At 71.7% G+C, this 57671-nt stretch carries 46 protein-coding genes (1 of these 46 cut by a window edge); 23 read left to right on the top strand and 23 right to left on the bottom strand.

Annotated features, from left to right (window positions below):
* Positions 1–94: 94 nt before the first annotated feature.
* A complete protein-coding gene (locus ITJ60_RS00495) occupies positions 95–349 on the bottom strand; it encodes an acyl-CoA carboxylase subunit epsilon (protein WP_194646332.1) in 255 nt (84 codons plus the stop codon).
* A 13-nt stretch (positions 350–362) separates the two neighbouring features.
* A complete protein-coding gene (locus ITJ60_RS00490; RefSeq protein WP_123672255.1) occupies positions 363–1958 on the bottom strand; it encodes an acyl-CoA carboxylase subunit beta in 1596 nt (531 codons plus the stop codon).
* Positions 1959–2032: 74 nt separating this feature from the next.
* On the opposite strand from ITJ60_RS00490, the gene ITJ60_RS00485 reads away from it, so the two are divergent.
* The 3 genes from ITJ60_RS00485 (at position 2033) to ITJ60_RS00475 (ending at position 4760) form a co-directional block, all read left to right on the top strand.
* The gene (locus tag ITJ60_RS00485; RefSeq protein ID WP_194646331.1) at positions 2033–2833 is read left to right on the top strand and encodes a biotin--[acetyl-CoA-carboxylase] ligase; all 801 of its coding nucleotides are present in this window, start codon (positions 2033–2035) and stop codon (positions 2831–2833) included.
* A gap of 4 nt (positions 2834–2837) precedes the next feature.
* Positions 2838–3386 carry a PH domain-containing protein gene (locus tag ITJ60_RS00480; protein ID WP_123292200.1) on the top strand — a complete coding sequence of 183 codons (549 nt, stop codon included), beginning with the start codon at positions 2838–2840 and terminating at the stop codon, positions 3384–3386.
* Between the two features lie 66 nt (positions 3387–3452).
* Positions 3453–4760 (top strand): UDP-glucose dehydrogenase family protein, encoded by a 1308-nt coding sequence (locus ITJ60_RS00475; RefSeq protein WP_194646330.1) that lies wholly within the window; start codon positions 3453–3455, stop codon positions 4758–4760.
* 71 nt (positions 4761–4831) lie between these two features.
* Here the strand turns inward: ITJ60_RS00475 and ITJ60_RS00470 are convergent, their stop codons facing one another.
* Positions 4832–6019, bottom strand: coding sequence for a glycosyltransferase family 4 protein (locus ITJ60_RS00470; protein WP_194646329.1), 1188 nt, complete (start codon positions 6017–6019; stop codon positions 4832–4834).
* A 48-nt stretch (positions 6020–6067) separates the two neighbouring features.
* Between ITJ60_RS00470 and ITJ60_RS00465 the strand changes: the two genes are divergently transcribed.
* Positions 6068–7291, top strand: a complete 1224-nt coding sequence (locus ITJ60_RS00465; protein WP_194646328.1) for a polysaccharide pyruvyl transferase family protein — start codon at positions 6068–6070, stop codon at positions 7289–7291.
* Positions 7292–7303: 12 nt separating this feature from the next.
* On the opposite strand, the gene ITJ60_RS00460 is transcribed toward ITJ60_RS00465, so the two are convergent.
* Positions 7304–8293 (bottom strand): GH25 family lysozyme, encoded by a 990-nt coding sequence (locus ITJ60_RS00460; protein ID WP_194646327.1) that lies wholly within the window; start codon positions 8291–8293, stop codon positions 7304–7306.
* A 92-nt stretch (positions 8294–8385) separates the two neighbouring features.
* A complete protein-coding gene (locus ITJ60_RS00455; RefSeq protein WP_159573674.1) occupies positions 8386–9624 on the bottom strand; it encodes an acyltransferase family protein in 1239 nt (412 codons plus the stop codon).
* Between the two features lie 105 nt (positions 9625–9729).
* On the opposite strand from ITJ60_RS00455, the gene ITJ60_RS00450 reads away from it, so the two are divergent.
* Positions 9730–10761, top strand: coding sequence for a lysylphosphatidylglycerol synthase domain-containing protein (locus tag ITJ60_RS00450; RefSeq protein ID WP_194646326.1), 1032 nt, complete (start codon positions 9730–9732; stop codon positions 10759–10761).
* A gap of 7 nt (positions 10762–10768) precedes the next feature.
* Here ITJ60_RS00450 and ITJ60_RS00445 read toward each other — a convergent pair whose 3' ends face one another.
* On the bottom strand, positions 10769–12340 hold the full coding sequence (locus ITJ60_RS00445; protein WP_194646325.1) for a DUF2142 domain-containing protein: 1572 nt from the start codon (positions 12338–12340) through the stop codon (positions 10769–10771).
* A gap of 10 nt (positions 12341–12350) precedes the next feature.
* Positions 12351–12821, bottom strand: a complete 471-nt coding sequence (locus tag ITJ60_RS00440) for a GtrA family protein (RefSeq protein ID WP_194646324.1) — start codon at positions 12819–12821, stop codon at positions 12351–12353.
* Positions 12822–12934: 113 nt separating this feature from the next.
* On the opposite strand from ITJ60_RS00440, the gene ITJ60_RS00435 reads away from it, so the two are divergent.
* The 5 genes from ITJ60_RS00435 to ITJ60_RS00415 all read left to right on the top strand — a co-directional run bounded on the left by ITJ60_RS00435 (position 12935) and on the right by ITJ60_RS00415 (position 18807).
* Positions 12935–14071 carry a 5-(carboxyamino)imidazole ribonucleotide synthase gene (locus ITJ60_RS00435; RefSeq protein ID WP_159573670.1) on the top strand — a complete coding sequence of 379 codons (1137 nt, stop codon included), beginning with the start codon at positions 12935–12937 and terminating at the stop codon, positions 14069–14071.
* Between the two features lie 274 nt (positions 14072–14345).
* On the top strand, positions 14346–16007 hold the full coding sequence (locus ITJ60_RS00430; protein WP_194646323.1) for a glycoside hydrolase family 6 protein: 1662 nt from the start codon (positions 14346–14348) through the stop codon (positions 16005–16007).
* Positions 16008–16092: 85 nt separating this feature from the next.
* On the top strand, positions 16093–17235 hold the full coding sequence (locus ITJ60_RS00425) for a hypothetical protein (RefSeq protein WP_194646322.1): 1143 nt from the start codon (positions 16093–16095) through the stop codon (positions 17233–17235).
* A 54-nt stretch (positions 17236–17289) separates the two neighbouring features.
* The gene (purE, locus tag ITJ60_RS00420; RefSeq protein WP_228505476.1) at positions 17290–17757 is read left to right on the top strand and encodes a 5-(carboxyamino)imidazole ribonucleotide mutase; all 468 of its coding nucleotides are present in this window, start codon (positions 17290–17292) and stop codon (positions 17755–17757) included.
* Positions 17758–18051: 294 nt separating this feature from the next.
* Positions 18052–18807, top strand: coding sequence for a glycoside hydrolase family 16 protein (locus ITJ60_RS00415; RefSeq protein WP_159573667.1), 756 nt, complete (start codon positions 18052–18054; stop codon positions 18805–18807).
* An 11-nt stretch (positions 18808–18818) separates the two neighbouring features.
* Here the strand turns inward: ITJ60_RS00415 and ITJ60_RS00410 are convergent, their stop codons facing one another.
* The 5 genes from ITJ60_RS00410 to ITJ60_RS00390 all read right to left on the bottom strand — a co-directional run bounded on the left by ITJ60_RS00410 (position 18819) and on the right by ITJ60_RS00390 (position 25913).
* Positions 18819–19961, bottom strand: a complete 1143-nt coding sequence (locus tag ITJ60_RS00410) for a glycosyltransferase family 4 protein (protein WP_159573666.1) — start codon at positions 19959–19961, stop codon at positions 18819–18821.
* A gap of 190 nt (positions 19962–20151) precedes the next feature.
* The gene (rfbD, locus tag ITJ60_RS00405; protein WP_194646321.1) at positions 20152–21003 is read right to left on the bottom strand and encodes a dTDP-4-dehydrorhamnose reductase; all 852 of its coding nucleotides are present in this window, start codon (positions 21001–21003) and stop codon (positions 20152–20154) included.
* Positions 21000–21986: a dTDP-glucose 4,6-dehydratase gene (rfbB, locus tag ITJ60_RS00400; RefSeq protein WP_159573664.1), complete on the bottom strand. Its 987-nt coding sequence runs from the start codon at positions 21984–21986 to the stop codon at positions 21000–21002. The genes rfbD and rfbB overlap by 4 nt, the downstream gene beginning before the upstream one ends.
* A complete protein-coding gene (locus tag ITJ60_RS00395) occupies positions 21983–24982 on the bottom strand; it encodes a hypothetical protein (RefSeq protein WP_194646320.1) in 3000 nt (999 codons plus the stop codon). Before ITJ60_RS00395 ends, rfbB begins: the two co-directional genes overlap by 4 nt.
* The gene (locus tag ITJ60_RS00390; RefSeq protein WP_138803750.1) at positions 24972–25913 is read right to left on the bottom strand and encodes a glycosyltransferase family 2 protein; all 942 of its coding nucleotides are present in this window, start codon (positions 25911–25913) and stop codon (positions 24972–24974) included. The genes ITJ60_RS00395 and ITJ60_RS00390 overlap by 11 nt, the downstream gene beginning before the upstream one ends.
* 129 nt (positions 25914–26042) lie before the next feature.
* Between ITJ60_RS00390 and ITJ60_RS00385 the strand changes: the two genes are divergently transcribed.
* The 3 genes from ITJ60_RS00385 (at position 26043) to ITJ60_RS00375 (ending at position 29343) form a co-directional block, all read left to right on the top strand.
* Positions 26043–26651: a dTDP-4-dehydrorhamnose 3,5-epimerase family protein gene (locus ITJ60_RS00385; RefSeq protein ID WP_194646319.1), complete on the top strand. Its 609-nt coding sequence runs from the start codon at positions 26043–26045 to the stop codon at positions 26649–26651.
* A 21-nt stretch (positions 26652–26672) separates the two neighbouring features.
* Complete coding sequence (gene rfbA, locus ITJ60_RS00380) at positions 26673–27536, top strand: glucose-1-phosphate thymidylyltransferase RfbA (RefSeq protein ID WP_159573661.1); 864 nt, start codon at positions 26673–26675, stop codon at positions 27534–27536.
* A 118-nt stretch (positions 27537–27654) separates the two neighbouring features.
* Positions 27655–29343, top strand: coding sequence for a glycosyltransferase family protein (locus tag ITJ60_RS00375; RefSeq protein ID WP_194646318.1), 1689 nt, complete (start codon positions 27655–27657; stop codon positions 29341–29343).
* 31 nt (positions 29344–29374) lie between these two features.
* Here the strand turns inward: ITJ60_RS00375 and ITJ60_RS00370 are convergent, their stop codons facing one another.
* The 6 genes from ITJ60_RS00370 to ITJ60_RS00345 all read right to left on the bottom strand — a co-directional run bounded on the left by ITJ60_RS00370 (position 29375) and on the right by ITJ60_RS00345 (position 35801).
* Positions 29375–30454 (bottom strand): hypothetical protein, encoded by a 1080-nt coding sequence (locus ITJ60_RS00370; protein WP_194646317.1) that lies wholly within the window; start codon positions 30452–30454, stop codon positions 29375–29377.
* A gap of 70 nt (positions 30455–30524) precedes the next feature.
* Positions 30525–31379 carry a glycosyltransferase family 2 protein gene (locus ITJ60_RS00365; protein WP_194646316.1) on the bottom strand — a complete coding sequence of 285 codons (855 nt, stop codon included), beginning with the start codon at positions 31377–31379 and terminating at the stop codon, positions 30525–30527.
* The gene (locus ITJ60_RS00360) at positions 31376–32542 is read right to left on the bottom strand and encodes a glycosyltransferase family 4 protein (protein WP_194646315.1); all 1167 of its coding nucleotides are present in this window, start codon (positions 32540–32542) and stop codon (positions 31376–31378) included. The genes ITJ60_RS00365 and ITJ60_RS00360 overlap by 4 nt, the downstream gene beginning before the upstream one ends.
* Before the next feature lie 92 nt (positions 32543–32634).
* The gene (locus tag ITJ60_RS00355; protein WP_323749071.1) at positions 32635–33750 is read right to left on the bottom strand and encodes a glycosyltransferase family 2 protein; all 1116 of its coding nucleotides are present in this window, start codon (positions 33748–33750) and stop codon (positions 32635–32637) included.
* Positions 33669–34898 (bottom strand): ABC transporter ATP-binding protein, encoded by a 1230-nt coding sequence (locus tag ITJ60_RS00350; protein WP_123338962.1) that lies wholly within the window; start codon positions 34896–34898, stop codon positions 33669–33671. The genes ITJ60_RS00355 and ITJ60_RS00350 overlap by 82 nt, the downstream gene beginning before the upstream one ends.
* 3 nt (positions 34899–34901) lie before the next feature.
* Complete coding sequence (locus tag ITJ60_RS00345; RefSeq protein ID WP_159573655.1) at positions 34902–35801, bottom strand: ABC transporter permease; 900 nt, start codon at positions 35799–35801, stop codon at positions 34902–34904.
* Positions 35802–36214: 413 nt separating this feature from the next.
* Between ITJ60_RS00345 and ITJ60_RS00340 the strand changes: the two genes are divergently transcribed.
* Together ITJ60_RS00340 and ITJ60_RS00335 are read left to right on the top strand one after the other, a co-directional pair.
* Entirely contained in the window at positions 36215–36574 is a 360-nt protein-coding gene (locus tag ITJ60_RS00340; RefSeq protein ID WP_194646314.1) for a hypothetical protein, read from the top strand.
* Entirely contained in the window at positions 36574–39087 is a 2514-nt protein-coding gene (locus ITJ60_RS00335; protein ID WP_194646313.1) for a hypothetical protein, read from the top strand. The genes ITJ60_RS00340 and ITJ60_RS00335 overlap by 1 nt, the downstream gene beginning before the upstream one ends.
* A gap of 141 nt (positions 39088–39228) precedes the next feature.
* Here the strand turns inward: ITJ60_RS00335 and ITJ60_RS00330 are convergent, their stop codons facing one another.
* Positions 39229–40545 carry a glycosyltransferase family protein gene (locus ITJ60_RS00330; protein WP_323749096.1) on the bottom strand — a complete coding sequence of 439 codons (1317 nt, stop codon included), beginning with the start codon at positions 40543–40545 and terminating at the stop codon, positions 39229–39231.
* On the opposite strand from ITJ60_RS00330, the gene ITJ60_RS00325 reads away from it, so the two are divergent.
* Entirely contained in the window at positions 40468–43179 is a 2712-nt protein-coding gene (locus ITJ60_RS00325; protein WP_416371897.1) for a glycosyltransferase, read from the top strand. The genes ITJ60_RS00330 and ITJ60_RS00325 overlap by 78 nt on opposite strands.
* On the top strand, positions 43176–43922 hold the full coding sequence (locus tag ITJ60_RS00320) for a polyprenol monophosphomannose synthase (RefSeq protein ID WP_159573833.1): 747 nt from the start codon (positions 43176–43178) through the stop codon (positions 43920–43922). Before ITJ60_RS00325 ends, ITJ60_RS00320 begins: the two co-directional genes overlap by 4 nt.
* Positions 43923–43949: 27 nt before the next feature.
* Here the strand turns inward: ITJ60_RS00320 and ITJ60_RS00315 are convergent, their stop codons facing one another.
* Positions 43950–45251 (bottom strand): exopolysaccharide production protein, encoded by a 1302-nt coding sequence (locus ITJ60_RS00315; RefSeq protein ID WP_159573834.1) that lies wholly within the window; start codon positions 45249–45251, stop codon positions 43950–43952.
* 91 nt (positions 45252–45342) lie between these two features.
* Between ITJ60_RS00315 and ITJ60_RS00310 the strand changes: the two genes are divergently transcribed.
* Positions 45343–46734, top strand: coding sequence for a hypothetical protein (locus ITJ60_RS00310; RefSeq protein WP_194646310.1), 1392 nt, complete (start codon positions 45343–45345; stop codon positions 46732–46734).
* An 18-nt stretch (positions 46735–46752) separates the two neighbouring features.
* Here the strand turns inward: ITJ60_RS00310 and ITJ60_RS00305 are convergent, their stop codons facing one another.
* Both ITJ60_RS00305 and ITJ60_RS00300 read right to left on the bottom strand, forming a co-directional pair.
* Positions 46753–48153, bottom strand: coding sequence for an O-antigen ligase family protein (locus tag ITJ60_RS00305; RefSeq protein ID WP_194646309.1), 1401 nt, complete (start codon positions 48151–48153; stop codon positions 46753–46755).
* Positions 48150–50294, bottom strand: a complete 2145-nt coding sequence (locus tag ITJ60_RS00300) for an acyltransferase family protein (RefSeq protein ID WP_194646308.1) — start codon at positions 50292–50294, stop codon at positions 48150–48152. Before ITJ60_RS00300 ends, ITJ60_RS00305 begins: the two co-directional genes overlap by 4 nt.
* Before the next feature lie 45 nt (positions 50295–50339).
* On the opposite strand from ITJ60_RS00300, the gene manA reads away from it, so the two are divergent.
* From manA to ITJ60_RS00275, 5 genes are all read left to right on the top strand, one after another.
* Positions 50340–51548 carry a mannose-6-phosphate isomerase, class I gene (manA, locus tag ITJ60_RS00295; protein ID WP_159573838.1) on the top strand — a complete coding sequence of 403 codons (1209 nt, stop codon included), beginning with the start codon at positions 50340–50342 and terminating at the stop codon, positions 51546–51548.
* A 126-nt stretch (positions 51549–51674) separates the two neighbouring features.
* The gene (gene galE, locus ITJ60_RS00290) at positions 51675–52637 is read left to right on the top strand and encodes a UDP-glucose 4-epimerase GalE (RefSeq protein WP_159573839.1); all 963 of its coding nucleotides are present in this window, start codon (positions 51675–51677) and stop codon (positions 52635–52637) included.
* 188 nt (positions 52638–52825) lie between these two features.
* Entirely contained in the window at positions 52826–53158 is a 333-nt protein-coding gene (locus ITJ60_RS19195; RefSeq protein ID WP_374102056.1) for a WhiB family transcriptional regulator, read from the top strand.
* Between the two features lie 130 nt (positions 53159–53288).
* Positions 53289–56126: a glycosyltransferase gene (locus tag ITJ60_RS00280; protein WP_194646307.1), complete on the top strand. Its 2838-nt coding sequence runs from the start codon at positions 53289–53291 to the stop codon at positions 56124–56126.
* Positions 56123–57526 (top strand): DUF5719 family protein, encoded by a 1404-nt coding sequence (locus ITJ60_RS00275; protein ID WP_194646306.1) that lies wholly within the window; start codon positions 56123–56125, stop codon positions 57524–57526. Before ITJ60_RS00280 ends, ITJ60_RS00275 begins: the two co-directional genes overlap by 4 nt.
* A gap of 37 nt (positions 57527–57563) precedes the next feature.
* Here the strand turns inward: ITJ60_RS00275 and ITJ60_RS00270 are convergent, their stop codons facing one another.
* Positions 57564–57671, bottom strand: the 3' portion of a protein-coding gene (locus tag ITJ60_RS00270; protein WP_159573843.1) for a metallopeptidase family protein. Its footprint extends 333 nt past the window's final position; the window shows 108 of its 441 coding nt (coding positions 334–441); the start codon falls outside the window, past its right edge; its stop codon occupies positions 57564–57566.

The raw sequence follows: 57671 nt of genomic DNA, 5'->3' as shown, positions 1-57671 counted from the left end.
TTGGGCGATTCGTGTCCCCCGTGCGAGGGGATACCGACCGGGAAGTGCAGCCTGCAACCTCCGCTTACTCGGGGATGCCAGGGGTACAGCGAGGTCAGCGGAGCGAACGGCCCCAGGCGCCGGGACCGTGGTCGAGCGGGCGACGCAGCCCGCGGGCCGAGGCCTGCCACCCGGTGCGCGGCTCGTCGACGAGCTCGGCGCGACCGGCTGCTGCGGCCTCGTCGGCCTGGCGCTGCAGCACGGCGACGACCGCTGCGAGCTCCTCGGGGGTGGGCTCACCGGAGACCACCCGGACGTCGGCCACCGAGGCGGGCTCGTCCGAGGAGACCGGTGCTGCGTGACGACCCATCAGTGCGCACCCATCAGAGGGGGATGTTCCCGTGCTTCTTGGGGGGCAGCGTCGCACGCTTGCCGCGCAGGGCACGGAGCGCCTTGATGACGGAGACGCGGGTGGCGTGCGGCTGGATGATGCCGTCGAGCTCACCGCGCTCGGCCGCCAGGTACGGCGACGCGACGTTGTAGGTGTACTCGTTCGCGAGCTTCGTGCGGACCGCTGCGACGTCCTCGCCGGACTCCTCAGCGCGCTTGATCTCGGCGCGGTACAGGATGTTGACGGCGCCCTGACCACCCATGACGGCGATCTCGGCGGTCGGCCAGGCGAGGTTGATGTCGGCACCGAGCTGCTTCGACCCCATCACGATGTACGCGCCGCCGTAGGCCTTGCGCGTGATCACGGTGACGAGCGGGACGGTGGCCTCGGCGTAGGCGTACAGGAGCTTCGCGCCGCGGCGGATGACCCCGGTCCACTCCTGGTCGGTGCCGGGCAGGTAGCCGGGCACGTCCACCAGGGTCAGGATCGGGATGCCGAACGCGTCGCAGAACCGCACGAAGCGGGCTGCCTTCTCGCCGGCGTCGATGTTCAGCGTGCCGGCCATGGCCTGCGGCTGGTTCGCGATGATGCCGACGGTGCGGCCCTCGACCCGGCCGAAGCCGATCAGGATGTTCGGCGCGAAGAGCGGCTGGACCTCGAGGAACTCGCCGTCGTCGACGACGTGCTCGATGATCGTCGTGACGTCGTACGGCTGGTTCGTCGAGTCCGGGATCACGACGTCGAGCTCGTGGTCGGCGTCGGTGGTCTCGAGCTCGGGGGCGACGTCGTAGGCGGGAGCGTCGGACAGGTTGTTGTCCGGCAGGAACCCGATGAGCGAGCGGGCGTAGTCGAGCGCGTCGGTCTCGTCCTCGGCCAGGTAGTGGGCCACGCCGGAGACCGCGTTGTGGGTCTGCGCGCCGCCGAGCTCCTCGAAGCCGACGTCCTCGCCGGTGACGGTCTTGATGACGTCGGGGCCGGTGACGAACATGTGGCTGGTCTTGTCGACCATGATCACGAAGTCGGTGAGCGCGGGGGAGTACACCGCGCCGCCGGCCGCCGGGCCCATGATGATCGAGAGCTGCGGGATGACGCCGGACGCCTGGGTGTTGAGGCGGAAGATCTCGCCGTACTTGCCGAGCGCGACCACGCCTTCCTGGATCCGGGCCCCGCCGGAGTCGAGGATGCCGATGATCGGCACGCCCGTCTTCAGCGCGTGCTGCATCACCTTGATGATCTTCTCGCCGGCGACCTCGCCGAGCGAGCCGCCGAAGACGGTGAAGTCCTGCGCGTACACGGCGACGTTGCGGCCGTGGATCGTGCCGACGCCGGTGACGACCGCGTCGCCGTAGGGGCGCTTGGCGTCCATGCCGAACGAGGTGGTGCGGTGGCGGACGAACTCGTCGAACTCCACGAAGGAGTTCTCGTCGAGCAGCTGCTCGATGCGTTCGCGCGCGGTGCCCTTGCCCTTGGCGTGCTGCTTGGCGATCGCGGACTCGCCCGCGGCGGTCACGGCCTCGTGGTACCGCTCGCGGAGGTCGGCCAGTCGGCCTGCCGTCGTCGAGAGATCGGGGGTGTCTCCTGAAGTCACCCGCTCACCCTACCGGCGGCGGGGGCGGGGCCGGTTGGAGGACCCCCACGGTTCCTGCCCGTACATTTGCGTGCATGTCCACATCCCCGTCGTCGTCGTTCCCCGTCACCAGCGAGGCGGTCCGGTCGGCGGGCGCGACCCTCACCGTCCCCGACGAGACCGGCTCGACCAACGCCGACCTGCTCGCCGTGGCACCCGAGCAGCAGCACGGCAGCGTGGTCGCGACCCTCCACCAGACCGCGGGTCGCGGACGCCTCGACCGCACGTGGAGCGCACCGGCCGGCGAGGCGCTGGCCGCGAGCCTGCTCGTGCGCGCCGACCTCGCCGACCACGACCGTGGTTGGCTGCCCCTCGTCGCCGGCGCCGCCATGCGTGACGCGATCGCACGGGTGCTGCCCGCCGGCGCCGACGTCGCCGTCAAGTGGCCGAACGACGTCCAGGTCGCGGACGACAAGGTGTGCGGCATCCTCTGCCAGGTCGCCCCCGACGGCAGCATCGTGGTCGGCGCCGGTGTGAACCTCACGATCCCCGCCGACCGCCTGCCGACCCCGACGTCGACGTCGCTGCTCGTGGCCGGCGCGGTCGACGACGCCCCAGCGTTGGCCGACGCGGTCCTGTCCGCCTTCCGGGCAGCCGTCCTGGAGGCGGTGGCCGCCCTGGTCGGCGGTGGTCCCGCCGCCGAGTCGGTCCGGTCCCACGTCCGCGCCGCGTGCGGCACGATCGGTCGCCGCATCCGCCTCGAGCTGCCCGACGGCACCGTGGAAGAGGCCGACGCCACCGGCATCGACGACGCGGGCCGCATCACGATCCGGGATCGAGCGGGTGACTCCAGGGGCGTCGCCGTGGGGGACGTCACCCACCTGCGGTATGCATGACGGCATGACCGCCGAGCCGCCGCCCGAACGCGTCGTCGCTCGCCTGCGACCGCACGCTCGTCGGCTCGTGCGCCCGGCGGTGTTCGTCGTGCTGGTCGTGGTCGCCGGCGGGTTCGGGTTCGGTGTGTTCCAGGCGCAGCTGGCGTGGCTGAACGCCGTCGTCGCCGGACTCGTCGTGGTGCTCGTGGTGTTCGGCGGCGCCGTGCCGCTGTTCCGCTGGATGTCCGAGCGGTACGTCGTCACGACCCGGCGGCTCGTCGTCGTGCACGGGCTCGGCACACGGACCCGGCAGGAGCTCCTGCACTCCCGCGGGTACGACGTGACGGTGCGCCGGCGCGGGCTCCAGGGGGTGTTCCGCTCCGGTGACGTCCTGGTGTTCCCGGGAGACGACCCCGCCGTGGTGCTCGCGGACGTCCCGCACGCCGACCTCGTGGTGGCCGTCCTGCACGACCTGGTCGAGGCGTACGAGGCCCGGCGACGCCACCGCGAGCCGGACTGGGACGAGATCGTCGGCGGCCCGGACCGACCGCCGTGGGGCGACGTCCGCGCCTGACGGAGCCACGACACCCGGGGCACCGCGGTGCTGGAACTCCCACGAGAAACCGGTACCTTCTTCGTCGTGCGTATCTCTGTCATCGGCTGCGGGTACCTCGGTGCCGTGCACGCCGCCTCCATGGCCAAGCTCGGACACGAGGTCGTCGCCGTCGACGTCGACCCGACCAAGATCGAGCGGCTCGCTGCTGGCGAAGCCCCCTTCTTCGAACCCGGGCTCCCGGAGATCCTGACCGAGGCGCTCGCCTCCGGCCGGATCCGCTTCACCACCGACATGGCCGAGGTCGCCGGTGCCCGCGTGCACTTCCTCGCCGTCGGCACCCCGCAGAGCCCGACCGGTGCCGCGGACATGACCTACGTGGACGCCGCGGTCGCCGCGCTCACGCCGTACCTGTCCGCCGGCGAGTTCGTCGTCGGCAAGTCGACCGTCCCGGTCGGCACGGCCGCTCGCCTCGCCGCCGAGGTGTCCGAGGCCGTGCCCGGGGCGACGCTCGTCTGGAACCCCGAGTTCCTGCGTGAGGGCTTCGCCGTGCAGGACACCATCAGCCCGGACCGCTTCGTCTACGGTGTGCCGGACGGTGACGCCGGGCAGGCCGCCGTCGACGCACTCGACGAGGTCTACGCCGAGGCACTCGCGTCCGGCACCCCCCGGCTCGTCGTGAACCTGCCCACCGCCGAGCTCGTCAAGATCAGCGCGAACGCGTTCCTCGCCACGAAGATCTCGTTCATCAACTCGATGGCCGAGATCGCCGAGGTCGCCGGCGCCGACGTCACCGCGCTCGCCGACGCCATCGGTCACGACGCCCGCATCGGCCGCAAGTTCCTGAACGCCGGCCTCGGCTTCGGCGGCGGCTGCCTGCCCAAGGACATCCGGGCGTTCCAGGCGCGGGCGAACGAGCTCGGCGTCGGGGAGTCCCTGGCGTTCCTGGCCGACGTCGACGCCACGAACCTGCGTCGTCGTGCGCACGTCGTCGAGCTGGCGCAGGAGCTGCTCGGCGGTGTCGTGACCGGCAAGCGCGTCGCGGTCCTCGGCCTGGCCTTCAAGCCGAACTCGGACGACGTCCGTGACTCGCCCGCCCTCGACATCGCCGCACGCCTGCACGAGCTCGGCGCCACGGTGTCGGCCTACGACCCCGAGGCCGTCGTCACCGCGCGTCGCGTGCACTCGGAGCTCGACTTCGTCGAGACGGCGGCGGACGCGCTGTCCGGCGCGGACCTGGTCCTCGTGCTGACCGAGTGGACCGAGTTCCGCGAGCTCGACGCGACCACGGTGGCGTCCCTGGTGTCGAGCCCGGTCGTCATCGACGGCCGCAACTGCCTCGACCGCGACGCCTGGACCGCCGCCGGCTTCACGTACCGCGGCATGGGGCGCTAGCCGCGACCGACAGCAGGCCCGGTGCCGGTCCGTGGGACCGGCACCGGGCCTCCTGTGCATCTGCCGCGTCGTCAGCCGATGGCTGCGCGCAGCACCGCCCGGTAGCGCTCGCCGATGCGCTCGGTGGAGAAGTCCGCCGCCGACACGACGGCCTGCTCCTGGTACCTCGCCCGTGCGGCGTCGTCGGTGAGCACGCGGCACAGGGCGTCGCGGAGGGCGTCGACGTCACCGGGGGCGACGAGGACGCCGGACACGTCGTCGTGCACGACGTCCCGGATGCCCGGCAGGTCGCTCGCGACGATCGCGGCGCCGACGGCAGCGGCCTCGAGCAGGGTGACCGGCAGCCCCTCTTGGTCGCCGTTCGCCGCCGGGATCGACGGCACCGCCACGACGGTGGCCGCGGCCAGGGTCTCGAGCACCTCGGTGCGCCCGCGCTGGCCCAGGAACGTCACCGGCAGTCCGGCGGCCTGTTGCTCGAGCTGCGCCCGGTAGGGGCCGTCCCCGACCACGGTGAGTCGCCACGGCACGTCGTCGCCGAGTCCCCGGAGCGCCTCGATCAGGTTGCCGAAGCCCTTCTTCTCGACGAGCCGGCCGACCGCCACCACGTGGTGCTCCTGCGCGGCGACGCGGGCGCGGGTGGCGCGGGCCGGACCGAGGTCGACGCCCATCGGGATGACGGTGGAGCGCGCCTCGGGCACGCCCCACTCGGTCAGGCGCTCGCGCATCTCGGAGTTGACGGTGGTGACGTGCGCCGAACGGCCGAAGACCCAGCGCTTCAGGCGGACCAGGGGAGCGGCGCGGAGCGCGTAGATGTCCCCGCCGTGAGTGGTGACGACGATGGGCACGCCCGGGGCCGCCAACGTCGCGACGAGTGCCTGCGGGATCGCCCAGTGCGCGTGGATGACGTCGGGCTTCGCGGAGCGGACCACGCGGCGGATCGCGAACCACTGCGCGAGCACCAGGGCCGGCACCTGCACGATGCGCGAGCGGCGTTCCTTGAGGTTGTCGAGGATGGCGCCGTCGGCCAGGTCCTCGAACGCCTTCGGGAAGTACGGGAACCGCCGGACGCCGACGTCGCCGATGCGTTCGGTGGTGGCACCGCCGGGCACCCGCGGGGTGAGCACCATCGTGTCGAACTCGAGGGCCTCCTGGTGGGCGAGGTCGAGCACGAACGCCGGCACACCGTCGTCCGGGCGGGCCGGGAACGTCGATCCGAGGACGAGCAGGCGGGGGCGGGCAGAGGGGGTGGGGCGGGACATCGTGCCTTTCCGGGGGTCGCGGGGGACGGTCCGGTAGGCTCTCCACCCGTGCGCGTTCTGATCCACAATAGCGATTCGCCCCACAACCGCGGGGACCGGGCGATCCTCGCCGGCAACGTCGAGCTCGTCCGCCGACGGTGGCCCGACGCCGAGATCGTCTCGCTGTCGCAGTACCCCGAGCGGGACGCCGCGTGGTTCGGGATCCGGTTCCTGCCGGTGTCGCCGTACAGCACCGGCATCGGCGACCTGTTCGCCCTGCTGCGTGCCGCGCGCAGCGCCGACGTCGTCCTGTGGGGTGGCGGCGAGATCCTCAAGGACTACACGAACAAGCTCGGCCTCGTGTACTGGTTCGGCAAGATGCTGCTCGTCCGTGCGGTCAACAAGAACCTGGTCGGGGCCTTCCAGGGCATCGGTCCGACCACCGCAGGCGTCAGCAAGCGCCTGATCCGCGCCACCGTCGACCTGTGCCGCTCGTTCGCCGTCCGCGACGACGAGTCCCGCGAGAAGCTCCTGGCGTGGGGCGTGACGACGCCGATCGTGTCGTCCTTCGACCCGGCCGTCGTCGGCACCGTCACGGCGCCGGACGCCGGCGTGCTCGAGCGCCTGGAGCGCACCACGGGCCTCACCGCCGAGCGTCTCGACGGTTCGATCGGGTTCGGCGTCCGCCGCTGGTTCCACTACAAGCGCAGCGGCTGGATCCCGTTCCGCTTCCTGCCGAAGCGCTTCCGCCAGACCGGCGTCGACAGCGACCGTCTCGTCACCTACCGCCAGGCCGTCGCGGACCTGGCCGACCGTGTGATCGACCGGTGGGACGCCGACGTCGTGTTCTACCCGATGCACATGGAGGCCTCGGAGGGCGATGCCGCCTTCGCGCGCGAGGTCATCGCCCTCATGCAGCACGGCGACCGCACCCACGTGGTCGAGGCCGACGAGTTCTCGCCCGCCGAGTACGCCGGCCTGATGTCCCGCAGCCGCCTGTTCCTGGCGAGCCGCCTGCACTCCGCCATCGTCGCGACCATCGCGGGCGTCCCAGCCGCCGTGCTCTACTACGTCGACAAGGGCCGACTGTTCTTCGAGCAGATGGGCCAGCAGGAGTTCTCGAAGCCGATCGAGGCCGCGCTCGAACCCACGTTCGTCGACGACGTCACGGCACAGCTCGAGGCACTCGACGCGAACCGTGACGCGGTCCGCGAGCAGCTCGCCGACGGCGTCGCCCGGATGGCGACCGCCCTCGACGCCGACTTCGCCGAGGCCACCCGCCGGACCCGCTGACGTCCGGCGGGGCTACTCCGTCTTCTTGGCGAACGCGCGGAGGTTCGCGCCGTCCGCGCTGCGGTAGACGTCCTGGTCGCCGGGGAGCGTCCCACTGGCCGCCCACTGCCAGAAGCGCCATCCGGTCGACTTCCAGCTGGCCCCGAGCGTCCCGGGGCCGGAGAAGTCCTTGACCGGGTAGATCGCGACGAACAACGGGTTCTTCGAGAACCGGATGCTGTTGTTCGTGCAGCGCTTCCACCAGTCGGTCGTCGTGTAGATCGCCGGGTAGCGGTGCGTCTTCTTGTAGACGGTCGCCGAGAAGTCCGCGATCCACGACCGCATCTGCGGCCAGCTCTTGCCGTAGCAGACGCCCTGCGCCGCGGTGCCGTACTCGATGTCGAGCAGCGGGGGGAGCGTGACGCCGTCGGCCGTCCACTGCCCGCCGTGGGCGAAGAAGTAGTTCGCGGTCGCCGCGCCGCTGGCCTTGCTCGGCTGGGCGTACACGTAGCCGCCGCGGATGAAGCCGGCGTTCTTGGCGTTCCGGTACTGCGACGCGTACGTCGAGCTGACGTACGAGACGCCCTCGGTCGCCTTGATGTAGGCGAAGCGAGCGCCGAGCCCGTAGGCCGCCGTGAAGTCGACGTTCGGCTGCCAGGCGCTGACGTCCATGCCGTTGATCTTGCCCGTCGGGCGCTTCGCCGCGGCGGCGACCTTCGTGTTCGTGCCGAGGGGCGTCGGCCCGACGGGCAGGTCGGCGGCCACCCGGGTCTGCCCGGCGTGTGCTGCGATGCCGGCACCCATCACGTGGTTGCCGCTCGCGTCCATCTCGGCGACGGACGGCCCGGTCGTGGTCGTGGTCCCGGTCGCCGTCGTGCCCGCGCTGGTGCCGGCGCTCGGGCTGGTCGAGGCCGTCGCGGTGCCTGCTGTCTCGGACCACGCCGGACCGGCCACCAGTGTCATCGCCCCGGCCACCACCGTCGCCGTGCCCAGGCCGAGGAGTCTTCTGCTGGATCTGCGCATGCGTTCTCGTCTTCCTCGTCGAGATGCGTGGAGCCCTGTCGCCCACGTCGCGTCCGAGCCATGGTAGCCGCCGAGTCGCGGGGCCTGGCCGCTCAGCGCACGCTGGACTCGCGCACCGGCTGGACGGTCTCGACGGTGGGGATCGGCTCCCGCGAGGCGACCTCGGCGGCGGCGTGACGCTGCCGCTGGTTGAGGAAGTTCCGCTCGACCAGCCACCAGAAGCCGACGCAGAGTGCGATCGTCACGGGCACCACGACGACGACCATGACGAGGAACTGCCACTTCGTCGAGAGCCCCAGGGGCAGCAGGAGCAGGTTGCCGAACGCCAGCAAGGGGCTGTGGAAGAGGTAGACCGAGTACGAGACGAGTCCTGCGAGGACGAACGGCCTCCAGGCGAGGAACCGCGAGAACCAGGTGTGGTGGCCCGTGACGGCGGCCACGCCGAGCCACGTGAGGACGATCCCGGAGAGCACGCCGATGGCGATCTCCGACGGCCAGGTCTGCTGCTGGAAGTACAGACGACGCGAGGCGAACATCAGGACCATCGCCGCGGTCGCCGCGACGACGAGGGTGCCGGTCACCCAGCCGGTCCACCGCGGCGCGAGGAACCGGAGTCGTCCCTCGAGGTGCGCGTCGCGGGCCCGTACGGTGATCGCCGCCGCGAGCATGCCGATGGCGAAGAGCCCCACGAACCACGGGTGCATCGAGGCGTACCGGTTCTCGACGCCCATCCAGAGTCCGGCCGCGACGAGGACCGAGGTCGTCACCCATCCGCCGAGCAGGCGCCACATCGGCAGGATGAGCAGCGCCATGAGGAAGTAGATCTGCCACTCGATCGCGACGCTCCACATCGGCCCGTTGATCTTGCCGATGTACGTCGGGAAGAAGTCGTGCACCAGGAACAGGTGCGTCAGGAACGCGCCCCACCCCATCGGGAGCTTCGTGTCCCACTGCGTGCCGTTCGGGTTGTGCATCACCGGTACGAACAGGACCACCACGGCGAAGAGCACGAGCGCCGCCCAGTAGGGCGGGAGGATCCGTCGGGCACGTCGCCAGATGAACTTCCAGAAGCCGCCGGGCACGCGGTAGCCGTCGGAGCGGGTCATCACCGGCAGCATGAGCACGTAGCCGGACAGCACGATGAACAGTGGGACACCGAGGTAGCCCCACCCGATGATCGGACGCATCCACGGCATGTCCGTCTTCGCGGCGTCGGTCAGGCCGGTGAACAGGTACGTGTGGTGGAACACGACGGCGAAGGCTGCGAGTCCTCGAAGCCCGTCGAGGTACGTGAACTCGAGTCGGGCGCTCTCCCGTGGCTGGTTGGGCAACGGCATCCTCGTGTCGGTGTTCGGTCGGTCGTGTCGGCGGCAAGTTTCGCACACACCGGAGCGGCTAGCATGACCTGAGCTCAGCAGCACCGGCAGGAGACCCGTTTGTCAGGAACCACCAGCGACGCCCCGGCCCCCGAGGGGAAGCGTCCGCCGTCCTGGCGACGGTTCCTCGTCAAGGCGGTCCCGATCGCCTTCTACGTGCTCCTCGCGGTCTTCCTCGTGCTCTACGTCCGCAGCGTCGACTGGGGCCAGCTCGCCGGCCTGGACTGGCAGTGGTCCTGGGTCGTCGTGGCGACGCTGATCAGCCTCGGGTTCCGCTACTGGGGCGTCGGCATCTGGTTCTACCTGCTGCGACGGCTCGGCGCGACCGGCCTCAAGGGCTCCGGCGTGACGCTCACCTACGTGTACGCGAAGTCCTGGATGGGCCGCTACATCCCCGGGGCCGCGACCTGGATCATCGGCAAGGTCTACTTCGCCTCGAAGCACGGTGTCTCGAAGGCCCGGCTCGGCGTCAGCGGCCTGCTCGAGGGTGCGCTGCAGATCGCCGCCACCCTCGCCCTGGCGCTCGTGCTGCTGCTCATCGACCCCCGCACGCACGCGCTCGACCCGTGGCTCATCGCGCTCATGGTCGCCGCGTTCGTCGGCTGCGTCGTCTGCCTGATCCCGCGGGTCTTCGTCTTCCTGATCGGCATCGCGCTGAAGATCCTGCGCCGCAAGCCGCTCGAGGCCGACGTCCGTCCGAACCTCGGCACGGTGCTCGGCGGCGCCGGGCTGTACGTCGCCGGTGCGATCCTGTCGGGCACCGCCTACTACTTCATCACGCTGGCGGTCTACCCGACGCTCCAGCTCAGTGACGCAGCGTTCGTGATCGGTGCCGCGAGCATGGCCTCGGCGATCAGCATGCTCGCCGTGTTCGCCCCCGGTGGCCTCGGCGTCCGCGAGGGCGTGCAGGCGCTGCTCCTCGCCATCGTGATGCCGGTGCCCATCGCCCTCGTCGTGGTCGTCGTCACTCGCGTCTGGAGCCTGGCGGTCGACGGGCTGTTCCTGCTCTGCGCCGCAGCACCGACCTGGTTCCGCCGCGGCCGCCCGACCGACGACCCGTCCGCGGTGGAGGGCAGCGCCCCCGCCGCGTGACGCCAGGTCACGACGCGGGCACGGCCACCCGACGGTCGGCACGGGCGACCTGGACGACCGACGTGACCAGGCCGACGGCCACCAGCACGACCACGACCACGAGCACCGCTGGCGGCACCGGCCCGATCTCGGAGTAGCGGAGCAGCCCGCGGCCCGTCACCGGGAACAGGGCGGCGTTCCAGAACCACGCCGACGCCACCGCGAACCCGTACACGCCCACGGCGGGCAGCAGGACGGCCAGGGCCACCGCGACCCACGAGCGTGCGCGTCCGGCGGGTACCAGGCGACGCCAGGCCAGGGCGCTCAGCACGATCAGGCACAGGATCGCGGGGAAGTAGTAGCGGCCCTGGGTGGCGGCGACCTCGGTCGTCCGGAGGTACGCGCCCGCGCTCGTCTCGTTCTGGATGCCGATGAGCAGTGCCGGGAACACCGCCAGGCACAGGGCCACCCGCAGGTCCGGGCCACGCCGGAACGCCCAGCCGACCAGGACGACCAGGACGATGATCGTCAGGACGGCGGTGAGCAGGTCGCCCATGCTCACCTGTGCCCGTGCACCGAAGCTGCCCCAGAACGTGCGTGCCAGGGTTCCCCAACTGACGTCGAGGAAGTGTCCCAGGGTCGGGTGCTCGCCCGGTGGGAAGTCCTTCGGCGGCCGCATGGACGCGTAGCCGTTCGGCTGGATCCGGCCGTAGGCGAACCAGTTGTGGACCCACCACCAGGCGCCGATGCCCCCAGAGACGGCCATCGCGACGACGGTGCGCACCACCCGTTGCCGCAGGGACAGCACCCCGGCACCGGCGAAGAGCACGACGACGGCGACGAACGGCACCGCGGGCAGGCCAGTCCCCTTGATCCAGACCAGGGCACCGAGGACCGCCGCCAGGGCGATCGTGGTGCGCCACCGGGTGTCGCCGGTCAACAGCCGGGTGGCGAGCCAGACGACGACGCCGGCGACGAGCAGCACGGGGGCGTCGTTCGAGAACGATGACCCGATGGACGCGAGCTCGGGCGTCGCGAACACCGCGAGCCCGCCGACGAGCGCGGCGCGCGGGGAACGGGTCACCCGGCGGACGGATGCCCACGCGAGCAGGGGGAGTGCGGTGACGGCCAGGACGTCGGCGAGTCGGAGCGCGATGAACGCCCGGTCCCAGCGCAGGTCGCCGAAGTCCACGGCCCGGAGCACGGCGGCACCGGCGAGGTAGGCGGTCGGCGGGTGCTGGGTCATCTGGTTCACGGTCGCGGACGGTCCGGGAGCGTTCTGCAGCAGCTCGCTGACGGTCGACCACTGGCTGGACGGCTTCGTGGCCAGCTCGGTCTTCGCGGCCTCGACGGCGTTCGTGACGTGCAACGCACCGGGGGCGGCCCAGGCGTCGCCGAGTGCGACGTGCACGGCGGCGTCGATGTGGGCGGTCTCGTCCGGAGCTTGGAAGACCGGCACGACCAGCGCCCAGGCGACGAGCCACAGGCCGAAGGTGGCGGTGACGACCGCGATCGCCACACGCTCCCAGCGAGCGGTGCGGGGTGGCGCGGTGGTCGGGGTGCTGTCGCGGGTGCGGGTGGTGGTCTCGTGGGCCGTCACCCGATCGATCCTAGAGCGCGTCCTGACGTGCGACGTCCGCGGCCGCGGGCACCGTGGCGGTGCGTTCGGGGTGGTACACCCACACCTTGTAGAGCCAGAAGCGGAACACCGTGCCGAGCACGAGGCCGACGATGTTCGCGACGTTGTCGGCGAAGACCGAGGTGAGTCCCATCGCGTAGTGGGACACCCCGAGGCACGCGAGCGCGATGACCATGCCGCCGAGCGAGACGACGACGAACTCGACGCCCTCCCGCGTCGCGACCGCACGGCGCTGCTCACGGAACGTCCAGTACCGGTTGCCCATCCAGTTCACGAAGATGGCGACCACGGTCGAGATGACCTTCGCCAAGAACGGCCCGGAGTGCACGTCGTCGGGGTTCAGGACGGTGATGCGCAGGACGTTGAACACCGTGGTGTCGACGACGAAGCCGACGGCGCCGACCACGCCGAAGCGTGCCAGCTGGGCAATGAGGCGCCGCACGTGCCCTCCAGGATCCGTAGAGTTGTCGCGGGTCGTGCACAGTGCGACCCGAACAGCGATTGTAGACAACGCGTTCACCCCGGTCGGTGTGAACGCCGGAAGGATCACACAGCATGGCGTTGCGCGTCGGGGTCATCGGCGGAGGACAGCTGGCACGGATGATGGTGCCGGCGGCCGTCGAGCTGGGGATCGACATCCGGGTGCTCGCCGAGGGGCCGGGCATGTCGGCCGCGATCGCCGCCACGGCCGAGGGCGACTACCACGACGTCGAGACCGTGCTGGCGTTCGCCCGCGAGGTCGACGTCGTCACGTTCGACCACGAGCACGTGCCGCAGGACGTCCTGCGCGCCCTGGTCGACGCCGGTGTGGCGGTCCGCCCCGGCCCGGGCCCGCTGGCCGTCGCGCAGGACAAGATCACGATGCGCTCGAAGCTCAGCGAACTCGGTCTCCCGGTGCCGGACTGGGCCGCGGTGCACGACCCCGACGAACTCCGCGCGTTCCTCGACGAGCACGGCGGCCGCGCGGTCGTGAAGACGCCCCGCGGTGGCTACGACGGCAAGGGCGTCCGGGTCGTGTCGGACCCCTCGGACGTCGACGACTGGTTCATCGCGGTCGCCGAGGCCGGCGGCGGGCAGGCGCTGCTCGCCGAGGAGCTCGTGCCGTTCACCCGCGAGCTCGCGCAGTCCGTCGCCCGTCGCCCCTCCGGCCAGGTCGTCGCGTGGCCGCTGGTCGAGACCGTGCAGCGCGACGGGGTCTGCGCCGAGGTCATCGCCCCCGCGCCCGACAGCGCCGGACGCATCGCCGACGTGACGGAGTCGATCGCGGTCCGCATCGCCGAGGAGCTCGGGGTCACCGGGGTCCTGGCCGTCGAGTTGTTCCAGACCGCCGACGAGCGCATCCTCATCAACGAACTCGCGATGCGACCGCACAACACCGGCCACTGGACGATCGACGGCGCGACGACGAGCCAGTTCGAGCAGCACCTGCGCGCCGTCCTCGACCTGCCGCTCGGTGCCACCGGGTCGTTCGCCCGGGCCGCCGTGATGGTCAACGTGCTCGGCGGACCGGCCGACGGCGACCTCGCCGCCCGCTACCCGGCCGCGCTCGAAGCGTTCCCCGAGGCGAAGTACCACTTCTACGGCAAGGCACCGCGCCCCGGTCGGAAGATCGGCCACGTCACGGTGATCGGCGACGACGTCGACGACGTCGTCTACCGGGCGCGCGCCGCGGCGGCGCACTTCGACGACTGACACCGGGTCCGTCGACCGGGCGGATGACGGACTGGGCCCACGCCGCCGGTACCGGAGCGACGCGCCAGCGGTGGTCCGGCCGTGCCGGTGGGGGGAGGCCCGTGGCCACGCCGCCACGGGCCTCCCGTCCGTCTGCGGGTCGCGTCCAGGGCGCAGGTGCGTCCCCAGGACTGCCGACACCCGCTCGGGTGGCACCCGCACTGGCGGGTGGTGACCGGCAGCGGCCCGTGTTCCCATGGACCGGTCAGGGGTCGACCGTCCGAGGAGTGTGTCCATGCGCCGCCGTCCGCGCCGTGCTGTCGTCTGCGGCACCGCCGTCGCACTCACCGCCCTCGCCGGCGCGCTGCTGCCGGTGAGCGGCGCGTCCGCTGCCACGTCCGCCACGACGATCCGGTCCGCATCGGCTGCGTCGCTGTACGGTGCCGGTCCGTACCGGTCACCCACGAGCGAAGCAGCCAAGGCGGCCACCGCGCTCGCCACCGCGGACCCCGCCGGTGCCGCCGCAGCCTCGACGATCGCGCGGTACCCCGTGGCGACCTGGCTCGGCGAGTGGACCCAGGGCGCCCAGTTGACCAAGACGATCAGCGCTGCGGTCACCGGCGCCGACGACTCCGGCACCACCCCGGTGTTCGTGTTGTACGCGATCCCGGACCGGGACTGCGGCGGGTACTCCGCCGGCGGGTTCTCGGAATCCTCCTACGACGCCTGGGTCGACCAGGTGACCGCCGCGCTCACTGGGCACCGCGCCGCCGTGATCGTCGAGCCGGACTCCCTCGCGATGCTCAGCAACGCGAAGTGCAGCACCACGCTCGACGACCAGCGCTACCGGATCCTCTCCCGCACCGTCGCCGGGCTCACCGCCGCCGGGGTGCCCGCGTACCTGGACGCCGGCAACTCGAACTGGGTGCCGCCGGCGACCATGGCGGCCCGGCTGGACAGCGCGGGCGTGCAGCAGGCCCGCGGGTTCTTCACGAACGTCGCCAACTACTACCCGACCGCCCAGGAGCAGGCCTACGCGCAGAAGGTGTCCGCTGCGACCGGTGGCTCGCACTACGTGATCGACACCTCGCGGAACGGACAGGGCTGGCGCGGGACCTGGTGCAACGGTCCCGGCGCCGGACTCGGCACCTCGCCCCGGGTCGTCGCCGACGGCACCGCACTCGACGCCCTGCTGTGGGTGAAGACCCCCGGCGCGAGCGACGGCACCTGCAACGGCGCCCCGGCCGCGGGCAAGTGGTGGTCCTCCTACGCCCAGGCGCTGGTCGCGAACGCCCGCCTCGGAGTCCCCGCGGCCGACCTCGCTCCGCAGGGATCGCTCGAGGTGGTCGCCGGCACCGGTGGTGGTGTCCGGGTCCGGGGTTGGGCCTTCGACGAGGACGACCCCACCCAGCCCGTCCGGGTCCGCGCCACGGTCGACGGCGTCGCCGCGGGAGCCGTGACCGCCGGACTCCGCCGCAGCGACGTCGACGCGGCCGCTGGTGTCGGGGCGACCCACGGCTTCGAGGCCGTCGTCCCCGCTGCTGCCGGCGCTCGCCGGGTCTGCGTGACCGCGGTCAACATCGGCGCCGGCTCGGACACCACGCTCGGGTGCGCCACCGTCCGCGCCTTCCGGCACGATCCGTACGGCTCCCTCGAGTCGGTGCAGGCGGTGTCCGGCGGTGTGGCCCTGCGCGGCTGGGCGTTCGACGGCGACGCCGTGACGACCGCGACCTCGGTGGTGGTCAGCGTCGACGGACGGCGGGTGCAGTCGTTGTCAGCGGGCCGGACGCGCGCCGACGTCGACCGGACCTGGGGTGCCGGTGCTGCGCACGGGTTCGCCGGCACGGTGTCTGTCACGGCGGGCAAGCACAAGGTCTGCGCGGTCGCCCGGAACGTGGGGCTCGGGGCGGACCGGCTCGTGGGTGCCTGCCGGACGGTGACGGTCGGGCGGCGCTGACGGTGCGGCGCTGACGGTGCCGCGCTGACGGTGCGGCGCTGACGGTCCGGCGTGGCGAGGTCGCTCCGTGCGGGATGATGGGCGCATGCCGCGTGATCTCGTCCGCCGGGCCGCTCGCCGACTGCGCCGAGCCGTCATGGGCGCACCCGCCACCGCACCCGCCGCCACCGCACCCGGGCCGCGAGTCGCCGTGCCCGTGCCCACACCGCTGCCGGTCCTGGGCTACGTCGTCGCGGGCGGCGGCGGCGCGCACCCCGCGTCCGCCCACGTGCGGGTCGTCCGGCGGACCGAACACCTGGCCGCGAGCGGTACCGCGCGGGTCCGGCAGGTCGACCCCGGCGCGTTCGTCGACGGGACGGACACGACCCCGTACACCGCGGTCATCGTCCAGCGGGACAACCTGCCGCGCGACGCGGTGCAGACGTTCCTCGACGTGGCCGCAGCACGGGGGATCCGCGTCGTCGCAGAGGTCGACGACGACTTCTTCACCGACTCCGGACGCGAGCGGTTGTCGCGGGCCGAGTACGACCCGGACCGCCTCGCCTCGATCGACGCACTGGTCCGCGGCGCCGACGTGGTCGTGGTGAGCACGCCGGAACTCGCCGACGTCGTGCGTCCGGTCGCGCGCGAGGTCACGGTGGTACCGAACGCCCTCGACCCCGGACTCTGGACACCCGGAGCGACCGAGGACGACGACGAGCGCCCGCACGACGAGCACCGGGTGCTCTACATGGGCACGCTCACCCACGCGGCCGACCTCGAACTGCTGCGCGACGTCTTCACCGACCTGGCCACCGCCGACGGCACACCGATCCGGCTCGAGGTCATCGGGGTCACCGACGAGGGCGGCGCCGACTGGTTCCGCCGTGTGGAGGTGCCGGACGGCCACTACCCGGCGTTCTCCCGCTGGCTCGTGGCGCACCGCGAGCGTTGGCGGGCCGGCGTCGCGCCCCTCCGCGACGAGGAGTTCAACCGCGCCAAGAGCGACCTGAAGTTCCTGGAGTACACCGCGCTCGGCCTGCCCGCGGTGGTCTCCGACCGGCCTTCGTACGCCGTGGCACGAGCCCACGGCGCCGTCGCGGTGCCGGACGACGTCGGGGCCTGGCGCGATGCGGTGCGCGCCGCCGTCGAGCGCGGGACGGCCGATGACCGGGCCGTCCGGTGGGTCACCGAGGAGCGCACGATCGGCCGCGACGACGACGCCTGGCGCCGCGTGCTGCTCGGCTAGGCTCGTCGCGTGACCGACACCGACGCACCCGTCCAGCCGCTCGTCTCGATCATCATGGGGTCGGACTCCGACTGGCCGACGATGCGTGCCGCGGCCGACATCCTCGCCGAGCTCGGCATCCCGTTCGAGGCGGACGTCGTGTCGGCGCACCGCACGCCCGACAAGATGACCCGGTTCGCCCGCGGCGCCGCCGAGCGTGGCATCCGCGTCGTGATCGCCGGTGCCGGTGGCGCCGCGCACCTGCCGGGCATGGTGGCGTCGATGACCACGCTGCCCGTGATCGGCGTCCCCGTGCAGCTCGCACGGCTCGACGGCCTCGACTCGCTGCTGTCGATCGTGCAGATGCCGGCCGGCATCCCGGTGGCGACGATGGCCATCAACGGTGCCGCGAACGCCGGACTGCTCGCCGCGCGGATCATCGGCACCTCGGAGCCCGCGGTCGCAGCTCGCCTGACCGACTACGCCGACGGCCTCGAGCGACTCGTCGAGGAGAAGGCTGCGCGTCTGCGCGACTCCCTCTAGGGACCCGCACGACGGCGTCTCCGCAGCACACCGCAGCGACAGACGGCGTCTCCGCAGCACACCAGAGGCTGCTGCGCTCCTCCCCAGAACGGGGGACGCAACACGGTGCTGATCAGCACTTTCTCGGCGTGGACGGACCGTTCTGCAACCCCCGCGTACTGGGGATACGTCGGCGCTGTCAACCCCGCGCGCGGGCTGCACTTCGCAACTACGGTGAACGGCGGGTGGTCGAGATCCGGCCACCCGGCACCCACGGGAACGGGTGCGAACCGTCACGTCAGGGAGTGACAGCTCATGCAGCAACACGCAACCAAGCGGGCCGCGCTCACCGTCGTGCTCCTCGGCGCCGTGCTCGTCGCAGGACCGTTCGGGTCGGGGACCGCAGCGTCCGCCAGCTCGGCACCGACCGCGGACGTCGGGGCGTTCAAGCTCACCTTCCGCGAGAACTTCAACACCCCTGCGGCCGCCAACGGCGTGTTCGCGAAGACCTACGCGAAGTCGTGGCAGCCCTACCCGGACGGCACCGGGGGGATGTACTACTCGGGCGCGCAGATCAGCGCGCACGACGGGTACATGGACGTGAAGCTGGACGGCAAGCACGGCTCCGCCGGGACCTTCGGCACCCCGACCGGGGCATGGGGACACAAGGGCGGGAAGTTCATCGTCCGCGCCAAGGCCCTCGGCGGCAACGGGAACGGCGCGGCCTTCATGCTGTGGCCCTCGTCGGACAAGTGGTCGGACGGCGAGATCGACTACCCCGAGGCGAACTTCGACCAGAAGCCGATGCTGCACCACCACTCGATGACGCCCGGGCAAGAGGCCAACGCGACGAGCATGAGCACCGGCGTCACGTGGCGCTCCTGGCACACCTACTCGATCGACTGGGTGCCGGGGAAGTCCGTCAGCTACCGCCTCGACGGCAAGGTGATCAAGAAGATCACCAAGCACGTGCCGAAGACCGCGCACCGCTACATGTTCCAGGTGGGCAACTGGGGCGCCACCGGGCACCTGTGCATCGACTGGGTCGCCACCTACGCCTACAAGGGCTGACGCCCGAGGCGTCAGAGGTCGGCGTGCAGCTGCCAGGTCTCGGCGGCCGAGTCGCTCCAGTCGTACATGCGGGCCCGGTCGGGTCCGGCGACGGCGAGCTGCCCGGCCAGCATGGGGTCGTTGACCACCTGGTAGACCGCCTGCGCGATCCGTTCCGGGTAGGAGTCCCGCGGGCTCCGTGCGACGGTCACGCCGGCGTCCGACGCGACCTCGGCCACGGCGGGGTCGTCGGAGTGGATGACCGGGGTCCCGAAGCTCATCGCCTCGATCACGGGTAGCCCGAACCCCTCGGCGAGGCTCGGGAACACGAACACCGTGGCTCGGTCGTAGACCACGGCGAGGTCGGCGTCGTCGATCCGTCCGAGCACCTTCACCCGGTCGCGGGCGAGCCCGGCGCGTTCGGCGGTGCCGTACACGTCGACGTCGCCCCAGCCGTCCGGGCCGGAGATGACGAGCGGGATGTCGGCGGGGGCGTCGGGGTGCGCGAGCGCCTCGATCAGGGACCCGAGCGCCTTGCGCGGTTCGAGCGTGCCGACGGCCAGTACGTAGCGGTCCGGCAGGCCGAGACGCTCGGCGCGCAGGTCGGCGTCGACGGGCAGCCGCAGCCGACCGCTCGGGGCGCCGCCGATGACCCGGAGTCGGTCGTCGAACCGGTGGATCTCGTTCAGCGCGCTCGCGACCGCGTGGGTGGGCACGACGACGGCATCGGCGTGCTTCCACGCGCGCTTCACCATCGCCTTGTGGAAGTGGACGCCGCGGGGCGTCAGGGTCTCGGGGTTCGTCCACGGCACGGTGTCGTGCACGGTGACGACGGTCTGCCGGCCCGGGTCCTGGAAGCGGTCGTGCTTGACCAGGGGAGCGAGGACGCTCGGCGCGTGCACCATGCCCTTCGCGATGCCACCGACGAAGCCGCCCTGCCACGCGAGCGAGAGTTCACGGCGGGCCAGCGGCAGACGTTGCAGGTCGGACAGACCGGGCAGCAGCGTGCGCAGGTGGGCCATCTCGTCGGAGCCGACCGCCGACACGACCCCGGCCACGTCGCAGCCGGTCGGCGCGTTGGCGACGAGGTGCCGGGCGAGCTCTTCGGCGTACCGCCCGATGCCGCCCGGAACGGGGGCGACGACCTGGTCGACGAGGACGTGGAGGGTGGTCATGGTGCTGGTCTCCTCGTCGTGGTGATGGGGCCGAGGACCGGCCCGGCGCCCGGCTGCCCGACCCTACCAGGGCGGGCGGGCCGGCCCCTGAGCGCCGCCGGCGGGGTGCGGCAGGGGACCGAGACGGGAGGCCCGGATCACGTCCGCGACGCGGCGGACGTGATCCGGGCCTCCCGGTCGACTGCCGTGCCTACGTCGTCAACGCTCCTGCGGCCACCGCGGCGCGCAGCGCCTCACGCCAGTCGCGCATCGGCGCGAGGCCGGCGCGCGACCAGCCGTCGTGTCCGAGCACGCTGTACGCCGGGCGCGGCGCCGGACGGACGAACGCCGCGCTGTCCGTCGGCAGGACGCGCTCGGGGTCGAGCCCGAGCTCGGAGTAGATGGCGCGGGTGAAGTCGAACCACGACCCCTGCCCGGCGTTCGTGCCGTGGTAGACGCCAGCGGGGGCGTCCCCGTCGACGAGCTCGACGATCCGCGCGGCGAGGTCGCCGGTCCACGTCGGCTGACCGACCTGGTCGGTGACGACGCTCACGGTGTCGTGCGAGCCGGCCAGCCGGAGCATCGTCGCGGCGAAGTTCGGCCCGTGCGCACCGTAGATCCAGGCGGTGCGGACGACGTACGACGTGTCCGGAGCGATCTCGCGCACGAACGCCTCGCCCGCGGCCTTGGTGCGGCCGTAGGCGTTGATCGGGTCGGTCGGCGCGTCCTCGGCGTACGGGGCGGTGCCGTTGCCGTCGAAGACGTAGTCCGTCGACACCGTGACGAGCTTCGCACCGTGGCGGACCGCGGCCTCGGCCAGGAGCTTCGGGCCGGTCGCGTTGACGGCGAAGGCGTCGTCCTCGTGGTCCTCGGCGTCGTCGACCTTCGTGTACGCGGCGGAGTTGATCACGACGTCGTGCCCGGCGACGGCGGCGTCCACCGCGGCCGGGTCGGTGATGTCGAGCTCGGCGCGCGAGCGTGCCGTGACGTCGCGGCCGGCGAGCGCGGCCTGGAGGTCACGGCCGAGCATGCCGGCGGCGCCGGTGATGAGGTACCTGGTCATGCGATCGCTGCGCGCTCCTTGAGCGGCTCCCACCACGAACGGTTGTCGCGGTACCACTGCACGACGTCGGCCAGGCCCTGCTCGAAGGGGACCTGCGGCTCGTAGCCGAGCTCGGCCTGGATCTTCGAGATGTCGACCGAGTAGCGCAGGTCGTGCCCGAGCCGGTCGGCGACGCGGTCGACGTACGACCAGTCCTTGCCGGTGGCGTCGAGCAGCAGCTGCGTGAGCTCCTTGTTGGTGAGCTCGGTGCCGCCACCGATGTTGTAGATCTCGCCGGCGCGGCCGCGGGTCAGGACCATCGCGATGCCGCGGGTGTGGTCGTCGACGTGCAGCCAGTCGCGGATGTTGTTGCCCTCGCCGTAGAGCGGGACGTGCACGTCGTCGATGAGGTTCGTGACGAACAGCGGGATGACCTTCTCGGGGAAGTGGTACGGCCCGTAGTTGTTCGAGCACCGCGTGATCGACAGGTTCAGCCCGTGGGTGCGGTGGTAGCTGCGGGCGAGCAGGTCGCTGCCGGCCTTCGACGCCGAGTACGGCGAGTTCGGTTCGAGCGGGCGCTCCTCGTCCCACGAACCCTCGCTGATGGAGCCGTAGACCTCGTCGGTGGAGACGTGCACGAAGCGCTCGGTGCCGTGGCGGAGCGCGGCGTCGAGCAGACGCTGGGTACCGACGACGTTCGTCTCGACGAAGATGCCGGAGTCGCGGACCGATCGGTCGACGTGGGACTCGGCGGCGAAGTGCACGATCGCGTCGACCGTGGGGACGACCTCGTCGAGCTTCGCGGCGTCGCGGATGTCGCCGTGCACGAAGGTGTAGCGGGGGGAGTCCGCGACCGGGGCGAGGTTCGCCTCGTTGCCGGAGTAGGTGAGGGCGTCGTAGACGACGACCTCGGCGCCCTCCAGGCCGGGGTAGGCGTCCTGCAGGGTGCGACGGACGAAGTTCGAGCCGATGAATCCGGCTCCGCCGGTGACGAGGATCTTCACGTGGTCTGGTTCCTTTGCGTTGCCGTTGGCGTTGGATCGACTGCTGATTCTAGGGTGTCGGCCGAACGGTCGTCGGGACCGTCCGTCGCGTCGCCGTCGGGACCGGTGACCGGGCCGTCGCCGGGGTCTGCCGGTCGGCGTCGTCGTCGGCGCCGGACGGACACGGACACGAGCACCGAGGCCGCGACGGCCACCAGGATCGCGCCGCCGGTGACCAGGCCGCCGATCGCTGCGCGGGGGACCGCGTAGTGCAGGCGGACGGTGTGCTGGCCCTTCGGCACCCAGACCGCGCCACCGGCGTTGTCCGCCGTGACGAGGTCGCTGGGTTCGCCGTCCACCGTGGCGCTCCAGCCGGGGCGCAGCACCGAGTCGGCCACGACGAGCCAGCCACCCGCGGACGCGTCGACGCCCGCCACGGTCTCGTTCGTGTCGCCGTCCTGCAGGTCGACGGTGGCGTCGCCGCCCCCGGCCGTGTGGTCGGGCGTGCGGTTCAGGACGACCGTGTCGTCGGGCAGTGACGGGTCCGCGAGCGTGCGGATCCGGTCGGCGGCCGTGGTCACGACCTGCTGGTCCGACGCCCACCGCACCCGGTCGAGCGCCGAGTCACGCTCGTAGACGGTGGCGTCGCCCGTGTGCACGACGGACACGCCGTCGCCGGAGACCGGTCGGGTGATGCTCATCACCGCGTGGCCGTCGTCGTCGGTGCCGATCGGCACGAGCTTCGACTGCCCCGTGATCGTGATGCGGACGTGCCACTTCGTGTCCGCGGGGATGTCCGAGCCGGGCAGGGCGATGTTCCGTCCGCCGCCGAGCGCCGGCACCCAGCTCTCGGTCTTCGCCAGCGTCTTGCCGGTGCCGTCGGCGATCACCGCGACCGTCATGGTCATGCCGCCCTTCGACGTCGTCAGCGCCGGGGGGCCGGTGATCGTGATGCCGTTGAGCGGTCCGCTGTTCGTCGCCGAGTCGACCGACGGGTTGTCCGCGGTGAGGTCGGACCACTTCGTCTGGGAGTCGCCGTCCTCGGTGGTCCCGGCGAGCGGTGCCGAGGGGTCGGCGACGAGGTACTTCGTCGCGACGCGGTCGAGGATCGGCGACTCGACGAGCGACGGGATCAGGTTGGGCGAGAAGCTCAGGTACGTGGCGGTCGGGTACGTGTCCGGGTCGAGCGACCGCATGAGCTGCTTCCACTCCTTGGTCTGGAACGCGTGCCCCGTGACCGAGCGGATCCCGTAGTACGTGGCCGAGCCGGGCAGCGTGGCACTGCCGGTGGTGGCGTAGCGCTCCTGGTCGGAGACGTTCTGCTGCAGGTACGCGAGCGCCGGCGTCGTCGGGTAGAAGGTCGAGAGCGACGCGATCGGCCACCACTTCTGCGTGGCCGAGATCGCGGGGACGACGACCATCGCGGCGATCGCGACGGACACCAGGACGTGGACCACGCGCGACCGGAAGAACCAGGCGAGCAGCACGGCGACACCCACGGCGGCGCCGATGATGCCGACCGTCAGGGCCTCGACCTTGGTCTGGTGGACGTACTCGGTCGGGACCGCCTCGAGCGCGAGCATCGTCTGCAGCCCGATGGACAGCGTGAACAGCACGACGAGGACGATCGCGACGATCCGGCCGGTCCGGCGGAGCGGGCTCGCGGCACGGAAGCGGGCGAGTTCGTCACGCAGGGTCTCCGGCTCGACGACGCGACCGAAGCCGATGCCGGCGAGTGCCGCTGCGAAGAACCCGACGACCACGCGGGCGCGACCGATCGGGTTGCTGTCGAAGACGGGGAGTTCCCGGGCCGCGGCGAGGATCGGGCCGCCGAGGAACACGAGCACGACGCTGAAGGCCAGCATCGCGGCGACGATCGTCAGGACACCACGGGTGCGACGGCGGGCGAGGACGCCTCGGTCGGCCGACAGCTGGCTCGTGGCCGGACGGATGAGCACCGCGGCGGCGATGAGCACGACCGCGGCGATGCCGATGTAGGAGTACTCCTCGACCGGGTTGCGGTTGCTCCACGCGGCACCGGAGCTGCCGAGGAACGAGACGTCGGGGATCCACGACGTGACCATCGGCCGCGACCCGAGTCCGCTCCCGCCGTGCTGTCCACGGCCGCCGAAGTCGACGACGTTCGAGGCGCTGATCGCGAAGGGCAGGAGTTGCCACGCCGAGAGCAGCAGGCCGAAGACGATGCCGCCCACGGCGATCAGTCCGCTGAGGACCACGCCCCGCAGCGCACGGTGGGCGACGATCGTGCGGGCCAGGAAGAAGATCCCGCCGACGAAGAGGCCGTAGCCGACCACGGCGGGGAAGCCGCCGAGCAGCATCGAGGCCACGACGGCCCCGACGCCGATGACGTCGCGCGCCCGGAGCTCGACCGCGGCACGGTCGATGGCCCAGAAGAGCAGGGGGATGAACGCGGCGACGCGGGTCTGCGGCCAGTTCGACCACGCCACCATGAAGCCAGACGAGGCGAAGACCAGCGAGGCGATCGGCCAGGCGGCTCGTGGGACGCTCCACCGGCGCAGCAGGAGCGACATGCCGACGGTGACGGCCACGATCTCGAGCAGCTTCACCGCACCCGGCGCGTAGCTGAACGGCAGGATCCACCACGGCAGCGACAACGGCGACCACGCGCCGGAGTTCGGCACCCCGCCGAGTTCGACGCCACCGGCGACGAACGGGTTCCACGCGGCGAACACGCCCTCGTGTGCGCTCCGCACCAGCAGCGTGGTCTGCGGGAACACGCTGTCCAGCGTGTCGCTCGTCAGGATGTTGGTCGACCCCGTGGTGGTCTCGAAGGACTCACCCCACGGCGTGTACCGGTTGAGCAGGCCGGTGTTCAGGAAGGTGCCGTGGCCGATGAGCGCGGGCCCGATCGTGAACACCACGAACGCCACCAGCGCTGCCCATGCGACGATCTCCACCCATCCCTGGGGACGGCGGAGCCAGAGCGCGAAGCGGGTCCGTCGGTCGAGGCGGTCCGCCACGCGCTCAGTCGCCATACCGCTGCAGCTTCTGCAGGTCGAGCTGTTCCTCGGCCAGGGTGCGGTTCAGTCGCGTCAGGTCGGCGACGACCCCGATCACGACCGCCAACAGGGCGGTGATGAGCAGGACCACGCCGAGGATGATCGACTGCAGGTGGTTCCCGCCCGTGTGCATGGCGAGGAGCACCAGGTAGCGGACGAGCGGCCAGGCGCCGAGCGCACCGAGGATCGCGGCGACCCAGGCGAACAGCGCCATCGGGCGGTACATCAGGTACACGCGGGCGATGGCGGACCCGGACTGGAACATGTGCTGCCAGATGTTGCTGAACAGCCGCGACTCGCGGGTCTTCGGGTTCGTCGTGATCGGGATCGAGGCGATCGCCAGACGCTTGTACCCGGCCTGCACGATGGTCTCCATGCAGTAGCTGAAGCGCGTCACGATGTTCAGACGGATGAGCGAGTACTTCGAGTAGGCACGGAAGCCGCTCGCCGCGTCGGGCAGGTCGAGTCCGGCTGCGCGCGACGCCACCCAGGAGCCGAAGCGCTGCATGAGCTTCTTGAACCCGGAGAAGTGCTCGATCGTGCGCGTCTGGCGGTCGCCGATGACGATCTCGGCTTCCTGGCGGAGGATCGGCTGCACGAGCTCGGCGATCTGCGCCTGGGGGTACTGGTTGTCGCCGTCGGTGTTCACGACGATGTCGGCGCCGTGGAGCAGGGCGTAGTCCACCCCGTCGCGGAACGACCGGGCGAGACCCATGTTCGTGGTGTGGTGCACGAAGTGCCGCACACCGTGCTCCTTCGCCACCTCGACGGTGCGGTCCGTGCTGCCGTCGTTGATGACGAGGACCTCGATCTCGTCGATGCCGTCGATCTGCCGTGGGATGGAGTCGAGGACGCTCGCGAGGGTGTTCTCCTCGTTGAGGCAGGGGATCTGGATGAAGAGCTTCACGGGTACGCAGTGTCTCGTTTCTGGGTTCCGGCAGGTGCGCGAGGCCAGGACAGCCTATGCGACCGCAGGGATCGGTGCAGGTCCGGCCTGCCGCCGGTGGGTGTCCGGGCGGCTTGGTAGGGTGCAGCAGTGCAGATCCGCGAACTCAAGATCCCCGGCGCGTGGGAGTTCACGCCCGTCCAGCACGGCGACGCACGAGGAGCCTTCCTCGAGGCGTACCGCGCCGACGTCCTCGAAGAGACGGTCGGCCACCCGCTGGACCTCCGCCAGGTGAACATGTCGATCTCGTCGGCCGGCGTCGCCCGCGGGATCCACTACGCCCTCGTCGCCCCGAGCCAGGCGAAGTACGTGACCGCCGTCCGCGGCGCCTTCATCGACTACATCGTCGACATCCGCGTCGGTTCGCCGACGTTCGGGCAGTGGGACTCGGTCCGCATCGACGACGTCGACCGCAAGGCCGTGTACCTGTCCGAGGGCCTCGGCCACGCGATCGTCGCGCTCGAGGACCAGTCGACCGTGAACTACCTGGTCAGCGCGCTCTACGACCCCGAGCGAGAGAAGGGGATCACGATCCTCGACCCGACCGTCGGACTCGCGCTGCCGGACGGCATCGGTGACCCGGTGCTGTCCGAGAAGGACACCAGCGCCCCGACGCTCGAAGCGGCCGCGGCCGCCGGTCTGCTGCCGACGTACGAAGAGTGCGTCGCCTACACCGAGTCCCTCCGCACGACGAAGTAACGAAGTAAGGAAGCGATCCCGATGAAGGGCATCATCCTCGCCGGTGGATCCGGCACGCGCCTCTGGCCGATCACCAAGGGCATCAGCAAGCAGCTCATGCCGATCTACGACAAGCCGATGGTCTACTACCCGCTGTCGACGCTCATGATGGCCGGCATCCGCGAAGTGCTCGTCATCACGACGCCGGAGTACAACGAGCAGTTCAAGGCCCTGCTCGGCGACGGCTCCGCCCTCGGCATGGAGATCCAGTACGCCGTGCAGCCCTCCCCGGACGGGCTCGCGCAGGCGTTCGTCATCGGCGAGGACTTCATCGGTGACGACAGCGTCGCCCTCGTCCTCGGCGACAACATCTTCCACGGCACCGGCCTCGGCACGAGCCTGAAGAAGAACACCGAGGTCGCGGGTGCGACGATCTTCGCGTACCACGTGGCCGACCCGAAGGCCTACGGCGTCGTCGAGTTCGACGACGACTTCTCGGCCGTCTCCATCGAGGAGAAGCCGGCCGAGCCGAAGTCGAACTACGCCGTCCCCGGTCTGTACTTCTACGACAACAAGGTCATCGAGATCGCGAAGACGATCGAGCCGAGCGCCCGTGGCGAGCTCGAGATCTCGACGGTCAACGAGCGGTACCTCGAAGCCGGCGAGCTCGGCGTCCAGGTCCTCGACCGCGGCACGGCCTGGCTCGACACCGGCACGTTCGAGTCGATGATGCAGGCGTCCGAGTACGTGAAGGTCATCGAGGACCGTCAGGGCTTCAAGATCGGGTGCATCGAGGAGATCGCCTGGCGCAACGGCTGGATCGACGACGCGCAGCTCGCCGAGCTGGCCGCGCCGCTCGTCAAGGGCGGCTACGGCGTCTACCTGCAGCGTCTGCTCGGCTCCTGACCCGCACGTGACCCCCGGTCCTGGTTGGTTCGGTCGTCGTCGTCGCGGTACGACGGCGGCCGTCGAGCCCGACCAGGTGTCCCGTCCCGTGCCCGGACCGGCGGCTGCCGTCGTCCGCGTGTCCGGCTTCGACGGCCCGTTGCCACACCTGGACCGCGACGTCACGGTCCTCGTCACGACCCGGTCCGACCGGCACGACGAGGTCGACCGCCTGGTCACCGTCGCCCGTCAGGCCTTCGGCCCCCCTGCCGACGTCCGTGCGGTGAGCTACGTCGCCGACGCTTCGCCGCGTGACCCGTTCGACCGCGGACTGCCGTGGGTGCACCCGGAACCGGTCGACGGCATCGGCTCGGCGATCAACGCCGGGGTCGCTGCCGGTGTGGGGCGGACGCTGGTGCTGCTCGACACCTCGGTGACGATCGACGCCGAGGGGCTCCTGGCGCTCGCGACGGCCGACTCGGTCACCCAGGCCCGGGTGCTGCTGCCGGACGGCTCGGTCCGGTCCGGCGCTCGTCTCCTCCGCCCGGGTGCCCTGCCGTGGTCGGGGAGCAGTGCCGACGTCGACACCGTGTTCGCGGTGGACCAGCCGGTGCTCGCGGTGCCGGGCTCGGCCGTGGTGCCGGCACCGTGCCTCCCGGACGAACGCATGACGCTGACGGCCTGGACCCGCGCGGCCGCGGACGTGCACGGCGGGCAGGTGCGCGTGGTCGCGGCGGCGAGCCGTTCGGTGGAGCCCGGTCGCACGGTCGACGCCGCGACCGTCGACGCGTTCAGCGTGTGGCGCGACCGCGCGCCGGAGGCAGAGCGCGTCGTGGCCGGGCCGCCGCTGCCGCCGTGGGGGGCACGCCCCGTGTCGCCGACGACTCGATCGGCCGGCGACACCGAGGCCCTCGTCTGGTCGCTGAAGATCGCCGCGCCGGCCGGAACCGGGGGCGACGGCTGGGGCGACGTGCACTTCGCGGCCGAGCTGGCGGGTGCGCTCGAACGGCTCGGACAGCGTGTCCGGATCGACCGGCGCGACGCGCACGTGCGGGACGACGACGCCGCGGACGACGTGACCCTGGTGATCCGTGGGCTCGACCGCGTGCCGCCGAACCCCGCGTCGGTCAACCTGCTCTGGGTGATCAGCCACCCCGACGACGTGGCGGACACCGAGTTGCGGTCGTTCGACCGTGTGTTCGCGGCCGGCCCCGCGTGGGCGGCGGCGGCGTCCGCACGCTCCGGTGTGCCGGTCGCCCCGTTGCTGCAGGCGACGGACCCAGCCGTGTTCCGACCGGTCCCGGCGCAGGGTCCTGACGCCGGTCGCGTCGTGTTCGTCGGGTCGACCCGCGGTGTGGTCCGGCCCCTCGTGGCGGACGCCGTGGCGCTCGGCGCGGACCTCCGCGTGCACGGCCCGGGATGGGACGGTCTGGTGCCGGCCGGTTCGCTCGGCGAACCGTCACTGGCGCGCAGCGAGGTGGCGACCGCCTACGCCTCGGCGAGGGTGGTGCTCAACGACCACTGGGACGACATGGCGGCCGGCGGGTTCGTGTCCAACCGGGTGTTCGACGTCCTCGCCGCCGGCGGGGTCGTGGTCACCGACCCGGTGGAGGGGATCGCCGACGTCCTGGACGTCCCGACGCTCGCGGTCGCGCGGGACCGTGGCGACCTGGCGGCGCTGCTCGCGCCGGACCGTGCGTGGCCGTCGGCCGCCGAGCGAGCCCGCGTGGCCGCCCGGGTCGCCGCCGACCACTCGTTCGACGCCCGGGCGCGCGTGCTGCTCGACGCCGCGTCGGCCGGCCTCCGGAAGCTGCGCGGCGCGGACTGATCGTCCGGGAGCACTGCGGGTCAGTCGACGCTCACGCGTTCGCCAAGGACCCGCGCTCGAGCTCGGCGACGAGCTGGTCGGGGTGTGCGAGGTCCATCGCGCGGGTGTTCACGTAGAGCAGGCGGTCGAACTGCACGAGCAGGCGGACGATGACGTCGTGCTCGAGCGCCACGAACGCCGCAGCCCGGTCGGCGTCGTCACCGAGGATGGCCAGCATGCTGTCGTTCAGGTCCTCCGACGCGGCGATCGCGTCGGCGAGCTCGTCGACGTTCTCCGCCGTGATCCGGACCTGCTCGACCGCGGGTCCGGTCTTCCGGAGGAACCCGATGGCCGTGTACGGGACGGCGTGCGCGAACACGTCGCCCGAGTAGAGCTCGTCCGCGTGGATCCGTGTCGAGATGAGGAACTCGCGGCGCAGCACACGCTCGAGCACCCACCGCAGGACGTTCTTGGTGTAGACGGCGACCTGGTACTTCGTGGGGATCCGCGCGTTCACCAGGTTGCGGATGTTGTAGGTGAAGACGTGCAGGGGTCGTGCGTACGGGTGCACGCGGCCGGTGGCGAGTTCGACGAACAGCAGGTCGTCGCCGAGCAGCTTGTAGCCGGCCGCCATCAGGGACATCGAGAGCGTCGTCTTGCCGGTGCCGCCGTACGCGGGCAGCAGGAAGCCCTTCTCGGTCGACGCGACCCCGCCCGCGTGCAGGAGCAGGACGTCCTCTTCGAGGAGCTTCGCGTAGACGATCGGCTCGAGCACCTGCGCCTGCAGGTACACACCGATGGCGTTCATGTAGACGCGGTCGACCGGGTGGTGGCGGAACCAGATCGAGACGTGGTCCGTGTCGATGCCCCGGACGATGTACGAGTAGCGGAACAGGCCCTTGAAGCGATCGGTGCGCACGATGTCGCCGGGCTCCGGCTTCGGTGGCCGCTTGGTGACGTGCACGTCGACGCGGAGCGACGCCGTCGTCGTGGTGCCGTCGTCCGAGATGCGCGCGTACTCGTTGTCGAAGTACCGACGCCAGCCGGCGTGCCCCGAGTGGAGGACGACGTCGAGGATGCCGTAGAAGCGGTAGGTCAGTGCGCTGCTGGAGCGCACGCGGTGCGGGGCCATGGTGTCCTTCCGTTCACGGCCCGTTCATCTTACGGGCGTCCGGCGGTCACTCCGGCGACACCGGGGGTGATCACTTCCGTGTCACCCAGCGGGCGCGGACGGACAGGCCCGCGTGCAGGACGGCGCGGAGCGGCCAGAGCCACCACGCCCGGTACTTCCGCGACAGGAACCGGTACGCGCTGCGGTGGTGCTCGATCTCCATCCGGCGCCGGTTCGACGACGTCGAGTGCGCCCCGGTGTGCGTGACCACGGCGCTCGGCACGTACACGTTCGCACGACCCGAGCGACCGACGCGCTGGCCCAGGTCGACGTCCTCGAAGTACATGAAGTACGACTCGTCGAAGCCGTCGAGCTGCCGGAACAGGTCGGTGCGGATGAGGAAGCACGCGCCGGACAGCCAACCGGCCTCGCGCTCGACGACCTGCGTGGTCGACCAGTACCGCTGGCTCCACGGGTTCGCCGGCCAGAACCGCGAGAACGCCGCGTGCCCGAGCCCGGTCCGGAGCGACGGCAGCTGGCGGGCGGACGGGTACGTCTCGCCCTGCTCGTCGAGGATCCGCGGTCCGAACGACCCGCCGGACGGCAGCCGGTCGGCGGCGCGCACGAGCTCGTCGACGGAGCCGGGTGCGAGCACGACGTCGGGGTTCGTGACGAGCAGGAACTCGGGGCGGACGTCGGGCAGGACGTCGTCGAGGGCGCTCAGCGCGGCGTCGATGCCCCCGCCGTAGCCGCGGTTGCCCCCGGAGGACACCACGACGGCACCGTAGGACTCGCCGATCGCCCGCAGCGCGTCGATGTCGGTCGAGCCGTTGTCCGCGATCACGACGGCGACGGGCTCCGACGACGCCGCTGCGACGCTCGCCAGGAACGGCCGGATGGTCTCGCCGGTGTTGTAGGTGACCGTCAGCACCGCGACGCGGATCACCGGAGACCCCCGACCGGAGCGACCCCGGCGACGGCCGAGTAGGCCTCGACGTGCACGGCTGCCGTGGCCTCCCACGTGAACGAGGCGGCCCGGGCCAGCGCGGCCGCCCGGTGCGACGCGACGAGCGACGGGTCGTCAAGCAGCCCCGTCATGGCGGACGCCAGTGCGGGGGCGGACGGCTCGGTGTACACGGCTGCGTCACCGCCGACCTCGGGCAGCGACAACCGGCGGGTGGTCAGGACGCACGCGCCGGAGGCCATCGCCTCGACCACCGGCAGGCCGAAGCCCTCGCCGAGGGAGGGGTAGACGACGAACTCCGCGCCGCCGAGGTAGCCCGCCAGGTCCTCGAGGGGAAGGTACCCGGCCTCGATCACGTGGTCGTCGGGCTGCAGGGCGTCGAGCCGGGCGATCGCGGACTCGTCCCAGCCCCGGGCACCGGAGAGCACCAGCCACGGCGTGTCGGTGCCCGCCGCCGTCCGCGCGGAGCGCACCGCGGCGTAGGCGTCGAGCAGTGCGGTGACGTTCTTCCGCGGTTCGATCGTGCCGAGGAACGCGATCCAGGGCGCGCCCTCGGGCAGCGTCGCCGCGATCCGGGCGTCCTCGACCTCGGCAGTGGACGGCTCGTGGAACACAGCACGGTCGACGCCGAGCGGTGCGACCCGGACGTCGGCGCGGATGCCGCGCACGACCCGTGCGGCCTCGGTCGCGGTGGCCGCACTCGGCACGATGACGACCGGGCGGGAGCGCAGGGACCGACGGCTCCACCAGGTGAAGAACGTGCGCTTCAGGCGGGAGTGCCACTCGGGGTTCGAGAAGAACGTGGCGTCGTGCAGCGTGACGACCGATCCGCCGCGCCACGCGAACGGGAACGTGTAGTGCGGGGAGTGCAGCACCTGCGCGCCGAGGCGACGGCCCAGCGCCGGCAGCCCGGTCTGCTCCCACAGGAACCGGAGCGGCACCGAGTCGGTCCAGCCCGGCGCGGTGTGCACGGTCGCGTGCGGCGCGACGGCGGCGAAGTGCGGAGCGTGCACGGGTCGGACCACCAGGTGGACGTCGAGCGCCGGGTCGGTCAGGTGCGACACGACCCCCTCGACGTAGCGGCCCACACCACCGAGTTCACGCGGTACCGCGGTCCCGTCGACGAGGACGGTGAGCTGCGGCACGCGTGGGTCCTTCCGGACGGGGACGCCGTGGTCGGGACCGTCGGCGGGGGAGTGGGAGTGGGCTCGGGAGAGACCAGGATAGCCCTCCGCGCTCATGCGCCCGGGTCCACGCTGCGGCGCGGGACGGACGCGCGCCGCGACTCGCGGAGCCGCCGCGCGAGGTGCGAGGGGAGCGCCCCGACGACGTCCGCGAACGCTGCCAGGACGAGCCGGGCCTCCCGTCGGGTGGAGGCGGACAGCAGCCCGCGCAGGCCGCGGAAGAGGGTGCGGGCACCGGCACGCAGGACGGTGTCCCACGGTGCGTGCCAGAGTGCGACGACCATCCGGTTCCGCGCGTTGCGGAACAGGAACAGGTCGCTCTGCACCCCGGACGACGCCGAGTGGTCGTGCTCGACGACCGCGTCGGCCGCGTGTTCCACGCGCCAGCCGCGTCGGCGGAGTCGCCACGCGAGTTCGGTGTCCTCGTAGTACATGAAGAGCGACTCGTCGAGCAGGCCGACGTCGTCGAGGGCGCTCCGCCGCAGGGCGGAGGCCCCGCCGGAGAACCCGAAGACATCGACGTCGGCGACCCGGTCGACGGGCGCGAACCAGTCGCGGTCCATGCCGTTGCCGGCGCGGTCGACGCGCACACCGGTCGAGTTCAGGCGCACCTCGCCGTCCGCCGACGGCGTCCAGAGGCGGCCGTCGTGGCCCCGCAGCACGCGCTGGCCGGGTGCGGGCGTCGCGTCGACCGGGAGGCCCGTCCAGCGTCCGGCGAGCACGATGCGGCCCGTCACGGCCGCGACCTCGGGCCCCGCCTGCGCCAGGTGGTCGCGGAGCGCCCGGACGAAGCCCGGCGCCGGGACGGCGTCGTTGTTGAGCAGGACGACGACGTCGGCGTCCGCGTGCCGGATGCCGGTGTTCGCGCCGGCCGCGAACCCGCCGTTGTGCTCCCGCGCGATCACGGTGACACCCGGCAGATCGCGACGGAGCTCGGCGATCGAGTCGTCCGACGACCCGTTGTCGACGACGACCACCTGGTCGGCCGCGCCCTCGGCGAGCACGGCGCGGACGGCCGCGGTCGTCAGGTCCGCGCGTTCCCAGTTGACGACGACGACCGCGGTGCGGGACGCATCGTCGACGGGCGTCAGTCGAGCTCCTCGATCGAGGGCTTCGCGTAGACACTGCCGACCGCGTCGCCGAACGAGGGGACCTCGAACGAGTCGCACTCGGGCAGGTCGTGCAGGTGCCGGCCGGCCGAGTCCATCATCGAGACGTTGATGAAGTACTTGCCGGTGCCGAAGTTCGTGTCCGCGATCCGCAGGCGGAGCTTCTTGCGGCCGTGCAGCGGCTCGAGGTGGATGCCCATGATGCCGGTCGTGGTGCCGTAGACGACCTGGCCGGACGTGTTGTTGACCTGGACGGCTGCTTCCCAGTCCTCGACGCCGTCGAGGTGCTCGAACTCCATGTCGACCAGCAGGTCGTCGCCGGGGGTGACCCCGTCGCGCGGTCCCTTGCCGTCGGCGTGCACCGACGCCTGCAGCACGGTGCCGCGACCGACCGCGACGTCGGCGCTGAGCTCCCCGGCACGACGTTCCTCGAGCACGTCGCGGAACAGGCTGACGGCACCGATCGGGTCGCCGTCGTGCAGGACCTTGCCCTTGTTCAGGAGCACGACGCGGTCGCACATGTCCTGCACCTGGCTGAGGGAGTGCGTGACGATGATGATCGTCTTGCCCTGCTCCTGGAACGAGCGGATGCGGTCGAGGCACTTGCGCTGGAACGCCTCGTCGCCGACGGCGAGCACCTCGTCGACCAGCAGGACGTCGGGGTCGGTGTGCACGGCCACCGCGAAGGCGAGTCGCACGTACATGCCGGACGAGTAGAACTTCACCTGGGTGTCGATGAAGTCGCCGATGCCCGAGAACGCCAGGATGTCGTCGAAGCGCTCCTCGGTCTCCTTGCGCGTCAGGCCGAGCAGGCTCGCGTTCAGGAAGACGTTCTCGCGGCCGGACAGGTCCGGGTGGAAGCCGGCGCCGAGCTCGAGCAGGGCTGCCAGGCGCCCGCGGCGCGACACCGTGCCGGAGGTCGGCTGGATGATGCCGCCGATCGCCTTGAGCAGGGTCGACTTGCCGGATCCGTTCTGGCCGATCAGCCCGACGGTGGTGCCGGCCTGGATCGACACGGTGACGTCGTCGAGCGCCCAGAAGTCCTGCCGGTGCTTGCGGCCGGCGCGACCGAGCGTGACGATCCGTTCGCGGATGGTGTTGTCCTTGCGGACGACGAAGCGCTTGCGGACGTGGTCGATGACGATGACGTCGGGGCGCTCGGCGGTGGCGCCGGACGTCGACGGGGCGACGGGGGTGCTGATGGCCATGGTCTAGAGCTCCTGCGCGAAGTTGCCCTGCAGGCGGGAGAAGACCCGCTGCGCGCCGATGAGGCAGAACAGCCCGATCACGAGGGCGATCCCGAGCCGCATCATCAGGTGCGGCGGGTAGTCGACGGGGGTCGGGTGGATCCAGATCGCGTTCTGGAGTCCGAGCACCGACAGGGTGAGCGGGTTGTTGGTGTAGATCGCCAGCAGCCACTGCACCTTCAGCTCGGCGACGACCATCGAGTACGAGTAGACGATCGGCGACGCCCAGAGGAGCACCATGAGCCCGACGTCGATGACGAACTGCACGTCGCGCAGGTACACGTTGAGCGCCGACAGCACGAGACCGATCGCGGCGCCGTAGACCAGGATCACCAGCAGTGACGGGATGAGGTAGATCAACCCCTCGTGCCAGGGGAAGACCCCGAGCACGATCGTCGCGGCGATGAGGATCGCGAACTGGATGAGGAAGTTGACCAGGGCCGCGCCGACGCTGGCGAGGGGGAAGACCTCGCGCGGCACGTAGACCTTCTTGATCAGCCCGCTGTTGCCGACGATCGACCCGGTCGACCCGGCGACGATCTCACTGAAGAGCGTGTAGGCGGTCAGGCCGGTGAAGACGTAGATGGCGAAGTTGTCGATCGCACGGGACGAGCCGAGGATCTTGCCCATCACGAAGTAGTAGATCATCAGCTGGGTCAGCGGGCGCACGAGCGTCCACACGAACCCGAGTGCCGAGTCCTTGTACCGCGCCTTCAGGTCGCGGCGGATGAGCATCCCGAGCATCTCGCGCTGTCCGAAGACGTCGCGGAGTTCTCGCCAGGTACCTCGGAAAGCGCTCGTCGGAGCGCCGATCACGACGAGGGGCTCCTTGGCGAGCGCCGCCATGCGGGCTTGATCGACCATACGTCTCTTCGTTCGGTGGGGGCGGGACCGGAACAGCATACTCACTGGACCGCTGAGGTCGGGGCGCGCACCGCCTGCCGGACGACACCCGTCGTCCGCCCCCGTGCGGGGGTGAAAGTGCGCGACAACAACCCTCAACCTTCACTTTCGGGTTACCGTTGACGCAACCCGGACCCTTGTCAACAACCACAGGACGGCCCGAAAGCATGCAGCTTGTTCCACGGTCGATCGCTGCGCTCGCGGTGGTCGGTGCTCTCAGTCTCTTCACGGCGGGGTGTTCCGCCGGCGACGATCCCGGCCCCTCGTCGAGCCCCTCGCGCACGGTCAGCCCCTCGCCCAGCGCGACGGGTCCGTCGTCCGTCCCCTCGTCGTCCGCGTCCTCGTCCTCGACTGCGGAGCCGTCCGACGACGACGTGCCCACGGCGTTCCCCGGCAGCGGGCAGACCCCCGAACCCGACACCGACCCCTCGGACTTCCCGGCCACGGCACTCGTGACGTTCTCCGGTTGGGACACCGCCAGCAAGACCCTGCAGGCGGGCGGCCTGGTCTCCGGCACGACGGACACCTCCGGCACGTGCACGTTCGTCGCCACCAAGGGCGGCACCGCCCGCACACTGACGAGCAAGGCCGAGGCGAGTGCGTCCTCGGTGAACTGCGCGCAGGTGTCGTTCCCCGCGAGCCAGGTGTCCACCGGGACCTGGTCCATCACCCTCGAGTACTCGGTCGGGTCGAAGTCGACCACGTCCGAACCGATGACGGCGGAGGTGCCGTGATGCGTTCCATCCTGACCGACGGCGATCGACGCCGTCCCCTGCGCTCGGTGCTCGGCATGGTCGCCGCACTCGCCATCGCGGTGAGCGGCCTGACCATCGGCACGATCGTGTCGGAGCGGACCACGACGGAGTCGGCGTCGGCCGCCGTCGCCGCGAACTTCGACCCCGGCAACATCATCAGCGACGCCAACTTCTACAACGGCGGCGCGATGAGCGGGTCGGCGGTGCAGTCGTTCCTGAACAGCGTCGCCCCGAACTGCACGCCGCGGTCCGGTGGCCCCGCCTGCCTGAAGAACTTCACGCAGAACATGAGCGCCATCGGCGCCGTCGCGAACCGGTGCTCGGCGATCCCGGGCGGCAACAAGTCGGCCGCGACGATCATCGCGCAGGTCGGTGCCGCGTGCGGGATCAGCCAGAAGGTGCTGCTCGTGCTGCTGCAGAAGGAGCAGGGCATCGTCGCGACGAGCTCGCCGACGAGCTACATGTACCTGCACGCCACGGGCTTCGCCTGCCCGGACACCGCTCCGTGCGACCCCGCGTACTACGGCTTCGGCCAGCAGGTGTACGCCGCGGCGTTGCAGTTCAAGCGCTACCAGGCCTCGCCGACGTCGTGGGCGTACCAGGCCGGTCGCAACAACGCGATCCTGTACAACCCCAACGCCGCGTGCGGCCGCAAGACGGTCAACATCAAGAACCAGGCGACCGCAGCCCTGTACATCTACACGCCGTACACCCCGAACAGTGCCGCGATGTCGAACCTCTACGGTTCCGGTGACTCCTGCTCGGCCTACGGCAACCGCAACTTCTGGCGCATGTACACCGACTGGTTCGGATCGCCCACGGGCGGGTCGTCGCCGATCGGGAGCGTCGACTCCCAGAGCGGCGCCGCCGGCGGCACCATCACGGTGCGCGGCTGGACGGCCGACCCGGACTCGACCGAGTCGATCAAGGCGCAGTTCTACGTCGACGGCGTCGGCAAGGCGTCGATCCGCGCCGACACCGTCCGCTCCGACCTGGCCTCGTTGCTCGGCGCGAACAACACGGCGCACGGCTTCCAGACGACGCTCTCGGGCATCGCACCCGGCAAGCACAACGTCTGCGTGTTCGGCATCAACGTCGGCGCGGGTGCGAACACGCTGCTCAACTGCGGGGACGTGACCGTGCCCGCCTCGGCCCCGGTCGGCAGCCTCGAGACCGTCACCGGCGGGACCGGCTCCATCGCCGTCAGCGGGTGGGCGCTCGACCGCGACTCGTCCGCAGCCACCGCGTACAAGGTGCAGGTGGACAGCGTCGGCGCGATCGCCGCGACCGCCGACGTCGTGCGCACCGACATCGCCGCGAAGTACCCGGGCGCCAGCTCCACCGTCGGGTTCTCGAAGACGATCCAGGACGTCGCCGCCGGTTCCCGCACGGTGTCGCTCTGGACCCAGGACAAGCCGGGCGCGACCTGGGTCAAGGTCGCCTCGAAGACGGTGACCGTCACCGCGGCGACCGGGGCCTCCGGTGCGGTGAAGGGTGCCTTCGAGTCGGCCACCGGCGGCGTCCGCTCGGTCGCGCTGAAGGGGTGGGCGATCGACCCGGACACGTTCGCACCGGTCAAGTACAAGATCCACGTCGACGGTGTCGGCGCGGCGGCCGGCAGCGCGAGCGCAGCCCGGAGCGACGTGGCGCAGTCGTACCCGAAGTGGGGCTCCGCGCACGGTCTGACGGCCACCCTCAACGACGTCGAGCCGGGTCGGCACACGATCACCGTGTGGTGGCAGGACCTGCCGAGCGGCACCTACGTCAGCGCAGGCTCGAAGACCGTGACGGTGGCCGCCCCGCCGTCGTCCGGCGCGACCGGCAAGACCGGTGCCGTCACCGGCGCGTTCGAGAAGGCGACCGCCGGCCCGAACACCGTCGCGCTCACGGGCTGGGCGATCGACCCGGACCGGTACGACCCGGTCAAGTACAAGATCCACCTCGACGGTGTCGGTGCCGCGGCGGGCAGCGCGAACGCGGCCCGCACGGACATCGGCGCCGCCAAGCCCGGCTGGGGGAACGACGTCGGGCTCGCGGTCACGCTGACGGGCGTCAGCGCGGGCAGCCACACGGTCACGGTCTGGTACCAGGACCTGCCCGGCGGCAACTACGTCAGCTTCGGCACCCAGCGGGTGACGGTCCAGGACGCCGTGCCCGCACCGACGGGGAAGACCGGGGCCGTGTACGGCGCCTACGATGCGGCGACCGGCGGCAAGGGCACGGTCGCGGTGAAGGGTTGGGCCATCGACCCCGACACGTTCGACCCCGTCCGGTACAAGATCCACGTCGACGGCGTCGGCGCTGCAGCGGGCAGCGCGAACGCGGTCCGCGCCGACGTCGAGAAGGTCCACCCGGGCTGGGGCTCCGACGTCGGACTCGCGGTCACGCTCACCGGCGTGAAGCCGGGCAAGCACGCCGTGCGGGTCTGGTACCAGGAGCTCCCGGGCGGCGTCTACAAGGACTTCGGCACGAAGACGGTCACCGTCTCGTAACGGGCCCACCAGACGGACGGGAGGCTCCCCACCGGCTCTGCCCGGTGGGGAGCCTCCCGTCCGTCTGCGTCGCCGCCTCGGGCGCCCGGCCGGTCCCGTCGCCGGCCCGGGGTCGTCAGGCGCGTCGGCGGCCCGGCGTGGTCAGGCGCGGCGGCGGAGCGCGCGGGCGACGCCGCCGAGGCGGTCGAGGGCCCGGAACTCGGCGGAGTGGGTCAGCGTGTCGTACCGGGTCGCGATCGCGTCCCGTTCCGCCTCGGCGTCGTGCTGCGCCTGTTCGGCGTCCTTGCGTGCACGGTCGAGGACGGCGACCGCCTCTTCCGACACGATGAGTCGCCGGTTGATGTCCTCGACCCCCGCGCGGTGCACGTCGCGCTCCTGCTCGGTCGCGCGGAGCAGCTCGCGCTGCTGCGCGGCCCAGCGGAGCAGCGGATCGACGGCGCCGGTCCGTGCCGCGGCGTGCGAGGTCGCCGCGTCGAGCAACGGGCCGACCTGCACGGCGCGGGCCGCGTAGGAGTGCCGTTCCACCACGACGGCGCCCAGCCGCGCGACCAGGGCGTCCCGTTCGGCGGTCGGCATCGCGATCGCACGTTCCAGGGACGGGGCGTCGGTGAAGACGGGGACGTCGGCCAGTCCGAGTTCGTCGAGGCCGAGGGCGCAGGAGGTGACCGGCAGCGCCCCGCACGCCAGCGACTCGTAGAGCCGCGAGTTGAGCGTGCCGAACTCCGCGGCGGGTGCGATGACGTCGTCGACGACGAACGCGGCTGCGCGGTAGACCTCGGGCAGCGCGAAGTACGACACCGCCGGTCGGAGCTCCACACCGGGGGCGGCGTCGACGTGCTCGACGTTCGCGGCGAACCAGACGATCGGCTCGGGCGGGGCGACCTGCTGCAGCACGTCCTGCACACCGCGGCGCGCTCCCCAGAAGTTGACCGTCGTGACGGTGCGGCCGGTCCGCGGCGGCGTCGTCCCGTCGGCGTCGGTGGTGAAGAGGTCGAGGTCGACGCCGATCGGCACCACCTCGACCGGCACGTCCACCACCCGGGCCAGTTCGTCGCGGGCGATCGTCGACGACGCCCACACCGCGTCGAACTCGGCCAGGTACGGCACCGACGCCCACTGCGCCGTCCAGTTCCGCACCCACGCGACGGTGGCGGTCTTCGCCGGCACGAGACCGGGGACGAACGACTCGATCATGCTGACGAGCACCGTCGTGTCCTCGGGGACGGTCTCGGCCCAGCGCCGGATCGGCCAGACGTCGACGCCCCAGCCCTCGGCCCGGAGCGCCCTGGCCAGACCGAGGGCGACGAACAGGTCGCCCTTGCCCTCGGTCGGGTCGTCGGTCGACACCGCGAAGCGGATCGTGCCCCTGGTCCCCGTCGCGTGGTCGCCGCGGGCGATCTCCTGGTACTCGGCTGCGAGGGGGGACGAGGCGGGGGAGGACGGGATCGCGGGGTGCATCACGGTGCCATTGTGCACGAAGCACACCCGACCTCCGCCGAGCGCCGTGCTGCGCCTTGTAGGGTGTTGTCGGTCGCCGGGCACCCCCGACGTCCGGATCACCGAACCGTGCTGCAGGCGCGGCATCAGCTGGAGGAACTCGTCGTGACAGAGCGCAAGCCAGGAGTCGTTTCCGTCGTCCTCGTGAACTACAAGGGCACCGACGACACCCTGACGAGCATCGCCGAGCTCCGCAAGCAAGACTGGCCGCAGGACCGGCTCGAGGTCATCGTCGTCGACAACGGCTCCGGCGCCGAGCACGTCGGGCGGCTGAAGGCCTCGGACCTCGACTTCACCTTCGTCGACTCCGGCCAGAACCTCGGCTTCACCGGCGGCTGCAACCTGGGCGTCGAGCACTCCTCGGGCGAGATCGTGGCGTTCCTGAACAACGACGCCCGCCCGGACACCGGCTGGGTGCGCGAGGCGATGGCCACGTTCGCGTCCGGCGCCGACATCGGTGCCGTGGCGTCGAAGGTCCTCGACTGGGAGGGCGTGAACATCGACTTCACCGAGGCCGCCATGACCTGGTACGGCATGGGCTACAAGCCGTTCGCCGGGTCGCCGGACACCGGCCGGTGGGAGAGCGAGACCGACGTCCTGTTCGGCACCGGTGCCGCGATGTTCATCCGCGCCGAGCTCTTCGAGCAGCTGGGCGGCTTCGACGACCGCTACTTCATGTTCTACGAGGACGTCGACCTCGGGTGGCGCCTCAACCTGCTCGGCTGGCGTTTCCGGTACCAGCCGAAGTCGGTGGCGTTCCACAAGCACCACGCGTCGATGAACAAGTTCGGCGACTTCCGAGAGACCTACCTGCTCGAGCGCAACGCCCTCTTCACGCTCTACAAGAACCTCGGCGACGAGCAGCTCGCCGCGGCCCTGCCCGGGTCGCTGGCGCTCGCGGTCCGCCGTGCCGTGGGCCGCGGCGAGCTCGACTCCACGTCGCTCGACCTGCGGAACCCCGGCGACGACAGCGTCCCGACCGTCCCGGTCCCGAAGACGAGCTTGGCCGGCATCTACGGTGTCGACCAGTTCGTCGAGCAGCTGCCGTCGATGACCGAGTCGCGCCGCGAGATCCAGGCGAGCCGGGTCCGCAGCGACCGCGAGCTCCTCCGCCTGTTCGGCAACCGCGACGAGCCCGCGTACCCGATCGAGAACTACCTGGCCGGCTACGACAAGATCGTGCACTCGCTCGGGGTGCTCGAGGTCGGTGCGCGCCGTCGGATCCTCATCGTCACCGGTGACTCCATCGGCGAGAAGATGGCCGGCCCGGCGATCCGCGCGACCCAGATGGCGAAGCAGCTCGCGAACGAGCACGACGTGCGCGTGATCAGCCTCACCCGCTCGACGCAGATCGACCCGTCGTACGACGTCGTGACCGTCCCGCACCGTCACCCGCGCCAGATGGTCGAGCACGAGGCCTGGGCCGACGTGATCATCGTCCAGGGCCACGCGCTGCGCCTGTTCCCCGTCCTCGAGTCGACGCGCAAGATCCTGGTGGTCGACGTGTACGACCCGCTGCACCTCGAGCAGCTCGAGCAGGGCCGCAGCGACGACGTCGACCAGTGGAACCGGCAGATCCTCGACGCCTCGGACACGCTCAACCACCAGCTCGAACTCGGTGACTACTTCATCTGTGCATCCGAGCGGCAGCGCATGTTCTGGCTCGGGCAGCTCGCGGGCTCCGGTCGGGTGAACGCCCGCACGTACTCCCGCGACCCCGACCTCCGGTCGCTCATCGGTGTCGTGCCGTTCGGCCTGTCCTCGACGCCGCCGGTGCACGACCAGCCGCGGGTCAAGGGAGTCGTGCCGGGCATCGGCAAGAACGACAAGCTCGTCGTCTGGGGCGGTGGCATCTACGACTGGTTCGACCCGATCACGCTGGTGCGGGCGATCGGTCAGCTCGCCGAGCGGAAGCCGACCGTCAAGCTCTTCTTCATGGGCGTGCAGCACCCGAACCCGGACGTGCCCGAGATGGACATCGTCGCGAAGGTCCGTGCCGAGGCCGATGCCCTGGGACTCACCGGCAAGAACGTCTTCTTCAACGACGCGTGGATCCCGTACGAGGAACGTGGCGCCTACCTCCTCGAGGCCGACGCCGGCGTCTCGACGCACTACGAGCACCTCGAGACGACGTTCTCCTTCCGCACCCGGATCCTCGACTACCTGTGGGCGCGTCTGCCCATCGTGACGACCGCCGGTGACTCGTTCGGCGACCTCGTCGCCGCCGAGAAGCTCGGCATCGCCGTGCACGAGCAGGACATCGACACCCTCGCTGCCGCGCTCGAGACGGCTCTGTTCGACAAGAAGGCGCGCGCCGAGTTCATCGGCAACGTCGACCGCATCCGCGAGCAGTTCACGTGGGAGAACGTCCTCGCGCCGCTCGTCGAGTTCTGCCGGAACCCCGTCCGCGCCGCCGACAAGTCGGTGCGGGACACGGTGGCCGTGGCCGAGGCACACCAGATGCGCGTGCGGGTGCCGGAGCGCAAGAAGCTCTCGGGCGTCCGGTACGACGTCGGCCGTGCCGTGCACTACTTCCGGACCGAGGGCCCGCGCAGCGTCGCGGGCAAGATCAAGCGGCGCCTGACGAGCCGGTGACGACGACGGACGCCGCGGCCCTCGTCGTCGTGCCGACGTACGACGAGGCCGAGAACATCCGGTCCGTCGTCGCAGCCGTCCTGACGGCCGTGCCCCGCGCACACGTCCTCGTCGTCGACGACGGCAGCCCGGACGGCACGGGGGACATCGTACGGTCGCTCGCGGCCGACGACCGGCGGGTGCACCTGCTGCAGCGCGCCGGCAAGGCCGGCCTCGGCACCGCCTACGTCGCGGGGTTCCGGTGGGGCCTGGAGCGCGGGTACCCCCTGCTCGTCGAGATGGACGCCGACGGGTCGCACCCTGCCGACCGCCTGCCCGCGCTCATCGACGCCGTGGAGTCCGCGGACGACGTCCTGCTCGCGATCGGGTCGAGGTGGGTGCCCGGAGGGACGGTGGTCGACTGGCCGCTCCGCCGCCGGGTGCTGAGCCGCGGCGCCAACGCGTACGCCCGGCTGGTGCTCGGCCTGGACGTCCGTGACATCACCGCGGGGTTCCGCGTCTACCGCTCCCCGGCCATCGCCCGCATGGACCTCGGGTCGATCGACTCGAAGGGGTACTGCTTCCAGGTCGACATGACCCTGCGGGTGGACGCCCTGGGCGGCCGGGTGGTCGAGGTCCCGATCCGGTTCCGCGACCGCATGCACGGGGTCTCGAAGATGAGCCGGTCGATCGTCCTCGAGGCCATGCTCCGTGTCACGCAGTGGGGCCTGCAGCGCCGGCTGGGTCGTCGCACGCGTCCGTGACCACGTGGCGCGTGCGGGCGCTGCGGTTCAGGGGCGCGGCAGGTGCCGGCGCCACGAGCGCCGCCGGGCGGCGATCACGAGCACCGTCACGAAGACCATCAGGCCCGCGCCGTGCAGCAGGTAGCTCTCCGCCGTGCTCGTGACGGCCAGCAGCACCAGTACAGCGGCCGGCCACACGTACGCCACCCCCGGGAACGTCGTCGCGGTCACCCAGGCCCGCGCGAACGCCAGGAGCGCCGTCACGCCGAGGATGATCGTGCCGGCGAGCCCGATCTGCAGCCAGGCGTCGACGAAGGCGTTGAGCCCTGAGGGGAACCGCATCCCCGCCGGGTCGAGCAGGGTCACGTAGGGCACCACGGCTTCGCGCGGCCAGGTGCCGACCCATCCCCAGCCCTGGATCGGGTAGCGCTCGGTGAGCACGCGGATCTGCGACCACAGGTCGATGCGCGTGGCGGTGCCACCGGCGGCGCCGATCTCGGCCAGCAGTCGCCCGCGGGCGAGGACCGCGACGACGAGGGCCAGCAGGACGGCCGCGCCGAGGACACCGTTCACCACCGGGCGCGTCGCGGGTCTGGCGTGCCGGAGTGACCACAGCGCGAGCGCCGTGACGGCCAGGGCGATCATCGCGAGCCCGGTGATGGGGGACTGGACGAGCATCAGGGCGATGACGGCCAGGGCGGTGGAGCCGACGGCCCGCCAGACCGTGACGGAGCGGGTGAGGAACTCGACCACGAAGGTGACGAGCGCCATGGCAGCGATGAAGCCCATGAAGTTGCGGGTGCCGCCGATGCCCTGGATCGGGCCGCCGTAGGCGATGTCGCCGCGGATGCCGAACGCCGGGAACGGGACGTCGAGCACCAGGCCGGAGAGCACCTCGAGGCCGAGGGCGGTCACGAGGAGGATCCGGAACGCATCACCCGAGGCACGGATCACCTGAACCAGGTCGCGCCCGAGCGCCAGGTACAGCCCCAGGCCCATGAAGCACACGGTCGCGACGAGCCCCCGCAGCGCGACCCACGAGTACTCGCTCCAGAGCACGCTCAGCGCGCAGTACCCGACGAACGCCAGCAGGGACAGCGGCAGCACCCCGTGCCACTCGATCCGGTACCGCTGCCCGAGCAGGCTCAGGCCGGCGAGCACGAACAGCGTGACGAGCACCGCCCATGTGCCGGCAGTCCCGACCACGGCCCCGACGGTGGGCTGCCCGAACGCGAACAGCACGATGACCGTCGCGAGCGCCTGGCTGAACCGCCCGCCGGCGGAGAACCCGATCCAGGCGGAGAGGTAGCGGCGCGCGCGCACCCGCTTCGTCAGCCGTCCGTCCGTCACCCCACCATCTTGGTGCACGCACCTCGGTACCGGGCCATCGCGGAGCGTCGATATCGCTGATACGCGATGAACCGGCTACCGTCGACGGACCATGCAGCGCCCCGCGAGTCCGACCCACCGCCGTCTCGACGGCCTCCGCGTGGCCGCCGCCGCGGTCCTGGTCGGCGTCGCCACGACCGCGCTCGCCTGGTGGCGGCTCGGGCCGACGGCCCGCAGTACCGTGTGGGCGGAGGACGGTGGCCTGTTCCTGCGGGAACGCATCGCCCTCGGCCCCGTCGACTCCCTGCTGCACCCCTACGCCGGGTACCTGCACCTCGTGCCCCGGTTGCTCGTCGACGTCGCCTGGGCCCTGCCCGTCCAGGACTACGCCCGGGCACTGTCCGCCGGGGCCTGCGTCGTCGTCGGCGCGGTGAGCGTCACCGTGTTCCTGCTCGCGCGCGACGTCGTGCCGCAGTGGCCGCTCCGGGCCCTGCTCGCCGCGGTGCCGGCCCTGCTCCCGCTCGCGCCCTACGAGATCAGCGGGAACGCCGCGAACCTGCACTGGTACATGCTCTTCGCCGCCCCCTGGCTGTTCGCGTACCGCGCGCGGACGTGGTGGGCGTCCGGGACGGTCGCCGTCCTGACCGCCTTCGCGGTCCTCACCGAGCTGCAGACCGTGCTGTTCCTGCCGCTCCTGCTCCTCGCGTGGTTCCCCCTGCGGAACGGTCCGGGCGACCGGGCGTGGCCACGCGCGGTCCCGGTGACCATCGTCGCCCTGATCGGCGCCGGTGCGCAGGTGGGAACCGCCCTCACCGGCCAGCGATCGCAGCCGCCGGGCAGACCGGCGTTCACCGACGTGGTCGCCGGGTGGCTGCTGCAGCCCGTCGCGGGGACCTGGACACCGGACGTCGGTGCTGCCGTCCGCGCCGTCGTGATCCACGGCTGGGGCGTCGTGCTCGTGCCCGTCCTGTTGGTCGCCGCCACGGTGGTGGTCGCGCTCGTCGTCGGGACGTGGCGCGCACGCTGGGTGATCGTCGCGCTCGCCGCGGTGTCCGGCGGCGTGTGGTGGGCTGCGCTGATCGCCAACGGGGGACAGGGCCAGGCGTGGGCGCACCCGATCCCGGCACTCGCAGCGGTCCCGCCGCTGCGCTACGCCGCGGCGTCGGGCATGCTCCTGCTGGCTGCGGTGGTCGTCGCGGCGAGCGTGCTCCTCGATGCACGTCCCGCGCAGCGGGGAGTGCGGCCGACGCGACGTGGGGCGCGGCCGGCAGGCGCCCTCCGCTTCGTCCGCGTGCTGGCGGGCTGGTCCGTGGTCGCCGTCCTGGTCGTCGCGGTGGTGGGCAACCTGGCCCCGGGAGCCACACGACGCAGCGACGGCCCGGTCTGGGCGACGCAGGTCCCCGGCGCGGTCGCGGCGTGCGCGGGCGACCCGACGCGGGACGTCGAGATCCGGAAGGCGCCGTGGACGGCCAAGGTGCCGTGCTCGAGACTGCTCGAGCGGTGACCGCCCAGTGTGCCCGGGTCAGCGAACGGCCGGCAGCCGCCACTCCCGCCGTGCGGGCGGGGTGCGCGGGCCGTCGCCGGCCGACCGGGGTTCCTCGCTGACCAGGACGATGCGGGACTTGATCGCGATGAGCGCGAACAGGACCCAGTTGCCCTGGTACAGCAACCGCGACTCGGCGACGGACTGCACGAGCAGCGCCACGACGACGAGGAGCGGCAGGAGCGACACCGGGTCGAACGACCGGGGGGACCCTGCGGCGTCGTACCCGATCCTGGTCGCGGACGACCACGACCGGTCGAGTGTCGTCACGACGTAGAGGGCGAACAGGACCAACCCGATGATGCCGGTCTGCATCCACACGTCGAGGTACGCGTCGTGCGCCTGCAGGTACGTCACGCCCTTGCGGTGTGCGAGGTCGGCGAGCGTCGGGATGTCCGGCCACCAGTACCCGATCCACCCCCAGCCGACGACCGGGTGCTGGCCGATCAGTTCGAGCACGCGCTGCCAGATGTCCCCGCGGCCCGTCGCGTCCGCGCCCTTGCCGAGGAGCTCCGACACGGTCCCGCGTGCTGCGAACGCCCCGACGCCGACGACGACGGCACCGACCAGGGCGAGCAGGTAGCGCGGCGTCCGCTGTTCGGTGGGGACGCGACGGATCCAGAGTGCGACGAACAGTGCGGCGGCGACGACGAGCGCGGCGGCGAGGACCGTCGACGAGCGGGTGAGCACCAGGACCCCACCGGCCACGACCAACCAGCCGACGGCGCGGTTCCGGCTCATCCGACCCTCGGCGAACTGCAGGGCGATGGCGATCGCGGCGAGCAGGGCGACCATCGCCAGCAGGTTCGCGTTGCCCGGCAGCCCCTGGATGCGGCCGCCGGTCAGCAGCTCGGCGCGGGAGAAGTAGAAGGCGTCGGGGATGTCCCGGTCGCCGTAGTCGGTCCAGACCGGGACGATCGGGTGCCGGACGACGACGGCCACGACCGCCTCGAACAGCAGCGAGCCCATCAGCACCCAGCGGAACGCGAGGCTCATCGCGTCCAGGATCCGACGCCAGGTCAGGGTCGACGCGATCGCGAACGCCATCGCGGCGCAGATCACCTGCGCGGCGATGCTCGCGAGCGTCGCCGGGCGCCAGTGCGACCAGGCGACGGACACCAGGCACCAGGCGAGGAAGAACCAGAGCGCCCACGGCGTCCGGACCAGCGGTGGCTTCGCCCGGACCAGGATCGTCACGCCCCACGCTGCGACGAGGGCCCAGACCGCCGCGGCCCCGAACCAGGTCAGGGTGTTCGGGAAGGCGTCGCCGGCGAACAGGACGAAGAGGAGCGTCGCACCGAACGCGAACGCCTCGCGCTCGGGTACGGTCCCGCGCGAGAGCGGCCAGGTGTTCGTCACGACGTCAGGGTACGTGGTCATCCGCGTCCGTCCTTGCGGAAGGCAGCGAGCGCGCGGGCGATCTCGTCGCCGAGGTACGGCGCCAGGGTCGTCGCGAAGGTGTTCGTCAGGTGGGTGCGGTCCCGGTGCACGAGCACGCCGCCGATGACCGCCGGGCAGGTGGTGTCGGTGCAGTAGTACTGCGTCAGGTCGATCACCCGCGCCGTGCCGGGCATCCGGGCGGCGGCCTGCTCCGAGCCGTCGAACAGGCCGAGGCCGAACGAGCGGCTCGAGTCGCACGCGCTCGTCGTCGGGCCCGACATCTGGCCGACGCACGCCACCACGTCGGTCCGAGCGGTCGGGTTGTCGCGGAGCGCCAGGACCGGGATGCCGGCGTCGGCCGCCGCCTGCCACGCCGCCACCATGCCGTCGACGACGGTCTCGCTGTCCGACTGCCCGGGCACCGAGGCGACGGGACCGTTGCCGGTCGAGTGCGTGACGATCACGCCGTCCAGGTCGCCGTGCGCGCGCAGGTACGCCATCGCGTTCTGCTTCCAGGCGGTGCAGTCGTCGACCTGCTTCTCCGTGTTCGCCTTCTGCACCGCGGTGGTGAGGTAGCAGCTCTGGTGCCCGGCGACGTCGATGCGCCAGTTGTTCGCCTTCGCGATCGCCTCGTAGGTGTCCACGAAGACGTTGTTGTGCGAGTCGCCGATCGCGATGAGGTGCTCCGTGTACCCGGTCTTCGGGCCGAGTTCGCAGACGTTGAACGCACTCGAGTCGTTCGACCAGCACGCTCCGCGGTTCGAGTCGTCGTCGAGCGCGTTCGCGGCCGCGGGTACTCGCACGTCCGCCAGGGCGGGGTTCACGCACGGGTCGGACGACGAGATCAGTGCGGCGGCACCGAAGCAGCGCACGTCGCCGGTGCTCAGGCGCTGCTGGAACTCGGCCGCCTGCACCTGCTGGACGTGCAGCGCCGTCAGCGAGGCGGCCCCGAGGGCCACGACGAGCACGGTGCTCAGGGCGCCGTAGAGCGCGACCCGGCGCGGCCGCAGCGCGCGCACCCATCCGGAGAACCGGAGCGGCTCCTCGATGCACAGCGTGGTGACCGAGCCGACGAGCACGGCGCCGACGAGGATCGCGACCTTGTCCTTGGTCGTGAGCTCGTGGCGGAGCACGATCGGCAGGATGACGACGGCAGGCCAGTGCCACAGGTAGACGGCGTACGAGATCCGGCCCAGGAACCCGACGGGGGTGATCCTGCCGATGCGCTGCAGCCCCGAGTGCGCGCCGAACAGCACGACGAGCGTCGCCGACACGACCGGCAGCGCGGCGGCGATGCCGGGGAAGGGCGTGGACCCGGTGATCAGCACGAGCGACGCGACGAGCCCGGCCGCGCCGACCCACGCCCCCACGACCCGCACCGACCGAGCCGGTCCGGTGCGCGGCGCCGCCAGCGGGATGGTCGCCGCGAGCCCGCCGAGCGCGAACTCCCACGCCCGGGTCGCCGTCGAGAAGTACGCGACGCCCGAGGCGGTGTGGGTCTGGACGATGCTCCACGCCAGGGACAGGACCACGACGGCGCCGAGGAGCACCTGCGCGACGACGGCGGGGGAGACGCCGTCCCGACGTGCACGCCGAGCGACCCACAACGCGAGGAGCAGCAGGAGCGGGAGGGCGATGTAGAACTGCTCCTCGACCGACAGCGACCAGAAGTGCTGGAAGGGCGACGCCTGGTTGCCCTGCGCCAGGTAGTCGACCGAGTCGGCGGCCAGCTGCCAGTTCTGCACGTAGACCGTCGACGCGATGAGCTCACGGCCGTACTGGCCCCACAGCGCGCTCGGGACCCACACCAGCACGGCGGTCCCCGTCGCGGCGATCGTGAGGAAGGCCCCGGGGAGCAGCCGCTTCGCCCGCCGCGACCAGAACCCGGCGAGCCCGATCCGGCCGGTGGTGGTCAGCTCACGGAGCAGGTGTCCGGTGATCAGGAAGCCCGAGATCACGAAGAACACGTCGACGCCGACGAAGCCGCCCGGCAGCCGGTCGGGCCACAGGTGGTAGAGCACGACGGCGAGGACCGCGAACGCACGGAGCCCCTGGATGTCCCACCGCGTGGGGTCGGCCGTGCGGCGGGGGGAGGAACGCAGGGACCCTCGGGGCGGTGACTCCACCGTGCTTGCAGACATCGCGGAGATTCTAGTGTCGCGGGCCGCGCCGGTAGGCTCTCGCCCATGTTCCTCGGCATCACGAACACCCCCCGCGACTACGCCTGGGGGTCGGTCACCGCGATCCCGGAGCTCCTCGGTCGCACCGTCACCGGCGCCCCGCAGGCAGAGCTCTGGCTCGGCGCGCACCCGGGCAGCCCGAGCGTGGTCGTCAACCCGGCGATGGTCGGCGGTGCCGACACGCTGCTCGACTGGATCGCCGCCGAGCCGCAGGACGCCCTGGGCGGCGACCGCACCGGCCTGCCGTTCCTGCTGAAGGTGCTCGCAGCGGCGGCGCCCCTGTCGCTGCAGGCGCACCCGACACCGGAGCAGGCCGAGGCCGGCTTCGCGCGCGAGGAGCGCGAGGGCATCGCGATCGACGACCCCGCGCGCAACTACAAGGACCCCTTCCCGAAGCCCGAGCTCGTCGTCGCCCTGAGCGAGCGGTTCGAGGCCCTGAGTGGCTTCCGCCCGGTGGAGGACACCCTGGCCGAGGTGCGCGTGCTCGACGCCGGCAGCGGTCGGCTCGGCCCGCTCGAGGTGCACCTGCAGCACGGGCTCGAGGACACCGTCCGGTGGCTCGAGACGGCCGACGAGTCCGCGCTCGCCGTCGTGCAGGCCGCGAGCGACCTCGCCCTCGCCCTCGACGACGACGTCCTCACCCCGAACACGGCGACGGTCCGCGACCTGGCGACGAGCTGGCCGGGCGACCCCGGCATCGTCGTCTCCCTGCTCATGCACCGGGTGACGCTCACCGCGGGGCAGGCGATGTACCTGCCCGCCGGCAACATCCACGCCTACCTGGACGGCCTCGGCATCGAGCTGATGGCGCCGTCCGACAACGTGCTGCGCGGGGGACTGACGCCGAAGCACGTCGACGTGCCCGAACTCCTGCACGTGCTCGACTTCACGGCGTACCCGGCACCGGTCCTCGAGCCCGAGCGCCTGGCCCCCGGCGTGGACCGCTTCGCGCCGGAGGGCGTCGGCTTCGCGCTGCTGCGGGTCGACGGCGACGGACGACCGGTCGGACTGAGCACCGGCGGCGTGGCTCCGCTGACCGGACCGTCGATCGCGATCTGCACCGAGGGCGTCGTGACGCTCGTCGGCGCGACGTCCGCCACGCTGCTCCGCAAGGGCGAGTCCTGCTTCATCACGCCGGACGAGGGTGACGTCACGGTGGAGGCCGACTCGTCGAACGGCGTGACGTCCACGGTGTTCATCGCCACCGGTCGGTAGCCCGCAGCGACCCGGGCACCGGACCCCGGACCCCGGGCCGCACCGGACCGGCGCGGAGCCGCACGCCCTGGCGCGGTCCCGCACGCCGCCACCGGGGCGCCGCGTCCGTCCGCTAGCGTGGCGACCATGAGTTGGCTGGTCACCGGCGGTGCCGGGTACATCGGGTCCCACGTCGTCCGAGCACTGCGCTCGGCCGGCATCGACACGGTCGCGTTCGACGACCTCTCGAGCGGCTTCCGCGCGTTCGTGCCGGACGACGTGCCGTTCGTCGAGGGCACGATCCTCGACGGCGAGCTCGTCGCCCGCACCCTGCGCGAGCACGACGTCACCGGCGTGGTGCACGTCGCGGGCTTCAAGTACGCCGGCGTCTCGGTCGAGCGTCCGCTGCACACCTACGAGCAGAACGTGACCGGGATGGCCACGCTGCTCCGCGCGATGGCCGAGAACGGCGTCACGAAGGCGGTCTTCTCCTCGAGCGCCGCGGTGTACGGCACCCCGGACGTCGACGTCGTCGTGGAGTCGACCCCGAAGGCGCCCGAATCGCCGTACGGCGAGTCGAAGCTCATCGGCGAGTGGCTGCTGCGCGACATGGAGGTCGCCGCCGGCTTCACGACGACCTCGCTCCGCTACTTCAACGTCGTCGGGTCCGGCGAGCCCGACCTGTACGACGCCAGCCCGCACAACCTGTTCCCGCTCGTGTTCGACGCACTGCTGGCCGGCCGCACGCCCCGCATCAACGGCGACGACTACGCCACCGAGGACGGCACCTGCGTCCGCGACTACATCCACGTCGCCGACCTCGCGCACTCGCACGCCGTCGCGGCGCAGAAGCTCGAGGCGGGCGAGCCGCTCGAGCAGGCGTACAACCTCGGCAGCGGCGACGGTGTGAGCGTCCGGCAGATCATGGACGCCATGGCGAAGGGCACCGGGATCGCCTTCGAGCCGGAGATCGCTCCCCGCCGGCCCGGTGACCCGGCGCGCATCGTGGCCACCGGCGAGGCCGCGACGCGCGACCTGGACTGGGCGATGCGCCACACCCTGGACGAGATGGTCACGAGTGCGTGGGAGGCCCGCCGCAGCGCCTCCTAGTGGCTGAGGACGTGTCAGTTGTCCCCCGAAACCCCGACAGACCGGGTGCGACACGCCCAGACGGGGGACATGACACGCCGAAGCGGTCAGTGCCTTCTATGATCCGCGACTTGACTCAGGCGAATGACACCGCTGTAATTACAGGCAACGACTTCAATCGTTGTGGTCCCGTTATCGAGACGTCAGGGGTGATCAGGGTGAACAGTTCCGACTTCCACGCCGGAGTTCCGGAGGACTGGCACGTCGACCCCGTGGCGCTCGGCGTCCCGGGTGTCCGACGGCCGGAGACGGACGACGAGGAGAACCCGCTCGCGTGGCAGGTCGACTCGTTGTGCGCGCAGACCGACCCGGAGGCGTTCTTCCCCGAGAAGGGCGGCTCCACGCGCGAAGCGAAGAAGATCTGCACCTCGTGCGAGGTGCGGGCACACTGCCTCGAGTACGCGCTCGAGAACGACGAGCGCTTCGGCATCTGGGGCGGCCTGTCCGAGCGCGAGCGCCGCAAGCTCAGGAAGCGTGCCTAGGCACACACCACTTTCCTGGAGGCACGGATCGCCTCCGACGCGCACCGCGCGTTGATGGCCTCCACAGGTTCACGGCGCGCCGCCGTCCGCAGCGGACGCCGTGCTTCCAGACCGTAGAGTGACGCCCGTCATGCAGCCCAGAGTCACCGCGATCCTCGTCGCCGCCAACGGAGCGGCCCACCTCGACCGGACCCTGGACGCACTCGCGGCCCAGACCCGCCACCCGGAGAACCTGGTGGTCGTCGACGTCGGGTCGACCGACGGCTCCACCGCGGGCCTGTCCTTCGGTGGGTCCGCCGAGCTCCTGCGCCTGCCGGCCGGACGCCCCTTCGGTGAGGCCGTCGCCCGCGGGGAGCGCGAGGCTCCGCCCGCCGTCGCGGACGAGCCCGTCGACGAGTGGCTGTGGCTGCTCGGACACGACAACGCACCGTCGCCGACCGCGCTCGCCGACCTGCTCTCCGCCGTCGAGATCGCGCCGTCCGTCGTCGTGGCGGGTCCGAAGCTCGTCGCCGACGACGACCCTTCGCTCATCCGCGCGTTCGGCGAGAGCATGACGCGCTTCGGTCGCTCCATCGGCCTCGTGCAGGACGAGCTCGACCAGGGCCAGCACGACCGGCACACCGACGTGCTCGGCGTCGCCGCCGGCGGCATGCTCGTGCGCCGCTCGGTGTGGACCGAGCTCGCCGGCTTCGACCCGGCGCTGCCCGACGTCGACGCCGCCCTCGACTTCTGCGTCCGGGTCCGCCTGGCCGGGCACCGCGTGGCCGTGGTCCCCGAGGCGAAGGTCACCACTGCCGGTCCGGTCGAGGAGTTCGGCCGCAAGCGCGTCTCCGAGGCCCGCCGTGTCCGCATGCACCGGCAGGCGCAGCTGCACCGCCGGATGACCTACGCGCCGGGTGGACTGCTCTGGCTGCACTGGCTCACCCTCGTCCCCTTCGCGGTCGGCCGGGCGATCGGCCACCTCGTCGCCAAGCACCCGGCGGCCGTCGTCCCCGAGCTCGCCGCGGCGTTCGCGGTGGCGTTCGGCGGTGGCACCGGTCGGGCGCGTCGGAACCTCGCCCGCACGAAGAAGCTCGGCTGGGCCGCCGTCGAACCGCTCCGGGTCAGCTGGCGTCGGGTGCACGAGCACCGGACCACCTCGCGGGACGTGGAACTCGCCCGGGTCGAGGACGCACCGATCGCACGGGCGTCGTTCCTCGGTGACGGCGGGATCTGGGTCGTGCTGGCCGCGGCGGTCCTGAGCGTCGTGACGCTCTACCCCCTGCTCGGCTCGCCGGCGCTGACCGGCGGCGGCCTGCTGCCCCTCAGCACGAGCGTCGGGCAGCTCTGGCAGAACGTCGGGTACGGCTGGCACTCGCTCGGCACCGGGTTCACCGGACCCTCCGATCCGTTCGCCGCCGTGCTGGCGGTCCTCGGTTCGATCGTGTTCTGGTCGCCCTCGACGTCCGTCGTGCTCGTGATGCTCGTCGCCTTCCCCGTGTCCGCCCTCGGCGCGTGGTTCGCCGTCCGCAAGGTGACCACCCGCAAGTGGGTGCCGGTGATCGGGGCCGCGCTGTACGCCATCGCGCCCTCGCTCGTCGGCGCGGTCACGACGGGTCACCTCGGTGCCGTCATCGCGCACCTGGTGCTGCCGTGGCTGTTCGTCGCCGTGCTCGAGGCACACCGCTCGTGGGCGTGGGCGTCCGGCGCCTCGCTGCTGTTCGCGGTCGCGGCGGCCTCGGCACCGTCGTTGCTGCCGGTCCTGCTGGTCGGGTGGCTCGTCGCGCTCGTCGTCGGGTGGCGCCGTGCACACCGTCGGGCCTTCATCCCGGTGCCCACCGCGGTGCTCTTCCTGCCGCTCGTCCTCGCCCAGGTCGCCCGCGGCAACGTCCTCGCCGTCTTCGCCGACCCCGGCGTCCCCTCGGCCACCCGGGCCCCGTCCGCGCTGCAGCTGGCGATCGGCCAGCCGCTGCCCGACTGGAGCGGGTGGCTGCCCGCGACCTCCGGGCTCGCCGCCGTCGGCACGTGGCTCCCGATCGTGATGGCCGTCCTGGCCGTCCCGATCGCCGCCGCTGCGATCGGCGCGATGCTCGGACACCGTTGGGCCGTCGCCGGCTCGGCGCTCGTCGTCGCGCTGCTCGGGTTCGGGACCGCGTTCGCCGCCACCCACGTGACCGTCACCGGCGTCGGGTCGACCACCACCATCGTGTGGCCGGGCAGCGGACTGTCGGTGTACTGGCTCGCGATCGTCGTCGATGCCTGCATCGGGATCGACGTGCTGCCGAAGGCCGCACCGGTCACGGGGCTCGTCGCGACGGTGCTCGCCGGTGTGGCGGTGGCCCCCGCCTTCGCAGCGTTCTACCTCGGCAACGCCGCCATCCAGCCGACCACCGGCCGGGTGCTCAGCGCGTACGTGAACGCCGAGGCCCAGGCGAACCCCGACGTCGGCACGCTGGTCGTGGTGCCGCAGGACGACGGGTCGCTCGCGGTCGCGCTCGAACGCGGACAGGGCGCCACCCTCGACGACCAGTCGACCCTCGACGCCACCGCCCTGCGGTTGAGCGAGTCCGGCGCCCGCCTGACGACGCTCGCCGGCAACCTGGCGAGCCGCAGCGGCTACGACCCACGGCCGGCGCTGCAGGAACTCGGCATCAGCTTCGTCCTGCTCGACGACGCCGGCGACGATCCCGAGGCGCAGACCGTGCACGACCGGGCCGCGGGCGCGATCGGGCAGAACGCCCTCTTCACGAGCATCGGTGAGACCACGAACGGCCAGCTGTTCCACTACGAGGGCGACGTCGACCGGACCACCACCGGGTCCGCCGCGGCCCGTGCCACGCACGTCCTGTACCTGGTCGTGCTCGGTGTGGTGTTCGGGGCGGCCGCGCTGCTCGCCGTGCCGACGGCCCCGCGCCGCCGCCGCGCCACCTCGAACGTCATCGAGGCCGAGGAACCCGCGACCACCTTCGACGAGGAGCGCGACGAATGAGCACCACCACCCGTTCGGTCCGACGCTGGGTCGTCCGCGGCACCGCGACCGCGATCGCCGTCGTCGTCGCTGCCGGCGCCGTCACGGCTGCGCACGCGTACGGCACCGCGGCCGAACCGGGTCGCCCGGCCGGCCGGACCGTCACCCCGGTGCCGGCCGACGCCGAACGCGTCTGCGCCGGCAGCGCGCTGCGGCTGTCCGACGACTCCGGCAACGACGCCACCCAGGCGAGCACCGTCGGGTCGGCCACCGTGGCCACGGCGACGACCGGGTCGACCGTGGAACGGTCCTCACTCGACCCGTCGTCCACCGGCGGCAGCGACCCGCGCCTGCTCACCGCCCCCGCGGGCGACACCACACCGCAGGTCGCCGGCAGCAGTTACCAGAGCGTCTCCAGCGGCGACCTGGTCGGCGCCGGCGCGGCGTCCTGCGACGACCCCTCGCAGTCGACCTGGCTCGTCGGCGGTTCGACCGAGACCGGGCGCACCAGCCTCGTCACCCTGTCGAACCCGACCGACGTGAACGCGACCGTCGACCTGGCGATCTACGACGGCACCGGCACGGTCAGCGCCCCCGGCACGACCGGCATCGTCGTCGCCCCGAACACCCAGAAGGTCGTCCCGTTGTCCGGCTTCGTGTCCGACCAAGGATCGACCGTCGTGCACGTCTCGTCCTCCGGCGGGCAGATCGTCGCCCACATGCAGGAGACCGTCGTGCGCACGCTGACCCCCGGCGGCTACGACATCGTCTCCGGCGGCGCCGCCCCCTCACGGTCGCAGGTCATCCCCGGCGTCGTGCTCGCCGGCGCGCAGGAGGCGCAGCGCGGTGACGACACCGCGGACGCCGCCCCCGTCGTCCGGCTGTTCGTCCCCGGCACCCGGTCGGCACGCGTCACGCTCGGCATCAGCACGGCGGACGGCGGCGGCACGACCGTGAACGCCACTGCCGAGCCCGGGGTCGTGACCGACGTCGCGCTCGACGACTTCCCGGACGGCCGGTACTCGTTCACCGTCACGTCGACGCAACCGGTCGTCACCGGTGCCCGGACGACCTCGCCGACGGCCGACGGCAACAGCGACCTCGGCTGGTTCGCCTCGGCCGAGCCCCTGGGCGACCAGGTCATCACCGCGGTGGCACCGGGGGAGGGCGTCCGCCTGAACCTCGTCAACACCACGCGCGAGGACCGTTCGGTCACGATCCGCTCCGGCGACGAGGAGACCACGCTCGAGCTGCTGTCCGGCGTCACCGCGACCCTGCCGGTGCAGACGGCGAAGCAGCTCTCGATCTCCGGGGCCGAGGGCATCGTGGCGGGTGTGACCTACCGCGGGGACGACGGCATCGCCGGGTTCCCGATCCGACCGTCCACCCAGGTGTCCATGCCGGTGCGCGTCTACCCCTGACGACGAGGACGGAGCGCCGCCGCCCGGCGCCGCGTCGTCACCAGTGGCGGTAGCGGTCCGGGGCGAGGTCCCACGGGTCCTTGCCGATCAGCTCGCCGACGGCCCGGAACACGGCCGTCTCGATGATGATCCGCCGGTCCGCGTC

The organism is Curtobacterium sp. VKM Ac-2884, from assembly GCF_015350945.1.
Taxonomy (GTDB): domain Bacteria; phylum Actinomycetota; class Actinomycetes; order Actinomycetales; family Microbacteriaceae; genus Curtobacterium.
Note: the sequence above shows the minus strand (reverse complement) of the source record. Positions and strands in the feature narration are given on the sequence as shown.

Coding starts and splice junctions, on each gene's coding strand:
- ITJ60_RS00300 (WP_194646308.1), bottom strand. CDS start 50,294: ATGTCTGCAAGCACGGTGGAGTCACCGCCCCGAGGGTCCCTGCGTTCC.
- ITJ60_RS00430 (WP_194646323.1), top strand. CDS start 14,346: ATGCGCCGCCGTCCGCGCCGTGCTGTCGTCTGCGGCACCGCCGTCGCA.
- ITJ60_RS00310 (WP_194646310.1), top strand. CDS start 45,343: ATGCAGCGCCCCGCGAGTCCGACCCACCGCCGTCTCGACGGCCTCCGC.
- ITJ60_RS00410 (WP_159573666.1), bottom strand. CDS start 19,961: ATGACCACCCTCCACGTCCTCGTCGACCAGGTCGTCGCCCCCGTTCCG.
- rfbD (WP_194646321.1), bottom strand. CDS start 21,003: ATGACCAGGTACCTCATCACCGGCGCCGCCGGCATGCTCGGCCGTGAC.
- ITJ60_RS00480 (WP_123292200.1), top strand. CDS start 2,838: ATGACCGCCGAGCCGCCGCCCGAACGCGTCGTCGCTCGCCTGCGACCG.
- ITJ60_RS00330 (WP_323749096.1), bottom strand. CDS start 40,545: ATGCACCCCGCGATCCCGTCCTCCCCCGCCTCGTCCCCCCTCGCAGCC.
- galE (WP_159573839.1), top strand. CDS start 51,675: ATGAGTTGGCTGGTCACCGGCGGTGCCGGGTACATCGGGTCCCACGTC.
- ITJ60_RS00275 (WP_194646306.1), top strand. CDS start 56,123: ATGAGCACCACCACCCGTTCGGTCCGACGCTGGGTCGTCCGCGGCACC.
- ITJ60_RS00395 (WP_194646320.1), bottom strand. CDS start 24,982: ATGGCGACTGAGCGCGTGGCGGACCGCCTCGACCGACGGACCCGCTTC.
- manA (WP_159573838.1), top strand. CDS start 50,340: ATGTTCCTCGGCATCACGAACACCCCCCGCGACTACGCCTGGGGGTCG.
- ITJ60_RS00350 (WP_123338962.1), bottom strand. CDS start 34,898: ATGGCCATCAGCACCCCCGTCGCCCCGTCGACGTCCGGCGCCACCGCC.
- ITJ60_RS00460 (WP_194646327.1), bottom strand. CDS start 8,293: ATGCGCAGATCCAGCAGAAGACTCCTCGGCCTGGGCACGGCGACGGTG.
- ITJ60_RS00370 (WP_194646317.1), bottom strand. CDS start 30,454: ATGGCCCCGCACCGCGTGCGCTCCAGCAGCGCACTGACCTACCGCTTC.
- rfbA (WP_159573661.1), top strand. CDS start 26,673: ATGAAGGGCATCATCCTCGCCGGTGGATCCGGCACGCGCCTCTGGCCG.
- purE (WP_228505476.1), top strand. CDS start 17,290: ATGGGGTCGGACTCCGACTGGCCGACGATGCGTGCCGCGGCCGACATC.
- ITJ60_RS00415 (WP_159573667.1), top strand. CDS start 18,052: ATGCAGCAACACGCAACCAAGCGGGCCGCGCTCACCGTCGTGCTCCTC.
- ITJ60_RS00485 (WP_194646331.1), top strand. CDS start 2,033: ATGTCCACATCCCCGTCGTCGTCGTTCCCCGTCACCAGCGAGGCGGTC.
- ITJ60_RS00280 (WP_194646307.1), top strand. CDS start 53,289: ATGCAGCCCAGAGTCACCGCGATCCTCGTCGCCGCCAACGGAGCGGCC.
- ITJ60_RS00345 (WP_159573655.1), bottom strand. CDS start 35,801: ATGGTCGATCAAGCCCGCATGGCGGCGCTCGCCAAGGAGCCCCTCGTC.
- ITJ60_RS00425 (WP_194646322.1), top strand. CDS start 16,093: ATGCCGCGTGATCTCGTCCGCCGGGCCGCTCGCCGACTGCGCCGAGCC.
- ITJ60_RS00335 (WP_194646313.1), top strand. CDS start 36,574: ATGCGTTCCATCCTGACCGACGGCGATCGACGCCGTCCCCTGCGCTCG.
- ITJ60_RS00495 (WP_194646332.1), bottom strand. CDS start 349: ATGGGTCGTCACGCAGCACCGGTCTCCTCGGACGAGCCCGCCTCGGTG.
- ITJ60_RS00435 (WP_159573670.1), top strand. CDS start 12,935: ATGGCGTTGCGCGTCGGGGTCATCGGCGGAGGACAGCTGGCACGGATG.
- ITJ60_RS00470 (WP_194646329.1), bottom strand. CDS start 6,019: ATGTCCCGCCCCACCCCCTCTGCCCGCCCCCGCCTGCTCGTCCTCGGA.
- ITJ60_RS00305 (WP_194646309.1), bottom strand. CDS start 48,153: ATGACCACGTACCCTGACGTCGTGACGAACACCTGGCCGCTCTCGCGC.